Annotated in this window: 39 protein-coding genes, 1 tRNA gene and 6 pseudogenes (1 of these 46 running past the window's edge); 24 read left to right on the forward strand and 22 right to left on the reverse strand. The window is 71.1% G+C overall.

Annotated features, from left to right (window positions below; translation table 11 throughout):
• A protein-coding gene (locus AC0L6Y_RS02525; RefSeq protein WP_473554790.1) for a citrate synthase crosses the window boundary here: on the forward strand, positions 1–1,187 show its 3' portion. It extends 112 nt beyond the left edge of the window; the window shows 1,187 of its 1,299 coding nt (coding positions 113–1,299); its start codon lies beyond the left edge, outside the window; it ends in the stop codon at positions 1,185–1,187.
• Positions 1,188–1,559: 372 nt separating this feature from the next.
• On the opposite strand, the gene AC0L6Y_RS02530 is transcribed toward AC0L6Y_RS02525, so the two are convergent.
• A complete protein-coding gene (locus tag AC0L6Y_RS02530) occupies positions 1,560–2,180 on the reverse strand; it encodes an endonuclease domain-containing protein (RefSeq protein ID WP_473554794.1) in 621 nt (206 codons plus the stop codon).
• Between the two features lie 511 nt (positions 2,181–2,691).
• A pseudogene (gene dapD, locus AC0L6Y_RS02535) lies at positions 2,692–3,628 on the reverse strand (2,3,4,5-tetrahydropyridine-2,6-dicarboxylate N-succinyltransferase).
• A 39-nt stretch (positions 3,629–3,667) separates the two neighbouring features.
• On the opposite strand from dapD, the gene dapE reads away from it, so the two are divergent.
• The 3 genes from dapE to AC0L6Y_RS02550 all read left to right on the forward strand — a co-directional run bounded on the left by dapE (position 3,668) and on the right by AC0L6Y_RS02550 (position 6,191).
• A complete protein-coding gene (gene dapE, locus AC0L6Y_RS02540; RefSeq protein WP_473554800.1) occupies positions 3,668–4,747 on the forward strand; it encodes a succinyl-diaminopimelate desuccinylase in 1,080 nt (359 codons plus the stop codon).
• Positions 4,726–5,949 carry a hypothetical protein gene (locus AC0L6Y_RS02545; RefSeq protein ID WP_473554804.1) on the forward strand — a complete coding sequence of 408 codons (1,224 nt, stop codon included), beginning with the start codon at positions 4,726–4,728 and terminating at the stop codon, positions 5,947–5,949. The genes dapE and AC0L6Y_RS02545 overlap by 22 nt, the downstream gene beginning before the upstream one ends.
• 68 nt (positions 5,950–6,017) lie before the next feature.
• Complete coding sequence (locus AC0L6Y_RS02550) at positions 6,018–6,191, forward strand: DUF3117 domain-containing protein (RefSeq protein ID WP_294179352.1); 174 nt, start codon at positions 6,018–6,020, stop codon at positions 6,189–6,191.
• A 23-nt stretch (positions 6,192–6,214) separates the two neighbouring features.
• Here AC0L6Y_RS02550 and AC0L6Y_RS02555 read toward each other — a convergent pair whose 3' ends face one another.
• A complete protein-coding gene (locus AC0L6Y_RS02555) occupies positions 6,215–6,787 on the reverse strand; it encodes an O-methyltransferase (protein WP_473558188.1) in 573 nt (190 codons plus the stop codon).
• Positions 6,788–6,895: 108 nt separating this feature from the next.
• Here AC0L6Y_RS02555 and AC0L6Y_RS02560 point away from each other — a divergent pair, with 108 nt between their 5' ends.
• Positions 6,896–7,288, forward strand: a complete 393-nt coding sequence (locus AC0L6Y_RS02560) for a sec-independent translocase (protein ID WP_473554809.1) — start codon at positions 6,896–6,898, stop codon at positions 7,286–7,288.
• Positions 7,289–7,307: 19 nt separating this feature from the next.
• Here AC0L6Y_RS02560 and AC0L6Y_RS02565 read toward each other — a convergent pair whose 3' ends face one another.
• On the reverse strand, positions 7,308–8,900 hold the full coding sequence (locus AC0L6Y_RS02565; protein ID WP_473554812.1) for a succinic semialdehyde dehydrogenase: 1,593 nt from the start codon (positions 8,898–8,900) through the stop codon (positions 7,308–7,310).
• Between the two features lie 66 nt (positions 8,901–8,966).
• Between AC0L6Y_RS02565 and AC0L6Y_RS02570 the strand changes: the two genes are divergently transcribed.
• Entirely contained in the window at positions 8,967–10,424 is a 1,458-nt protein-coding gene (locus tag AC0L6Y_RS02570; protein WP_473554817.1) for an MFS transporter, read from the forward strand.
• Positions 10,424–11,884 carry a pyridoxal phosphate-dependent decarboxylase family protein gene (locus AC0L6Y_RS02575; protein ID WP_473554820.1) on the forward strand — a complete coding sequence of 487 codons (1,461 nt, stop codon included), beginning with the start codon at positions 10,424–10,426 and terminating at the stop codon, positions 11,882–11,884. Before AC0L6Y_RS02570 ends, AC0L6Y_RS02575 begins: the two co-directional genes overlap by 1 nt.
• Positions 11,885–12,039: 155 nt before the next feature.
• On the opposite strand, the gene AC0L6Y_RS02580 is transcribed toward AC0L6Y_RS02575, so the two are convergent.
• The 4 genes and pseudogenes from AC0L6Y_RS02580 to AC0L6Y_RS02595 form a co-directional block, all read right to left on the reverse strand.
• A complete protein-coding gene (locus AC0L6Y_RS02580) occupies positions 12,040–12,951 on the reverse strand; it encodes a LysR family transcriptional regulator (protein WP_473554826.1) in 912 nt (303 codons plus the stop codon).
• A 218-nt stretch (positions 12,952–13,169) separates the two neighbouring features.
• A pseudogene (locus tag AC0L6Y_RS02585) lies at positions 13,170–14,266 on the reverse strand (Mrp/NBP35 family ATP-binding protein).
• Positions 14,256–14,774, reverse strand: coding sequence for a DUF1003 domain-containing protein (locus AC0L6Y_RS02590; RefSeq protein ID WP_473554829.1), 519 nt, complete (start codon positions 14,772–14,774; stop codon positions 14,256–14,258). The pseudogene AC0L6Y_RS02585 and the gene AC0L6Y_RS02590 overlap by 11 nt, the downstream one beginning before the upstream one ends.
• Positions 14,761–16,072 (reverse strand): annotated as a pseudogene (locus AC0L6Y_RS02595) (magnesium transporter MgtE N-terminal domain-containing protein). The gene AC0L6Y_RS02590 and the pseudogene AC0L6Y_RS02595 overlap by 14 nt, the downstream one beginning before the upstream one ends.
• A gap of 36 nt (positions 16,073–16,108) precedes the next feature.
• Between AC0L6Y_RS02595 and AC0L6Y_RS02600 the strand changes: the two are divergent.
• Positions 16,109–16,597 (forward strand): YflT domain-containing protein, encoded by a 489-nt coding sequence (locus tag AC0L6Y_RS02600; protein WP_473554833.1) that lies wholly within the window; start codon positions 16,109–16,111, stop codon positions 16,595–16,597.
• Here AC0L6Y_RS02600 and AC0L6Y_RS02605 read toward each other — a convergent pair.
• From AC0L6Y_RS02605 to AC0L6Y_RS02615, 3 genes are read right to left on the reverse strand one after another with little or no spacing between them, the layout of a single operon-like run.
• Positions 16,594–17,079: a hypothetical protein gene (locus tag AC0L6Y_RS02605; RefSeq protein ID WP_473554836.1), complete on the reverse strand. Its 486-nt coding sequence runs from the start codon at positions 17,077–17,079 to the stop codon at positions 16,594–16,596. The genes AC0L6Y_RS02600 and AC0L6Y_RS02605 overlap by 4 nt on opposite strands.
• Positions 17,061–18,545, reverse strand: a complete 1,485-nt coding sequence (locus tag AC0L6Y_RS02610) for an aminopeptidase P family protein (protein ID WP_473554842.1) — start codon at positions 18,543–18,545, stop codon at positions 17,061–17,063. Before AC0L6Y_RS02610 ends, AC0L6Y_RS02605 begins: the two co-directional genes overlap by 19 nt.
• A 33-nt stretch (positions 18,546–18,578) precedes the next feature.
• Positions 18,579–19,586, reverse strand: coding sequence for an endonuclease/exonuclease/phosphatase family protein (locus AC0L6Y_RS02615; RefSeq protein ID WP_473554847.1), 1,008 nt, complete (start codon positions 19,584–19,586; stop codon positions 18,579–18,581).
• Between the two features lie 25 nt (positions 19,587–19,611).
• Here AC0L6Y_RS02615 and AC0L6Y_RS02620 point away from each other — a divergent pair, with 25 nt between their 5' ends.
• Positions 19,612–20,463: a PHP domain-containing protein gene (locus AC0L6Y_RS02620; protein WP_473554852.1), complete on the forward strand. Its 852-nt coding sequence runs from the start codon at positions 19,612–19,614 to the stop codon at positions 20,461–20,463.
• Positions 20,464–20,476: 13 nt separating this feature from the next.
• Here the strand turns inward: AC0L6Y_RS02620 and AC0L6Y_RS02625 are convergent, their stop codons facing one another.
• A complete protein-coding gene (locus tag AC0L6Y_RS02625; protein ID WP_473554859.1) occupies positions 20,477–21,898 on the reverse strand; it encodes a DEAD/DEAH box helicase in 1,422 nt (473 codons plus the stop codon).
• 109 nt (positions 21,899–22,007) lie between these two features.
• Here AC0L6Y_RS02625 and AC0L6Y_RS02630 point away from each other — a divergent pair, with 109 nt between their 5' ends.
• Entirely contained in the window at positions 22,008–22,685 is a 678-nt protein-coding gene (locus tag AC0L6Y_RS02630) for a ferritin-like fold-containing protein (protein WP_473554864.1), read from the forward strand.
• Positions 22,686–22,720: 35 nt separating this feature from the next.
• On the opposite strand, the gene AC0L6Y_RS02635 is transcribed toward AC0L6Y_RS02630, so the two are convergent.
• On the reverse strand, positions 22,721–23,017 hold the full coding sequence (locus AC0L6Y_RS02635; protein ID WP_473554869.1) for a hypothetical protein: 297 nt from the start codon (positions 23,015–23,017) through the stop codon (positions 22,721–22,723).
• 8 nt (positions 23,018–23,025) lie between these two features.
• The gene (locus AC0L6Y_RS02640) at positions 23,026–23,250 is read right to left on the reverse strand and encodes a DUF3107 domain-containing protein (protein ID WP_473554872.1); all 225 of its coding nucleotides are present in this window, start codon (positions 23,248–23,250) and stop codon (positions 23,026–23,028) included.
• An 89-nt stretch (positions 23,251–23,339) separates the two neighbouring features.
• Between AC0L6Y_RS02640 and AC0L6Y_RS02645 the strand changes: the two genes are divergently transcribed.
• A complete protein-coding gene (locus tag AC0L6Y_RS02645; protein WP_473554875.1) occupies positions 23,340–26,432 on the forward strand; it encodes an ATP-dependent helicase in 3,093 nt (1,030 codons plus the stop codon).
• Complete coding sequence (locus AC0L6Y_RS02650) at positions 26,425–29,661, forward strand: ATP-dependent helicase (protein WP_473554878.1); 3,237 nt, start codon at positions 26,425–26,427, stop codon at positions 29,659–29,661. Before AC0L6Y_RS02645 ends, AC0L6Y_RS02650 begins: the two co-directional genes overlap by 8 nt.
• 15 nt (positions 29,662–29,676) lie before the next feature.
• Here AC0L6Y_RS02650 and AC0L6Y_RS02655 read toward each other — a convergent pair whose 3' ends face one another.
• Positions 29,677–30,528 carry a LysR substrate-binding domain-containing protein gene (locus AC0L6Y_RS02655; RefSeq protein WP_473554882.1) on the reverse strand — a complete coding sequence of 284 codons (852 nt, stop codon included), beginning with the start codon at positions 30,526–30,528 and terminating at the stop codon, positions 29,677–29,679.
• A 197-nt stretch (positions 30,529–30,725) separates the two neighbouring features.
• Here AC0L6Y_RS02655 and AC0L6Y_RS02660 point away from each other — a divergent pair.
• Positions 30,726–30,983, forward strand: a pseudogene (locus AC0L6Y_RS02660) (MFS transporter); the annotation flags it as partial.
• A 94-nt stretch (positions 30,984–31,077) separates the two neighbouring features.
• On the forward strand, positions 31,078–31,956 hold the full coding sequence (locus AC0L6Y_RS02665; protein ID WP_473558191.1) for an MFS transporter: 879 nt from the start codon (positions 31,078–31,080) through the stop codon (positions 31,954–31,956).
• A gap of 11 nt (positions 31,957–31,967) precedes the next feature.
• On the opposite strand, the gene AC0L6Y_RS02670 is transcribed toward AC0L6Y_RS02665, so the two are convergent.
• Both AC0L6Y_RS02670 and AC0L6Y_RS02675 read right to left on the reverse strand, forming a co-directional pair.
• The gene (locus tag AC0L6Y_RS02670; protein ID WP_473554885.1) at positions 31,968–32,096 is read right to left on the reverse strand and encodes a hypothetical protein; all 129 of its coding nucleotides are present in this window, start codon (positions 32,094–32,096) and stop codon (positions 31,968–31,970) included.
• A 7-nt stretch (positions 32,097–32,103) separates the two neighbouring features.
• On the reverse strand, positions 32,104–32,955 hold the full coding sequence (locus AC0L6Y_RS02675) for a phosphotransferase (RefSeq protein WP_473554887.1): 852 nt from the start codon (positions 32,953–32,955) through the stop codon (positions 32,104–32,106).
• A 73-nt stretch (positions 32,956–33,028) separates the two neighbouring features.
• Between AC0L6Y_RS02675 and nudC the strand changes: the two genes are divergently transcribed.
• Together nudC and AC0L6Y_RS02685 are read left to right on the forward strand one after the other, a co-directional pair.
• Entirely contained in the window at positions 33,029–34,000 is a 972-nt protein-coding gene (gene nudC / locus AC0L6Y_RS02680) for an NAD(+) diphosphatase (RefSeq protein ID WP_473554890.1), read from the forward strand.
• On the forward strand, positions 33,997–35,718 hold the full coding sequence (locus tag AC0L6Y_RS02685) for an ATP-dependent helicase (protein ID WP_473554893.1): 1,722 nt from the start codon (positions 33,997–33,999) through the stop codon (positions 35,716–35,718). Before nudC ends, AC0L6Y_RS02685 begins: the two co-directional genes overlap by 4 nt.
• On the opposite strand, the pseudogene AC0L6Y_RS02690 reads toward AC0L6Y_RS02685, so the two are convergent.
• Positions 35,672–36,394: pseudogene (locus tag AC0L6Y_RS02690) on the reverse strand (hypothetical protein); the annotation flags it as partial. The gene AC0L6Y_RS02685 and the pseudogene AC0L6Y_RS02690 sit on opposite strands and share 47 nt — an antisense overlap.
• Before the next feature lie 155 nt (positions 36,395–36,549).
• Entirely contained in the window at positions 36,550–37,905 is a 1,356-nt protein-coding gene (locus AC0L6Y_RS02695) for a zinc-dependent metalloprotease (protein WP_473554897.1), read from the reverse strand.
• 120 nt (positions 37,906–38,025) lie between these two features.
• Here AC0L6Y_RS02695 and AC0L6Y_RS02700 point away from each other — a divergent pair, with 120 nt between their 5' ends.
• The 4 genes from AC0L6Y_RS02700 to AC0L6Y_RS02715 all read left to right on the forward strand — a co-directional run bounded on the left by AC0L6Y_RS02700 (position 38,026) and on the right by AC0L6Y_RS02715 (position 43,878).
• The gene (locus tag AC0L6Y_RS02700) at positions 38,026–39,171 is read left to right on the forward strand and encodes a YlbL family protein (RefSeq protein ID WP_473554901.1); all 1,146 of its coding nucleotides are present in this window, start codon (positions 38,026–38,028) and stop codon (positions 39,169–39,171) included.
• A 128-nt stretch (positions 39,172–39,299) separates the two neighbouring features.
• Entirely contained in the window at positions 39,300–42,182 is a 2,883-nt protein-coding gene (locus AC0L6Y_RS02705; RefSeq protein WP_473554906.1) for a UPF0182 family membrane protein, read from the forward strand.
• A gap of 50 nt (positions 42,183–42,232) precedes the next feature.
• A tRNA-Met gene (locus tag AC0L6Y_RS02710) sits at positions 42,233–42,309 on the forward strand.
• Between the two features lie 102 nt (positions 42,310–42,411).
• On the forward strand, positions 42,412–43,878 hold the full coding sequence (locus tag AC0L6Y_RS02715; RefSeq protein WP_473554911.1) for an FGGY-family carbohydrate kinase: 1,467 nt from the start codon (positions 42,412–42,414) through the stop codon (positions 43,876–43,878).
• A gap of 16 nt (positions 43,879–43,894) precedes the next feature.
• Here the strand turns inward: AC0L6Y_RS02715 and AC0L6Y_RS02720 are convergent, their stop codons facing one another.
• Positions 43,895–44,545, reverse strand: a complete 651-nt coding sequence (locus tag AC0L6Y_RS02720) for a nuclease-related domain-containing protein (protein WP_473554916.1) — start codon at positions 44,543–44,545, stop codon at positions 43,895–43,897.
• A gap of 134 nt (positions 44,546–44,679) precedes the next feature.
• On the opposite strand from AC0L6Y_RS02720, the gene AC0L6Y_RS02725 reads away from it, so the two are divergent.
• Positions 44,680–46,437: a hypothetical protein gene (locus tag AC0L6Y_RS02725; RefSeq protein ID WP_473554919.1), complete on the forward strand. Its 1,758-nt coding sequence runs from the start codon at positions 44,680–44,682 to the stop codon at positions 46,435–46,437.
• Positions 46,438–46,446: 9 nt separating this feature from the next.
• Positions 46,447–47,268: a carbon-nitrogen hydrolase family protein gene (locus tag AC0L6Y_RS02730; RefSeq protein ID WP_473554922.1), complete on the forward strand. Its 822-nt coding sequence runs from the start codon at positions 46,447–46,449 to the stop codon at positions 47,266–47,268.
• Positions 47,269–47,294: 26 nt separating this feature from the next.
• Here AC0L6Y_RS02730 and AC0L6Y_RS02735 read toward each other — a convergent pair whose 3' ends face one another.
• On the reverse strand, positions 47,295–49,979 hold the full coding sequence (locus AC0L6Y_RS02735; protein WP_473554927.1) for a LuxR C-terminal-related transcriptional regulator: 2,685 nt from the start codon (positions 49,977–49,979) through the stop codon (positions 47,295–47,297).
• Positions 49,980–50,232: 253 nt separating this feature from the next.
• On the opposite strand from AC0L6Y_RS02735, the gene AC0L6Y_RS02740 reads away from it, so the two are divergent.
• Positions 50,233–55,734: a CshA/CshB family fibrillar adhesin-related protein gene (locus AC0L6Y_RS02740; protein ID WP_473554930.1), complete on the forward strand. Its 5,502-nt coding sequence runs from the start codon at positions 50,233–50,235 to the stop codon at positions 55,732–55,734.
• A gap of 46 nt (positions 55,735–55,780) precedes the next feature.
• On the opposite strand, the pseudogene AC0L6Y_RS02745 reads toward AC0L6Y_RS02740, so the two are convergent.
• Positions 55,781–56,993, reverse strand: a pseudogene (locus AC0L6Y_RS02745) (aminotransferase class I/II-fold pyridoxal phosphate-dependent enzyme).
• Between the two features lie 69 nt (positions 56,994–57,062).
• Here AC0L6Y_RS02745 and AC0L6Y_RS02750 point away from each other — a divergent pair.
• The gene (locus tag AC0L6Y_RS02750; protein ID WP_473554936.1) at positions 57,063–57,629 is read left to right on the forward strand and encodes a hypothetical protein; all 567 of its coding nucleotides are present in this window, start codon (positions 57,063–57,065) and stop codon (positions 57,627–57,629) included.
• Positions 57,630–57,671: the final 42 nt, after the last annotated feature.

Raw genomic sequence — 57,671 nt, forward strand, 5'->3', positions numbered from 1 at the left:
GCTTCACGAAGCAGACCGGCCTGACCTCGCTTGACCAGGGTTTCGTCAACACCGCCTCGACGAAGAGCTCGATCACCTACATCGACGGTGACGAAGGCATCCTGCGCTACCGCGGCTACGCGATCGAAGACCTCGCGGCGAACTCGACCTTCCTCGAGGTGGCCTGGCTGCTCATCTACGGCGAGCTTCCGACGGCCGTCGAACTCGACAACTTCACCGAGCGGATCCGTCGCCACACGCTGCTGCACGAAGACCTCAAGCACTTCTTCTCGGCGCTGCCGCACACCGCGCACCCGATGTCGGTGCTGTCGTCCGCAGTGTCGGCGCTCTCGACCTACTACGAGGACTCGCTCGACCCGCACGACCCCGAGATGGTCGAGCTCAACATCGTTCGACTGCTGGCGAAGCTGCCGGTGATCGCCGCCTACGCGCACAAGAAGAGCCTCGGGCAGGCGTTCCTCTACCCCGACAACTCGCTGAGCTTCGTCGACAACTTCCTCAAGCTCAACTTCGGCAACCTCGCCGAGCCGTACGAGATCAACCCGGTGCTCTCGAAGGCGCTCGACCGCCTGCTGATCCTGCACGAAGACCACGAGCAGAACGCCTCCACCTCGACCGTCCGACTCGTCGGGTCGACGGAGGCCAACATCTTCGCCTCGGTGTCCGCGGGCATCAACGCCCTCTACGGGCCGCTGCACGGCGGAGCGAACGAGGCCGTGCTGACGATGCTCGCGCAGATCCGCGACTCCGGCGACGGCGCGCGCCGCTTCGTCGAGCGGGTCAAGAACAAGGAGGACGGCGTCCGCCTGATGGGCTTCGGACACCGCGTCTACAAGAACTACGACCCGCGCGCGAAGCTCGTCAAGGAGAGCGCGGATGCCGTGCTCGCCGACCTCGGCGTCAAGGACCCGCTCCTCGACATCGCCAAGGAGCTGGAGCAGATCGCCCTGGAGGACTCCTACTTCCAGGAGCGTCGCCTGTACCCCAACGTCGACTTCTACACCGGCGTGATCTACAAGGCGATGGGCTTCCCGACGCGGATGTTCACGGTGCTGTTCGCGATCGGCCGTCTCCCCGGCTGGATCGCCCACTGGCGCGAGGCGAACAGCGACCCGGCCACCAAGATCGGCCGCCCGCAGCAGCTCTACGTGGGCCCGCCGGCCCGCCCCTGGCCGAACGGCCGCTAGCCCCGGCCGCTGGCGCCCCGGCCGCTGGCCCGGCGCGCGCCCCCGCTGGCCCCGCTGGCATGGCGCCCGGCGACCCCGCCAGACATCCCGCTGCATCGACGAAATGCAGGAGAAACTGCGGTCAGGCGGATGCGGCTCCCCGCGAATCCGGCGCTGTGACGAAAAACCTCCTGCATTTCGTGACGGCAGCGCGGCACCGGGAGCGCGGCAGCGCGGAACCGCGGCAGCACGGCAGCGCGGCACCGGCAGCACGGCAACACGGCAGCCGCAGCGCGGCAGCACGGGTGGGCAGCAGCGGCGGGACGCGAGTCCGCGCGCGACTACCGCGCCGGGCGACGGCTCGCTCGCAGGGAGCCAGCCAGCCGAGACTCGTCAGATCGCGGCAGCCACGGCGGCCGCGATCGCGTCGCGCACTTCGCCCCAGTTCCGCATGACCGCGCGGTAGCTGAAGCGCAGGACGCGGTATCCGAGGGCGGCGAGCAGCGCATCCCGTCGTCGATCGTTCTCGAAGGCATCGCGGCTCTGATGGTGCTCCCAGCCGTCGAGCTCGATCACGACCCGCCCGATCACGAGGTCCACCCGGCCGACGCCGGGGATCTCGACCTGCGGCCGCGGGTCGTATCCGAGTCGCCGAAGTCGAAACCGCGTGATCGACTCGATGATCGACTCCGTGCGTGGGTCGGCATCGTCGAGCAGGCGCCGGAGCCGGTGCGGTGCGCACGCCACGAGGCGCTCCCACTCGCGCTTCGTGAGGAGTCCTGCCCGGAGCGCGCTCTCGGCCGCGGCGACGGTGCGCTCGGGGTGCTGGCAGCGGATCATGTCGGCGAGCGCGTCGGGTGCGTTGAGGCGAAACCGGGTGCCGCTGCCGCGTTCGCCCCAATGCCCGCAGACGCTCGGGTCCCCGGGTGCGAGCCGCTGACGCGCGTTGCCCGGTTCACGCAGGCGCGCGTCGTGCGCGAGGATGCGGACGTGCACCGCGGGAGCGTCGACCACCCACAGTCCGAGGTCGCGCGCCGCCGTGATGCACGTTGCGCGTCCGCCGACTCGCACGGCCGATTGCAGTGCCGGCGGTGTGGTCGGGAGCGCGTACCACCCCTGTCGGACGCGGATCAGCAACCCGGCTTCGACCGCTGTCCGCAGTGAATGCGCCGTGGCTCCGGCGCGAAGGAGCTCGTGCGTGGCGGCGAGTCCGCCGCGCAATGCGACTTCTCGCACGAGGTCCATGCCGCCAGGGTCGCGCCCGCACACGCCGCCCCGGGCGCACGCGGACGCATCCGTGAACTGCGAGGTGCAGGCCGGCCTGCGGAGGAGCAGCCCACCGCCGGCCGTGCGACGAAATGCAGGAGAAGACGTCGGCCGGCGCTGTCTCTCGCCCGAGGACACCGGCCGTCCCGCAAGAATCTCCTGCATTTCGTCAACCCCGGGTGCGCGGGGCGGGCAGGCGGGTGCGCGACGGGAAGGCGGGCGCGGGGCCGGCCGCGCGGCCTGCGGGACGGGGGAGGCGCTAGGCGTGCAGCTGCTCGTTGAGGGTGACGCCGAAGCCGGTGCGGGGGAGCACCTCGACGGCGCCGGTGACCGAGTTGCGGCGGAACAGCAGCCCGGGCTGACCGGACAGCTCGACCGCCTTGGCCACGCGCGGCTCCTCGCCCGCGACGAGCACGGTGACCTTGGTGCCCGCCGTGACGTACAGCCCCGCCTCGACGACCGAGTCGTCGCCGATCGAGATGCCGATGCCGGAGTTCGCGCCGAGCAGGGCGCGCTCGCCGATCGCGACGCGCTGCGTGCCGCCGCCCGAGAGAGTGCCCATGATCGAGGCGCCGCCGCCGATGTCGGAGCCGTCGCCGACGACGACACCCTGCGAGATGCGACCCTCGACCATCGAGGAGCCGAGCGTGCCCGCGTTGAAGTTCACGAAGCCCTCGTGCATGACGGTGGTGCCGGGCGCGAGGTGCGCTCCGAGGCGGACGCGGGAGGCATCCGCGATGCGCACGCGATCCGGGACGACGTAGTCGACCAGGCGCGGGAACTTGTCGATGCCGTGCAGCGAGATGCCCGCGCGCTCGCAGCAGCGGGCGACGTCGCGCGTACTCGCTCGGCAGCATCGGGCCGGCGGTCGTCCAGGCGACGATCGGGAGGTGTCCGAAGATCCCGTCCAGGTTCAGCGAGTTCGGCGTCACCAGCAGGTGCGAGAGCAGGTGCAGGCGCAGGTAGGCATCCGGCGTCGAGGCGGGGGCCTCGTCGAGGTCGATCGTGGTCGCGACGTAGTCGAGGCGCACGCCGCGGCGCGCGTCCTCCCCGATCCAGTCCTCGAACTCGGCGGGCGCAATGTACGGATCGAGCCCGGCCGGTGCGGCGCCGAGGTGCGGCGCGGCGTACCAGGTGTCCAGAATCGTCCCGTCGGCGGTGATGGTGGCGAGTCCGTGACCCCATGCTGTGCTCATGCCTCCAGGGTATCGGGCGCGGCTCGGTAGGCTGGTGCGGTGACCGACGCCCCAGCCCTCGACCTTGCGGCCGGCAGCGTCGCCGTTACCCGAGCCCTCGTCGACCTGGAGTCGGTGTCGGGCAACGAGACCGCGATCGCGGATGCGATCGAGTCGGCGCTGCGGGCGCTGCCCCACCTCGAGGTGATCCGCGACGGCGATGCGATCGTCGCCCGCACGAACGCGGGTCGCGCGCAGCGCGCCGTGATCGCCGGCCACATCGACACGGTGCCGGTCAACGCCAACCTGCCGAGCCGGCTCGACGAGGACGGCACCCTGTGGGGTCGCGGCACCGTCGACATGAAGGGCGGATGCGCGATCGCGCTCGTCCTCGCCGCCGAGCTGACCGACCCGAGCGTCAACGTGACCTGGGTCTGGTACGACCACGAGGAGGTCGAGGCGGAGCTGAACGGACTCGCTCGTCTCGCCCGCACGCGCCCGGACCTGCTGGCGGCCGACTTCGCGATCCTCGGCGAGCCCTCCAACGGCGAGGTGGAGGGCGGATGCAACGGCACCCTCCGCGTCAACGTCACCACCCGCGGCCGTCGCGCCCACTCGGCGCGCGCCTGGATGGGCGAGAACGCCATTCACGCGGCCGCCCCGATCCTCGCCCGGCTCGCCGCCTTCGAGCCCGAGATGGTCACCGTCGACGGCCTCGACTACCGCGAGGGCATGAACGCGGTGAAGATCGCCGGCGGGGTGGCGGGCAACGTGATCCCCGACGAGTGCACCGTGCACGTCAACTACCGCTTCGCGCCGAGTCGCAGCGGCGCCGAGGCGGTCGAGCGCGTGCGCGCGCTGTTCGACGGCTTCGAGGTGACCGTCGCCGACCTGGCCGAGGGCGCGCGTCCGGGCCTCGACGCCCCGCTCGCGCAGGGATTCCTCACGGCGGTCGGCGGCGAGGCGCGCCCCAAGTACGGCTGGACCGACGTGGCCCGCTTCTCGGCGCTCGGCATCCCGGCGGTGAACTACGGCCCCGGCGACCCGAGCCTCGCGCACGCCGACGACGAGCGGGTTCCGGTCGAGCAGATCGAGCGCTGCGAGCGCGGACTGCGGGCATGGCTGACGGCGCGCGACTGAGCCTGCCGACGCGGCTCGCGCGCCTGCCCTGGTGGGCCCAGGTGCTGGCGGTCTTCGCCGCGTCCCGCGTGGTGACGACCACGATTCTGCTCGTGTTCGCGGCGCTGCAGCCCGCGAATCCGTGGACGGATGCCTCCCCCGACTACCTGAGCTTCGCCAAGATCTGGGACGGCCACTGGTACTACATCATCGCCGTGGCCGGCTACCCGACGGAGCTTCCGCTGGATGCCTCCGGCTTCGTGGGGGAGAACGCCTGGGCGTTCCTGCCCGCCTACCCGGGCGTGATCCGGCTGCTGATGCTGCTGACCGGCCTGCCGTTCGAGCTGCTCGCGGTCGCGGTGTCCGTCGCCTTCGCCGCGGGCGCGGCGCTCGTCTTCAACCGGCTGATGCACCGGGTGATCCCGGAGAGCGCGCTGTTCGCGACGGTGCTGTTCTGCGTCGCGCCGCTCAGCCCGATCCTGCAGGTGGCCTACGCCGAGTCGATGCAGCTGTTCCTGCTCTTCGCGGCGCTCCTGCTGCTGCTGGAGCGCCGCTACCTGCTCACGATCCCGGTGATCGCGACGCTCGCGCTCACCCGGCCGGGGGCGCTGGCGTTCGCGATGCTGCTGGGGCTGCATGCGATCCACCGCTTCGTGACCCGGGCGCGGGACCCGTTCCCGCTGCGGGAGCGCGTCCGACTGGTCGTCGCCGGGCTGGCGAGCGCCGTGTTCGGCTTCGCCTGGCTGGGCGTTGCCGCCCTGGTGACCGGCTCGCCGACCGCGTACCTGGACACCGAGCTGGCGTGGCGCGTCGTGTACGTCGGCCGCGACCACCTCGTCCCGTTCCAGCCCTGGTTCCAGGCGGCCGACTGGTGGCTGCGCTGGAACGGCGTCCCGGGCAGCGCCGTCGGCTGGCTCGGCGCGATCCTGCTCCTGCTGCTGATCGCCGCGTTCGCGATCTTCCTGCTGACGCCGGCCGCGCGTCGGCTGGGGGTGGATCTGCGGCTCTGGCTGGTGAGCTACGTCGCCTACCTGCTGGCGGTGTTCTTCCCGCAGTCGAGCGTGTTCCGTCTGCTGATGCCGCTGGCGCCGGGGCTCGGCGCGCTCGCGCTGCCGCGCTCGCGGGTGTACCGCATCCTGCTCGTTCTCGTCTTCATCGCGCTGCAGGTGGGCTGGACCTACATCGGCTGGTGGGTCGACGGGGCGGATTGGACACCGCCGTAGGCGTCGTGTTAACCGTGTGTCCCTCGAATACGAGATAATGGGAGAACGCCATCGAAAGGGGACTACTCATGGCAGCCATGAAGCCGAGGACCGGTGACGGCCCGATGGAGGCTGTGAAGGAGGGACGCCTCATCATTGTGCGCGTTCCGCTCGAGGGTGGCGGGCGACTCGTCGTCTCAGTCAACGACGATGAGGCCAAGGAGCTGCGCGATGCTCTGGTCGGAGCCGTCGGCGAGGCCTAGAGGCCGCCGACTCGAGGCGCGGTTCAGCCCGCGCGGGTAACCAGCTGAAGAAGCCCATCGCCTGAGGTGGAGAGCGCGACCGTGTGCGTCTCGCTCTCCCCGATGGCGCCCAGGAGCGCCCGGAACTCGGCGACGGTCTCGTCGCGCTGAACGGGGTCGGCGACCTTGCCGCGCCACAGCGCGTGCGGCACGAGCACGAGTCCGCCCGCGCGCGCGATGCGCAGCGCGTGCTCGACGTACGCCAGCAGCGAGGTCGTGTCCGCGTCGACGAGGACAAGATCATAGGCGCCGTCGTTCATGCGCGGGAGGACGTCGAGCGCGCGACCGGCGATCAGCCGAAGCTGGTTGGCGGGAATGCCGGCGCTCAGCAGGCTGGCGCGGGCGCTCTGCTGGTGGTCGGGCTCCACATCGATCGTGGTGAGGGTCGCCGCGGGGGCGCCGTCGAGCAGCGCGAGTCCCGACACGCCCGCTCCGGTGCCGATCTCGAGGATGGTGCGGGCCCCGCTCGCGGCGGCGAGCACGCGCAGCTGCGCGGCGACGCCGGGGCTGACCGCCTCAATTCCGAGCTCGTGCGAGTGCTGGCGCGCGAGCGTCATCGCGGGGGGCTCGGGAACGAACTCCTCCGCGAACTTCCAGCTCAATTCGTGGTTCACGTGACTCCTTCGGCCCCACCCTATCGACCGAGGGCCGCATAGGATGAGCGCATGTCGTTCGGGCTGACATTTGACAAACTGCTGATCATTCTGCTGATCGCGGTCTTCGTCATCGGACCGGATCGACTTCCCGGCTACGCGGCCCAGCTGGCCCGGCTGGTGCGCTCGCTGCGCGACCTCGCCAACGGCGCGAAGGATCGGATGCGCGAGGAGATGGGGCCCGAGTTCGACGAGGTCGACTGGACCAAGCTCGACCCCCGGCAGTACGACCCGCGCCGCATCATCCGGGACGCGCTGCTCGACGATCCGGCGCCGGCGAAGCCGGTGACAGCGACAATGGCGGCGGCTCCGCGCCGCCGCGGCAGCCGCGAGTCGGCCTACGAGCAGCGTCAGCGCAAGCTCGGCAACGGCAAGCCCGCGCCGTTCGACTCCGAGGCGACCTGAGCCGACGCGCCCCCGCGGCTCAGCCGCGTCGGATGGCGCGCAGCGCCCGCAGCCCGAGCAGCATCACACCGGCGAGTCGGGCGTGCTCGGCGCCGGTGCGCGGCAGCGGGATGATCCCGGTGGCGCGCGCGATCTGCACGGTGTCGGTGTAGCGCAGGATCCCGTCGGGTCCGTTGCGACGCCCGAGCCCCGAGAGCTTGACGCCGCCGGACGGGGCGGCGACCGCCGAGAAGGTCGCGCGGTAGCCCTCGTTGATGTTGATGGTGCCCGCCTGCAGCCGCTCGGCGAGGCGCTGTGCGCGCCGCGCGGAGCCGGAGAACACGGAGGCGTTCAGGCCGAAGCGGGTGTCGTTGGCGGCCGCGATGGCGGCGGCGTCGTCCTCGACGATGACGATGCTGGCGACCGGTCCGAAGGTCTCGTCGCGCGCGCACGCCATCTGGTCGGTGACGCCGGTCAGCAGCGTCGGCTCATAGAAGTAGGGTCCGAGGTCGGGGCGGGTGCGGCCGCCGGCCAGCACCGTGGCGCCGCGGGCGACGGCGTCGTCGACGTGGGCGCGCACCCGCTCGAGCTGCGCGGCGGTGGTGAGCGAGCCGAAGTCGACCGAGAAATCGAACGCGGAGCCGAGCCGAACGCTCGCGACCGCCTCGGTGAGCGCCGGGATGAAGCGGTCGGCGATCCCGCGGTGCACCAGGATGCGCTCCGCCGAGACGCACAGCTGCCCCGCCGCGGCGAAGCAGGCGTGCGCGACCGAGACGGCGACGCGCTCCACGTCGACGTCGTCGAGGACGATCACCGGATTCTTGCCGCCCAGTTCGAGCGAGACGGGGGTGAGCGTTGCGGCGGCCTGCGTGGCGACCGTGATGCCGGTGGCCGTGGAGCCGGTGAACGCGACGACGTCGGAGGCGGCGACGAGCGCCGAGCCGACCTCGGTGCCGGGGCCGGCGACGACCGCCCAGAGCTCGGCGGGGAGGCCGGCGTCGATGAAAGCGCTGCGGGTGGCGAGGATGCTCAGGGTGCCCTGGTCATCCGCCTTCTGCAGCACGGCGTTGCCCGCGGCGAGCGCCGGGGCGATGTCCATCGCGGTGAGGCTGGGCGGGTAGTTCCACGGGGTGACGACGCCGACCAGCCCCTTCGGGCGGTGGCTGACGCGCGTCTGCATGACGAGCGGGATGCCCGCCCGGCGGCGGCGGGTGGCCAGCACGCGCGGGGCGGCGATCGCGGCGTACCGGGTGGCGGCCGCGGCGTTGAACAGCTCCTCGAAGGCCTGCGAGCGCGACTTGCCGGTCTCGAGCTGGATCGCGTCGAGCACGAGTTCGCGCCGTTCGAGCAGCAGGTCGTGGGCGCGCAGCAGCACCCGGCGCCGGTGGGCGGGGCTCGTGCGGGCCCACGCGCGCTGGGCGGTGCGTGCGGTGGCCGCGGCGCGCGCCACATCCGCGGCCGTGTTGTGCGGCAGCTGGTGCAGCGTCTCGCCGGTGAACGGGGCGACGATCTCGACGCTGTCTCCCGAGGCCGGGACGAGCCCGGAGACGAGTTCGTCGATGGTCTCGGACGCAAGGACATCGGAGGCGCTGCGCGCCGTGCCGCGTGACCGATCGGCGGTGATTCCGGACATGCGCGCAGTCTACGACGCGGGCGACGCGGTGACATGGCCGCCCGACGTGGTGGGTAGCATCGTTGCATGGATTCCTCTTTGCGCACCGGGGGTCGGCGCACCGAAGGGCTGCGGGCAGGCATTGTCGCTCGCTATGCGCTCGGTTCGGTCGGGACCGGCGGATTCGGCACTCTTCCCGGACTCGTTCTCGTCTACTACCTGACGGACACGCTGGGGGTGACGGCGCTGCTCGCGGGAGTCCTGGTGACGCTGGCGAAGGTCTGGGACGTGATGATCGATCCGATCATCGGCGCCCGCAGCGACCGGCAGATCGCGGCCTCCGGCTACCGTCGCCGGTTCATGGTGATCGGCGCCGTGTTCCTTCCGATCTTCTTCGTGCTGACCTTTGCCGTGCCGGCGGGGCTGCCCGCGTGGGCCTCGGCGATCTGGGTGTTCCTGGCGTTCCTGCTGGCCGCGACGGCGTTCAGCCTGTTCCAGGTGCCGTACATCGCGCTTCCCGCCGAACTCGTCTCCGACTACAACGCGCGGACCCGGCTGCTCTCGGCGCGCGTCGTCGTGCTCACCTTCGCGATCCTGCTGTTCGGGGCCGGGGGACCGGCGCTGCGCTCGCTCGGCGGGGACGACTCGCACCTCGGCTATCTGATCATGGCGGTCGTCGCCGGACTCGTGCTCGGCGGATCGTTCCTGGTGACCTCCACGGTGGAGAAGGCGGCGCGCGTCGGCGGGGCCCCGCGCCCTCCGGTGTCGGAGCCGGTGAGCGGCCTCGCCGCCCCGCGCGAGACCCTCGGCGAGCACTACCGTCGCGGCGTGCGGACGCTGCGCACCAGCCAGCCGTTCCGTGCCCTGCTGATCACCTTCGTGCTGCAGGCCCTGGCGACCGGGATCATGCTCGCCGGCGCACAGTACGTCGCGCGCTATGTGCTGCACGACGAGGACGCGGTGACCTTCATCTTCCTCGCGCTGATCGCGCCGGCCCTCGTCTTCGCACCCATCTGGGGCACGGTTGCGAACCGCATCGGCAAGGAGCGCGCCTTCGCCGTCGCCTCCACCATGTACGGCATCGCCGCGCTCGCGATGGTCGCGCTGGTGTGGTTCCCGGGCTCCTGGATCTACGGGCCGGTCGCGCTCGCGGGTGCCGCCTACGCGGGCATGCAGTCGCTGCCGCTCGCCATGCTCCCCGACGTCATCGCCGTCGACGCGCGCCGTCACGGCCCGGGTCGCGCCGGAACATTCAGCGGCGTCTGGACGGCCGGCGAGACCACCGGCATGGCGCTCGGCACGACCGTGCTGGCGATCATCCTGACCCTCACCGGCTACCTGGAGTCGACGGCCGCCGTCGACGTCGAGCAGTCCGCCTCCGCGGTGCTCGGCATCGTCGTGAGCTTCAGCGCGGTTCCCGCGGTGCTGATCCTGCTGAGCCTGTTCACGCTGCGGCGCTACCCGCTGCGCAAGGTCGACGTCGACGCGGCGGCGGTGGCTCCCGTCGTGCCGGGGGCGGCTCCGGCCAGCGAGGGGACGAGCTGATGCGCTTCGCCGAATCCAGCGAGTCGATCCTGGCGCGCCTGGGCGCACTGCGCGACGCGGATGCGCCCACCCACGGCGGTCACGTGCTGAGCTACGTCTACGACCCGGGCGTCGCCGAACTCGACGCGCTCGCCGCCGAGGCGGTGCGGATGATGCAGCCCGTCAACGGCCTCGACCCCACGACCTTCGGCTCGGTCGCGGTGCTCGAGCGCGAGCTCATCGGCTTCACGCGGGAGCTGCTGAACGGCGACGAGGACGTGGTCGGCACGGTGACGAGCGGCGGCACCGAGAGCTGCCTGCTGGCCGTCAAGACGGCTCGGGATGCCTGGCTCGCGGCACGCGGAGCCGAACCGGGCACGGCACGGCCGCGCCTGGTGGCCCCGGTGACCGTGCACGCGGCCTTCCAGAAGGCGGCGCACTACTTCGGTCTCGAGCTCGATCTCGCCCCCGTCCTCCCGACAGGCGTGGTCGAGGCGGCGGAGCTGATCGCGCGACTCGGCGACGATGTCGCGCTCGTCGTGGTTTCCGCGCCCTCCTACCCGCACGCGGGACTTGACCCGGTGATCGAGGTGGCGGCTGCGGCCGAGGCGCAGGGCATCCCGGTGCATGTCGATGCCTGCATCGGCGGCCTGGCGCTGCCGTTCTGGCCGGACCTGCCCGACTGGGACTTCCGGGTGCCGGGCGTCACGAGCATCAGCGCCGACCTGCACAAGTACGGCTACGCGCCCAAGGGCGCCTCGGTGCTGCTGCAGCGCGGGCGCGACCGCCAGCGCCTGCAGTACTTCGCCACGGCGCGCTGGCCCGGGTACCCGGTCGTGAACTCGACCCTGCTCGGCTCGAAGTCGGGCGGGCCGCTCGCGGCCGCCTGGGCGATCGTGCACGCGCTCGGGCGCGAGGGCTTCGCCGAGCTCGCCGCGCAGACGCGCGAGGCGACGCTCGCGCTGCTCGAGACGATCAACGGCATCGAGGGGCTGCGGGTGGTCGGCGAGCCGACCGGTCCGCTGTTCTCGGTCGCGAGCGACGACACCGTGCCCGCCGAGCGCCGGGTCGACCCGCACGTCTGGGCCGATGCCGCCAAGGGGGAGGGCTGGATCCTGCAGACCCAGCCGGGTCTCGTCCAGGCCGACGGATCGCAGCTGCCGCACACCACGCACCTGACGGTGACGCCGGTCACGGCTTCGGTGCTCGACGAGTTGCAGCCGGCTCTGGTGCGCGCGGCGGATGCGGTACGCGGCACGCCCCGACCGGACATCAGCGGGCTGCTCGGCGCGCTGCCGCCGCTTCAGGGGATGCCCGACTCGGACACCGCGGCGGCGCTGCTCGGCGGCTTCGGCATCGGCGGCTCCGGCGCGCTGCCCGACGAGTTCGCGCCGCTCATCGCGGCGATCGAGGCGCTGCCGGCGCCGCTCGCCGAGCGCCTGCTCATCGAGCTGCTCGCGCGCCTCGTCGAGCCCCGCTAGCCCACCGCGCCCGCGCCGCGCCCGCGCCCGCCCGCGCCCGCCAGCGCATCCACCCGCCCCGCAGTGGCACGTTTCTCCGGAGGTCTCCGCCCGCCCGCCCGTCGCTGCGGGGACTCAACCCCGAGCCGGGCGACTTTCTCCGGAGAAGCGACACACTAGGAGCGGGCGGCGACGAAGGCGGCGGCCTCCGCGCGCAGCGCGTCCACGACGAGCCGCACCGAGGGGCGCACGGCGGTGTCGGGCCGCATGAGCGCCCAGATCACGCGCTCCGAGCGCATGCCCCGCAGGGGCCGGGTGACGAGTCCGTTGCCGTGGTCGCGGGTCGTGTAGCGCGGCAGGATGGCGAGCCCGTGGCCGGCCGCGACGAGCTCTTCGACGATCCCGTTGTCGCCGATGCGCTGCACGACGTCGGCGGGGTGGCCGGTGAGCGACTCGAGGCTGGTCAGGATGCGATCGAAGGGGAAGTCGACCGGAACCCCGATCCACGGCTCGCTGATGACGTCGTCGGGGGAGAGGGCGGCGCGCGCGGCGAGCGGATGCGCCTCCGGCAGCGCGACATCGAGCGGCTCCCGCATCAGCTCGACGGTCTCCAGCTGGCGTTCGCGCCAGCTCGCCGTGACACCGCCCGAGTCGGCGAGCACGACGTCGTAGCTCGCGGTCAGCGCGGCGAAGTCGGGCTGGTTGGGGTCCTGGTCGGTGACCACGAGCCGGAGTCCTGGGGTGTCGGCGAGGCGGGTCAGGAGTCCGGGCAGCAGCATCATGCCGCCGGTCGGGAACGTCGAGATGGAGACCTCGCCGCGCGGGGAGTCCCGGTACTCCGCCCAGCTGGATTCGACCCGCTGCAGGGCGACGGCGACGTCGATCGCGCGTTCGGCGAGCACGCGTCCCGCCGGGGTGAGGGCGAGCCCGCGCCCGGAGCGCTCGGTGAGGGGCAGTCCCGCCTCGCGCTCGAGGATCTTGAGCTGCTGCGAGACGGCCGAGGGCGTGAGGGCGAGGGCCTGGGCGACGGCGGTGACGGTGCCGCGCTCGGCGAGCTCGCGAAGGACCTCGAGACGATGGATGTCCATGTAGCGATGCTAAATCATCAGTAAAGAAAGATTCGATTGTGCTTCATCAAATTGAGCGCTCGAATAGAGCCATGACCTTCCTGATCTTCGTCGCCGCGCTCGCTGTCGCCGCGATCGCCGCCACGCTCACCACCACCGCTCGGGACGGCTACCGTCACCAGCCCACCCGCCGCGCCTGAGCGCGCCGCGCGGTCGCCACAGGGCCGTCGGAGCCGCCGCTAGCGCGAGCTGACGGGCAGCTTGCGGCCCGCGAGTCCGCGTCCGCGTCGGGCCAGCTGCTCGGCCAGCGTCGAGATCGCCCGGGCCGCCGGGTCGTCCGGATGCGCGAGCACCGCCGGCTCGCCCGTGTCGCCGTCGCGGCGAAGCTCCACGCTGAGCGGGATGCTCGCCAGCACCGGAACGTCGAGACGGCTCGCCAGCTCCGCGCCGCCGCCGCTGCCGAACACGTCGAGCACCGTGCCGTCCGGCTGCACGAGCCCGGCCATGTTCTCGACCACGCCGATGACCGTCTGCCCGGTCTGCCGGGCCACCAGTCCGCTGCGCTCGGCGACCTCCGCCGCGGCGGGCTGCGGTGTCGTCACGACGAGCACCTCGGCGTGCGGCAGCGCTGCCCGAGCGAGATCGCCACGTCGCCCGTGCCGGGCGGCAGGTCGAGCACGAGCACGTCGAGATCGCCGAAGTACACGTCGGTCAGGAACTGCTGAATCGTGCGGTGCAGCAGCGGCCCGCGCCACGACACGGCGGTCGAGGGCTCGACGAACATGCCGATCGAGATCACCTTCACCCCGTGCGCGACCGGCGGCAGGATCATGTCGCCCACCTGGGTCGGCTTGGCGCCCGCGATGCCGAGAATGCCCGGGATCGAGAAGCCGAACACATCGGCATCGACCAGCCCGACCCGCAGCCCGCGCGCCGCGAGCGCGACCGCGAGGTTGGCGGTGAGCGTCGACTTGCCGACGCCGCCCTTGCCGCTCGAGACGGCGAGGATCCGGGTGAGCGAATCGGGGCCGAACGGCATCGCCCGCGAGCCGCGCAGCCGGGTCGTGAGCGCCTCCCGCTCGGCCGGCGTCATGACGCCGAGCTCGAGCTCGATCGACTCCACGCCCTCGACGGCGAGCACGGCGGCGCGCACGTCGCGTTCGATCGTGTCGGCGGCGGGGCATCCGACGATCGTCAGCCGCACCTCGACGTGCGCGACCGCGCCCTCGACGCGCACCTCGCGCACCATGTCGAGTTCGGTGATCGGCCGACGGATCTCCGGGTCCTGCACTCGCGCGAGCGCGCGCCGAACCGTGTCGGCGAGCTCAGCGCTCACGCGGCCCCTCACGGTCGGCGTCGAGCTCCTCCAGCAGTGAGCGCAGCTCGGCGCGGATGAAGTCCTTCGTCGCCATGTCCTTGATCGCCAGCCGCAGGGCGACGACCTCGCGGGCCAGGTACTCGGTGTCGGCGAGGTTGCGCTCGGCGCGCTGACGGTCCTGCTCGATCTGCACGCGGTCGCGGTCATCCTGACGGTTCTGCGCCAGCAGGATGAGCGGTGCGGCATACGAGGCCTGCAGCGACAGGATCAGCGTCAGGACGGTGAAGCCGAGCGCCTGCGAGTCGAAGCGCCACCAGTCGTTCGCCTCGGCGATCGAGTTGTACGACATCCACGCGGCGACGAAGATCGACAGCACGAACAGGAACCAGGGCGTTCCCATGCCGCGGGCGATCGCCTCGGTGAAGCGGCCGAAGCGGTCGCGTCCCTGCCAGCGCGGCACGAACGGGGTGCGCAGGCCCTTGGGGGCGTCGAGTCGGACGCCATCGCGGCGGTCAGCGCGAGCCATGCGGCGTCCTCCTTGCTCGAGTCGCGATCGTGGCGGTGGGGGTGGTGGCGTCGGTCACCGGCGGGCGGTCGTCGTCCGAACTTCGCCAGTCGTCGGGCAGCAGGTAGTCGAGGACGTCGTCAATGGTCACCACCCCGACGAGTCGGTGCTTGTCGTCGACCACCGGGAGCGAGACCAGGTCGTAGCTGGCGAGACGGCGCGATACCTCGGCCGCGCTCGTCTCGGGCGTGACGGGCTCGAGGCCCTGGTCGAGGATCGTGCCGAGGCGCTCGTGCGGCGGGTAGCGCAGCATCCTCTGGAAGTGCACCATGCCGAGGAAGCGACCGGTGGGCGGCTCGTACGGCGGCAGCGTCACGCAGATCGCGGCACCGAGCGCGGGCGCGAGCTCGTGGCGGCGGATGAGGGCGAGGCCCTCGGCGACCGTCGCATCGGCGGAGACGATGATCGGCTCGGTCGTCATCAGGCCGCCGGCGGTCTCCGGGTCGTAGGAGAGCAGGAAGCGGACGTCCTCCGCCTCCTCTGGCTGCATCAGCTCGCAGCAGCGCCTCGCCCTTCTCGGCGGAGAGCTGGGCGATCAGGTCGGCCGCGTCGTCGGGCTCCATCTGGTCGAGCACCTCGGCCGCGCGCTCGTCGTCGAGCTGGCTGATCAGGTCGACCTGCTCCTGCTCGGGCATCTCCTCGAGGGCGTCGGCGAGACGCTCATCGGGCAGCTCCTCGGCGACCTCCAGTCGGCGCTCCTCCGGCAGGTCGAGCAGCGTGTTGGCGAGGTCAGCGGGGCGGAGGTCGGAGTAGGTGGCGATCAGCTGCTCGGCGGACTGCGACTCGCCGGGGGCGTTCTTCTCGCGCACCTGATCCCAGGTCGCGAACACCGTCGCGCCCTTGCCGAACGGGGTCGTCGCGGGGCGGCGCAGGAACAGATCGCCGACGGACCACTCCGCCGGGGCGCTCTCCTCGATCGCGACGTCCTCGATGGTCGCCTCGCCGGAGCCGTCGCGGAACACCATGCGGCGGCCGAGCAGTTCGGCGATCACGCGCACCTCGCCGCCGCGCTGCTCGAAGCGGCGCAGGTTGATGAGGCCGGTCGTGATGATCTGGCCGGAGCCGATGCTGGTGACGCGGCCGATCGAGAGGAACACGCGGCGCTTGCCGGGGATCTCGACGAGCAGGCCGACGACGGATGGCGCATCCGATTTCCGGTACACGACGATGACGTCGCGGACCTTGCCGACGCGGTCGCCCGCGGGGTCGAAAACGGAGCACCCGGCCAATCGGGCGACGAAGACTCTCGTGGCGCTCACGGTCAAACCCTACTCGCCGTATGGGAGAATTCCGTCGTGACCAACACCGGACCGTTCCGTCGTCGCACCGTCGACGTCTCCGTGCCGCACGGCGAGGTCGTGGGCAGCTACGCCACCTACGCGGAAGCGCAGCGCACCGTGGATCACCTCGCCAAGGCGGACTTCCCCGTGGCGAAGCTCGCGATCGTCGGCAACGACCTGAAGACGGTCGAGCGGGTCACCCGCAAGCTCTCCTGGAACCGCGCGGCCCTCGAGGGTGCGCTGAGCGGCGCCTGGTTCGGCCTGTTCCTCGGGCTGCTGTTCACCTTCGTCCAGCCGACCATCAACTGGGGGTTGTTCGCCGCGGCGGTGCTGATCGGTGCCGCGTTCGGCATGTTCTTCCGGCTGGCCGGCTACGCGGTGTCGCGCCGCAGCCGCGACTTCCAGTCGACCTCGCAGGTGCTCGCCGAGAGCTACGACGTGATCGTCGATCCGACGCTCATCCTCAAGGCGCGCGACGTGCTCGCCCGGCCGATCGAGGACTAGCCCTCCGTCGCGGCCTCGGACGCCGCCGACTCGAGCAGCGCGGCGGAGCGTTCGCGTCCCATCGCCCGGTACGCGGGCGCCCAGTCCTCCGGCCGCGCCATCGTGAGCCCGCGCCAGGTGCCGCCCGGGCGCGCCGGCACGTTGACCACTCCGGTGGCGGTGCGGATGCGGAACCGCACGATGACATCGATCTCGTGATCGCCTGCGTCGACGGTGAACAGCGCATCCGAGGCATACGGCTCCGGGGCGGGTTCCGGGGCGCGTCGAACCGGTCGCCCGAGCGCGGCGAAGCTCCGGGCGACCGTGTCAGGATCGGCGTCGACAAGGACGTCCCAGTCGTGGACCTCGTCAATGTCGACGCTCAGCGAGGCGAGCAGCGCCGAGCCGCCGACGACCGGCTCGAGTCCCGCGTCGCGAAGCGCCGACTGCACGGCGAGCACCGCCGCGAGCGGCGGAATGCGGGTCACCGGCCGGCGAGCCACGCCTCCACCTCGGCGACCGTGCGCGGGATGCCCGCCGACAGGCTCTCGCAGCCCGTCTCGGTCACCAGCACGTCGTCCTCGATGCGCACGCCGATGCCGCGGAACTCCTCCGGCACCGTCAGGTCGTCGGGCTGGAAGTACAGACCCGGCTCGATCGTGAACACCATGCCCGGCTCCAGGACGCCATCCAGGTAGAGGTCGCGGCGCGCCTGCGCGCAGTCGTGCACGTCGAGGCCCAGGTGGTGCGAGGTGCCGTGCACCATGTAGCGGCGGTGGAACTGCGCGTCCGGCTCCAGCGACTCCTCGGCGCTGACCGGCAGGAAGCCCCACTCGGCGGTCTTGCGGGCGATGACCTGCATCGCCGCGGCGTGCACCTCACGGAAGCGGATGCCCGGCCGCACGACCGCGAACGCCGCATCGGCCGCCTCCAGCACGGCCTCGTAGACCTGCCGCTGCACGGCGGTGAAGGTTCCGCTCACCGGAAGGGTGCGCGTGATGTCGGCGGTGTAGAGCGAGTCGAGCTCGATGCCCGCGTCGATCAGGATCAGGTCGCCCGCGGCGACAGCGCCGTCGTTGCGAGTCCAGTGCAGGATGCATGCGTGCGGTCCGCTCGCGGCGATCGTGTCGTAGCCGACCGTGTTGCCCTCGGCGCGCGCCCGGCGGTTGAAGGTGCCCTCGACGAGGCGCTCTCCGCGCCGGTGGGCGATCACCTGCGGCAGATCGGCGATGACGTCGTCGAAGCCGAGCTTCGTCGCGCTGACGGCGTCGCGCAGCTGGCGGATCTCCCAGGCATCCTTCACCAGACGGAGCTCGCTGAGCGCGCGGGCGAACTCGGTGTCCGGGTCGGTCTCGACCTCGAGCAGGTCGGTGGAGGCGGCCAGCAGGCGGCGTCCGTCGAGCTGGTCGGTGAGGGCGTCATCGGCGTCGCGCACGATCAGGGTCGAGGCGTCGCCGGTCTCCAGCACCGCCGAGAAGTCGTCCAGGGCGCGGGTGGTGACCCCCAGGTCGGCGGCCACGTCATCGAGCGAGGGGCGCGGTCCGGTCCAGAACTCGCCGATCGCGGCGTTCGCGTAGAACTCGGAGGAGTCGCGGCCCGCGCTGGGGCGGAAGTACAGCACCGCGTCGTGCCCGTCGTCGGTCGGCTCGAGCACGAGCACGCTGTCGGGCACGGCGTCGCTGCCCCACCCGGTCAGGTGCGAGAACGCGGTGTGGGCGCGGTAGGGGTAGTCGGTGTCGTTCGAGCGGACGCGCGCCGGACCCGCCGGAACGATCAGCCGCTGGCCGGGGAACTGCGCCGAGATGCGGGCGCGGCGGGCCGCCGCGAACGGGGCCGACTCACGCGGGGCAACCTGCTGCGCCGGGCGCTCCGCCCAGTTGCCGGAGATGTACGCCTGGAATCTCTCCGACCCCGGCGTGGTGGACCGGTTCGCGGTCTTGGGTGCGCTCTCGGTGCTCGACTTGCTCATGCGCCCATTCTCGCACCGGGCGGCGGTTTCGGCTCAGCCGACCGGACGAAGCTGCGCGAGCACGGCGCGGTGGTCGCTGCCGAGCCCGTCGAGCGCGCCGACGACACGGAACCCGACGAACTCCCATTCGGCGGTCGCCATCACGTGGTCGATGGGGGCGCCGAGCAGCTCGGGCAGCTGCGAGGGCCAGGTGCCGAGTCCGGCGTTGCCGGTCTCCTTGGCGCCGTCGAAGCAGGTGCCGAGAGCGGCGCCGTCGTCGGCGAGCCCCTGATAGTGGTCGAGGGTGGAGTTCAGGTCGCCGGCGAGGATGACATTCCCTCCGCGGCATGACTCGGCGAGCCATTCGAGGCCCGGCTCCCAGTCCTCGATGTAACCGGGAATCGGGGCGACCGGATGCGCGGCGATGATCGTCGGCCCGCTGCCGTCGACAGGAACTGCGGTCACGCTGGGCAGGTACGGCGTGCTCCCCGCGCTCTCGTCGATCCGGTACGCGCCGAGCGTCTCGCTGACCAGCAGGGCGGTCGAGCGCGACTTCAGCTCGTCGAGGGCGACCACGATGACCTGCATCGGCACGCCCGCCTGGCCCATCAGCGCGGCGATCTCGTCGGCGGCCTCCCGGCTGGTCTCCGGCAGCGTGAGGATGTCGACGTCGTGCTCGAGCGCGAAGTCGGCGATCACGCTCGCGCCGGGCGCATCCCCGAGGGTGTTCCAGGTGAACACGGTCAGATCGGCGGGCGCCTTCTCCTGGAACGACGGGTCACCGAAGCCGCGGGTCGACAGCACCGCCATGTTGAGCGCCACGACCCCGAACAGCATGAGGGCGAGCAGGGCGCTCACCCGGCGCAGCGCCTGCGAGAGCAGCGCGATGACGATGAGGAAGAGGATCGCGATCAGCGCGACGGCGACCATGAGTCCGCGCATCGCCGTCAGCTCGGCGAAGATCAGCGTGCGGTGCAGGCCGAACAGCTGCGGCCAGCTGCCGATCAGCAGGAACACGGCGAGAGCCACGGCGAGGAGGGTGGCGAGGGCACGGCGAATCATGGCCCGGCAAGCCTACGATGTGAGGATGTCCGGGCCGATCGATCTGCATGCGCACTCCCGCGTGTCGGATGGCACCGAGTCGCCCGCCGAACTGGTGGAGGCGGCGCTCGCCGCCGGCCTCGACATCGTGGCGCTCACCGACCACGACTCCACGGCGGGGTGGGACGAGGCGCGGCGCGCCGTCGTCGGGACCCCGCTCACCGTGCTGCCGGGCATGGAGTTCTCCACCCGACTGGAGTGGCGCTCCGTGCACGTGCTCGCCTATCTGGTCGATCCGGAGGACGCCGCGCTGCTGCGCGAGACGACGCGCATCCGCGACGATCGCGTGACGCGCGCCGAGCGCATCGTGGAGCGCATCGCCCGCGACTACGACCTGTCCTGGGCGGACGTGCTCGAGCACTCCGCGACGGGGGCGACGATCGGACGGCCGCACATCGCCGACGCCCTCGTGGCGCGCGGGCACGTGGCCGACCGCACGGAGGCGTTCGGCGGCATCCTGCACCCGCGCTCGGGCTACAGCGAGCCGCACTACGCGCCGACGCCGCTGGAGGGCGTGCGACTGATCCGCGCGGCGGGCGGTGTTCCGGTGCTCGCGCATCCGGCCACCCGCGGACGCGACGGCGTGCTCCCGGAGCGGGCGCTCGCCGAGCTCGTCGACGCCGGTCTCGCCGGGCTCGAGATCGAGCACCGCGAGAACACCGAGGACGGCAAGCAGCGGCTGCGCGAGCTCGCCGAGCGCTACGACCTGTTCATGACCGGGTCGAGTGACTACCACGGCGAGGGCAAGCCGAATCGGCTCGCGGAGAACACGACCGCGCTCGAGGTGTACGAGCGCATCGTGGCCGCCGGTCGCGGCAGCGCGCCGTTCGGCGGCTAGACCGCCGAACGCGCTACGCGGTGGGAGGCGTCGGGGCGCCGCCCTGGCCGCCGCTCGGGCGACGACGACGGGTGCGCTTGCGGCGCGCCGGCGTGGCGCCGTCGTGCGTTCCGCTGCCCTCGGCGTGCGCCTCGTGCGGCGTGCTCGCCGGACCGGTTCCGGCGCCGGCCGACCCGCCGGAGCGGGTGCGCTGACGCGACCGTCCGCCCTCGCGGGATGCCGGGGGCTTCTCGCGGTGCGGCGCGGCGGGGGAGGGCTTCAGGCGCCCCTTCGAGCCTTCCGGGATGTTCAGGTCGCTGAATAGGTGCGGGCTCGAGGAGTACGTCTCGGTCGGCTCCGGCTGGCCGAACTCGAGGGCGCGGTTGATGAGCGCCCACTTGTGCAGGTCATCCCAGTCGACGAAGGTGACCGCGATGCCCGTCTTGCCGGCACGGCCGGTGCGGCCCGCGCGGTGCAGGTACGTCTTGTCGTCATCGGGGATCGTGTGGTTGATGACGTGGGTCACATCGTCGACGTCGATTCCGCGGGCGGCGACGTCGGTCGCGATCAGCACGTCCTTCTTGCCGGCCTTGAACGCGGCCATCGAGCGCTCGCGCGCCTCCTGGCTCATGTCGCCGTGCACCGCGCCCGCGTTGAAGCCGCGGTCGTTGAGCTCTTCGACCAGCTTCGCGGCGGCGCGCTTGGTGCGCGTGAAGACGACCGTCTTGCCGCGGCCCTCGGCCTGCAGGATGCGCGCGATGACCTCGTCCTTGTCGAGCGAGTGCGCGCGGTAGATGACGTGCTTGATGTTCGCCTGGATCTGCCCCTCGTCGGGGTCCGTGGCACGGATGTGGATCGGGCGGTTCATGAAGCGGCGGGCGAGCGTGACGACGGGGCCCGGCATGGTGGCCGAGAACAGCATCGTGTGGCGCGTCGGCGAGGTCTGCGCGAACAGCTTCTCGACATCCGGAAGGAAGCCCAGGTCGAGCATCTTGTCGGCCTCGTCCAGCACCATCACCTTGACGTTCGCCAGGCTCAGCAGGCGCTGCCCGGCGAGGTCGAGGAGGCGACCGGGGGTGCCGACGACGATCTGCGCGCCGGCCTTGATCTGCTCGATCTGGCCCTCGTAGGCCTTGCCGCCGTAGATCGCGACGACCTTGGTGTCGCGCTTCGAGGTGGCGAGCTCGAGGTCTTCGGCGACCTGCACGCACAGTTCGCGCGTGGGCACGACGACGAGCGCCTGGACGCCGGGCTCGGGGTTGGTGCCGAGCGCCTGGATGAGCGGAAGGCCGAAGCCGAAGGTCTTGCCGGTGCCCGTCTTGGCCTGACCGATGATGTCCTGGCCGGTGAGGGCGAGCGGGATCGTCTGCGTCTGGATGGGGAAGGGCTCAAGGATGCCCTTCTCGGCGAGTGCGTCGACCATGTCCTGGTCGATCGAGAGATCGGAGAAAGTCAAGGAATACCCGTCTGAGTGGTGAATTGTCCCCCAGTCTACCGGGCGGCGAGACCCGAGTAGTCTGGACGTCGTGTTGCGCTGGTTTCGACGATCAAGGCCGCGTCCCCACGTGTTGCCGCTCGGCTCGCGCACGGAGGCGGTCCAGGTCGCGCGCGTCGAACTCGCCGCGCTGACTCCCGAGCCGGTGGTCTACCTCGGGCGCCTGGGCTATCTGACCCTCGTGCTCTTCGAGAACCTGGGGCGCGCCGTCATGGCGACCCCGACCACGGAGGGCAAGAGCGAGCTGACGCGCGCCGCGGGCGAGATGGGCGATGCTCACGAGGCCGTGGTGAACGAGCTGCGCGCGCTCGGGCACGACCCGGTCGCCGCGATGGAGCCGTACCGTCTCGAGCTGGATGACTTCCAGCGCCGCACGCAGGGTGCCGACTGGCACGAGATCCTGGTGACCTGCTACCTGACGCAGGGATTCCTGACCGACTTCTCGGCCGGACTCGCCGGCGGCCTGCCGCGTGACCTCCGCGTCCGCGTCGCCGAGATCCTGGCGCGCGTGACGGTCGGCGAGGCGGTGCTCGTCGAGCTGCTGCGTTCGGGCGTCGATGCGAGTCCGCGGCTCGCCTCCCGGCTGGCCATGTGGGGCCGCCGACTCGTCGGCGACACCATGCTGGTGGCGCGCGAGGCGCTCGAGATCGACGGCGTCATGCCGGGCGAGGAGCGCATCGAGCCGGTCTTCACCGAGCTGGTCGCCTCGCACACGCGCCGGATGGACGCCCTCGGCCTCACCGCCTGACCCGCCGCCTCATCCTCCGAGCGCGGGGCGGGACGCTAGGCGCGGCCGCCGGAGAGGTCGTGGAGCAGCCGCTCGTCGGCGCGGGCGCGCGCGGGCGGCAGCGCGATCGCCGCCGCCACGGCCGCAGCGGGGCCGGCGATCAGGGACACGGCCCAGATCCAGCCGCCGTCGAAGGTCCAGCCGAGCCAGAGCAGGCCCACCCAGACCGTCGCGGTGACGGCGGTCGAGACCGCGGGCAGCAGCGCCGCACCGTGGGAGTCACGACCCGGGATCGTGTAGCGCACGATGGCTCCGAGGCAGGCGGCGATGACGACGACGAAGACGAACTCCATGACGCGACCTAGGCGACGAAGCCGACGCGGCGGCTCTCCGCCGGGCCGATCTCCAGGTAGGTGACCGAGGCGCTGGGCACGATGTACACCTTGCCCTTGTCGTCGGTGAGCTTGATGAACTTCGCCTCCGACTCGAGGGCCTCGGCGACGAGCTTCTCGATCTCGGCGGGGCTCTGCGAGGTCTCGAAGCTGAGCTCGCGGGCAGTGTTGGCGATACCGATGCGAATGTCCACGGAGTCAGCGTATTCGATGCCCGGCCCCCGGGGGTGCGCGGTTCTCTGTCGGCAGAACGGATGTCCGCCGCTCCCGCTACCGTGAGGGCGTGGGCGTCGAGCTGGATGAATCGCAGCGGGCCGTACTCGAGCTTCCCGAGGGGGCGAGCGCGGTCGTCATCGGTGCGCCCGGTTCGGGAAAGACCGAGACGCTCGTGGCGCTCGCCGCCGACCGCGTGCACGTGCGCGGCTACGACGCGGCGGAGCTGCTCGTGATCACCGGCAGCCGCCACTCGGCCACCGACCTGCGGGATCGACTGGCACGCGAGCTCGCGGTCGTCACGACGGGTCCGCTCGCGCGCACGGCGAGCTCGGTCGCCTTCGAGCTGGCCACGGCGCAGGCGCGCGCGCACGACGCCGCGCCGCCGCGGCTGCTGTCGGGCGCCGACCAGGACCTGATGATCCGCGAGCTGCTGCAGGGGCACCTCGACGACGGCCGCGGCCCGGTCTGGCCCGAGCACCTGGATGCGGTCGTCCGCCGCCTGCCGACCTTCCGCGTCGAACTGCGCGAACTCCTCATGCGCGCGACCGAGTTCGGGGTCTCGCCCGCCGAGCTCCGACGGCTCGGGCAGACGACCGATCGCCCCGCGTGGGTGGCGGCTGCCGACTTCGCCGTCGAGTACCAGACGGTGCTTGCGAGCGCGCGCGGCGAGATGCTCGACCCGGCCGAGCTCGGCGCCGCCGCCGTGCACGCGATCGAGGACGGCCACCTGGGCGAGCGCTTCTCGCGCGTGCGGCTCGTCCTCGTCGACGAGCTTCAGCAGGCCACCGAGACGACGATGCGCATGCTGCGCGCCCTGGCCGACCGGGGCGTCACGATCATCGGCTTCGGCGACCCCGACACCGCGAGCAACAGTTTCCGCGGCGGCGAGGTGGATGCGGTCGGCGGCTTCGGCGTCCGGCTCGGAGTCCCGACGGCGCCCCGGCTCGTGCTGTCGACCGTGCACCGTCACGGCCCGAGCATCCGCCGCGTGATCTCCGAGATCACCGCCCGCATCGGCGCCGCGGGCGAGGGCACCCAGCGTGCGGCGGAGTCGGCGGTCGCCGACGCGGTCGAGCGGCCCCTGCTGGCGATCCGCGAGGCGAGTCCCGCGTCGCACGCCGACGCGATCGCGCGCGTGCTGCGTGAGCGCCACCTGCTGGACGGGGTGCCGTGGAACCAGCTCGCGGTGGTGACGCGCACCGCCCGGGCGATTCCGGGGCTCGCGCGCGCGCTCGCGCTCGCCCACGTGCCCACCCGCACGCTCGCCGGCGGGACGGCGCTGCGCGACGATCTGGCTGCGGGGGCGCTGCTGCGCGTCGTCGAGGTTGCGATCGGCCGCGCCCCGTTGACGGGGACGACGGCCGAGGAGCTGCTGCTCGGCCCCTTCGGCGGACTCGACGCGGTCGCGCTGCGACGGCTGCGGCTCACCCTCCGCGCCGAGGAACTCGCCGGCGGCGGGGCCCGACACGGCGGCGAGCTGCTGGCCGAGGCGCTCGCGGCCCCGGGCCGGCTCGCCACGGTCGATCACGCGGTGGGGCGTCGCGCCGCGCGCGTCGCCGAGGTGCTCGCCCGGATCCGCGCCCAGAACGAGTCCGGCGCCTCGGCGGAGGAGCTGCTCTGGACGGCCTGGGAGGGCGCCGGCGTCGCCGCGACGTGGGAGCAGCGGGCTCGCGGTGCGGGTCTGGCCGCCGAGGAGGCCAATCGCGCGCTCGACGGCGTCGTCGCCCTCTTCGCCTCGGCCCGGCGCTTCGCCGAGCGCGCGCCGCACTCGAGTGCGGCGGCGTTCCTCGCCGAGGTGCTCGATGCCGAGGTGCCCGAGGACACGCTCGCACCGCAGGCGCTCGCCGACACGGTGCTCGTCGCCACCCCGGCGGGTGCCGGATCGCTCGAGTTCGACACCGTCGTCGTCGCGGGCCTGCAGGACGGCCAGTGGCCGAACCTGCGGCTGCGCGGATCGCTGCTCGGCGCGGGCGACCTCGTCGCCGTGCTGCGCGGCCAGGTCGCCGAGAGCGCCTCCGCGGTGGACGAGCGGCGTGCCGTGCTCGCCGACGAGCTGCGCATCTTCGCGCTCGCCTGCTCGCGTGCTCGCGCGCGCCTGGTCGTCGCGGCGATCCAGAGCGATGACGAGGCGCCGAGTCCGCTGTTCGAGCTGGTCGCCGACCCCGATCGCGGCGGCGCGGATACGGTCGAGGCCGACCGCAGCCCCTTGGGCCTGCGTCCGCTGGTCGGGCGGCTGCGGCGCACGATCACGACGTCCGGCACGCGCGACGAGGTGCGCGCCGCCGCCACCGCGGCGCTGGTCGCGCTGGCGATCGACGGGGTGCCGGGCGCCCACCCGGATGACTGGCGCGGGCTTCTCCCCGTCTCCACCGAGGCGCCTCTCGTCGACCTCGCGGAGCCCGAGGCGCGGGTGGGCGTCTCGCCGTCGCGCATCGAGGCGATCGAGCGCAGCCCGATGGAGGCCTTCGTCGAGCAGATGGGCGGCGGTTCGACGAGCCCCGCGGTCGGCATGGGCACGCTGATCCACGACGTCCTGGAGCACGCGACCGGTCACGATGTCGACGAACTCCAGGCCGCACTCGATGAGCGCTGGGGGGAGCTGCACTTCGAGTCGGAGTGGGACGCGCTGCGCCAGCGCACCGTCGCGCACACGGCGATCGCGGCGCTGGCTCGCTACCTGGCGGACTTCGAGGCGCGCGGCGGCGAACTCGTCGCGGCCGAGGGGGCGTTCGAGCTCGACGTCGAGCCGGCGAGGCTGCGCGGCAAGATCGACCGGGTCGAGTCCCACCCGGAGGGGCTCGTGATCATGGATCTGAAGACCGGCTCGTTCATTCCCTCGGCGTCCGCCGCCGCCGAGCATCCCCAACTCGGTGCCTACCAGCTCGCGCACGCCGAGGGGGCGCTCGAGGGCGGCGGCGACGTGCCGCTGCACGAGGCACGACTGGTGTACACCTCGTCGACGTCGAAGAAGCTCCCGTACACGGTGCGCCCGCAGGCGGCGTTCGACGACGAGGCCCGCGAGGCGTTCCGTGAGCGCGTGCGCGCCGCGGCACGGGCGATGACCGGTCCCGAGTTCGATGCCGTGCTCACCGACGACGCGTTCGCCCACGGCTCCGAGGTTCGCGCCGTGCAGCTGCCCCCGGAGGTGTCCAGTGACTGATTCGCCGCAGTTCTCGGCGGTCGAGATCGCCGAGCGCCTGAAGAAGCACAGGCCCACCAAGGAGCAGATCGCGGTGATCGAGGCGCCGCTCGAACCGGCGCTCGTCGTCGCGGGGGCCGGCAGCGGCAAGACCGAGACGATGGCGGCGCGCGCGCTCTGGCTGGTCGCCAACGGCTACGTGCGACCCGCCGAGATCCTGGGCCTCACCTTCACGCGCAAGGCCGCGGGCGAGCTCGCCGAGCGGATGCGCACGCGGATCGCCGAGCTGCGCGCGGCGGGCCTGGTGGCCGAACCCGACCCGGATGCCGCCGAGGACCTCGGCGCCGAGCTGCTTGACGCGCCCCGGGTGGCGACCTACAACTCCTTCGCGAGCACGCTGTTCCGCGACCACGCCGCGCTCGTCGGCTTCGACGGCGACGCGGTCGTGCTCGGCGAGGCCGCCTCCTGGCTGCTCGCACGCGAGGTCGTCGTCGGGCGCGACGATCCGCGCCTGGCGGAGGCGGGCAAGGGCGTCGACGCCGTCACGACGGCGGTGCTGCGGCTCGCCTCCTCGCTCGGGGAGCACCTCGCCGACGCCGACGCGGTCGAGCGGATGGCGGAGGACTACGCGCGGCTCGGCGACATCCCGCCCGAGGGCCGCTACGACTACGCGGGCGACATGGCCTCGATCATCACGCCGCTCGCCCCGCTGCCGGCGCTGCTCGATGCCGCGCGCGAGTTCCAGGCTCGCAAGCACGAGCGCGGCTACCTGCAGTACAGCGATCAGGTGCGCATCGCGCTGCGGATCGCCGAGCGCGCGCCGGGCGTCGCCGAGGATCTGCGCGCGCGATCCAAGGTCGTCATCCTCGACGAGTACCAGGACACCAGCGTCGGCCAGACCCGACTGCTGTCGGCGCTGTTCCGCGGGCATTCGGTGATGGCGGTCGGCGACCCGCATCAGGCGATCTACGGCTGGCGCGGCGCGAGCGCCGCGAATCTCGGCGAGTTCTCCGACTGGTTCGACGCCCGGCGCTCGTTCTCGCTGTCGACCAGCTGGCGCAACGGCGTGAAGGTGCTGGACGCGGCGAACACCGTGCTGGAGCCGCTCGCGGCGCGGAGCCCGGTTGCGGTCGAGACCCTCACCCCGCGCGAGGGCGCGGACGCGGTCCCGATCAGCGTCCGGTTCGAGGAGAGCGTCGTCGCGGAGGCGGATGCGGTGGCCGCCTGGTTCGCCGAGCGCCTGCGTCCCGGCGCGGTGCCCGCGGGGGAGGAGCCGCCGAGCGCGGCCCTGCTGCTGCGGGCGCGGGCCACCCTGGAGCACTTCACCGGGGCCTTCGCCCGTGCGGGCGTGCCGTACCACGTGCTCGGTGTCGGCGGGCTGCTCGCGCAGCCACTCGCGGCCGACCTGGTGGCGGCGCTCCGGGTGATCGACGACCCGAGCGCGGGCAACGAGCTCATCCGGCTGCTCGTCGGCTCGCGCTGGCGCATCGGCACCGCCGACATCGCGGCGCTGCGCGACCTGGCGCGCTGGCTCGAGAAGCGCGATCTGCACCAGCAGGAGCTCGACGACGTCGTGCGCGATCGACTGCGCGGCTCGGTCATCGAGGAGGAGTCCGCCTCGATCGTCAACGCCCTCGACTTCCTTGCGCTGCAGAAGCGCGAGCACGGCGCGATCCGCGGCTTCAGCGAGGAGGGGCTGCGGCGGCTGCGTGAGGCGGGCGCGCTGTTCGCGGGTCTCCGCTCCCGCACGCGCCTCGAGCTCGCCGACCTGGTGACGGTGACGCTGCAGGAGCTCGATCTCGACATCGAGGCCGCCGCCAACGAGTCGCGACCGGGCAGCGCGCGCGTGCTCGAGGCGTTCTTCGACGCGCTCGCGCAGTTCGAGCAGCTGGGTCGCGGCGGAAGCCTGCGCGCCTTCCTCGGCTGGCTGCGGGAGGCCGAGTCGCGCGACCGGCTGAGTCCGCGCAGCGACCCGCCCGAGCCGGGATGCGTGCAGATCCTCACGATTCACGGCGCGAAGGGCCTGGAATGGGACCTCGTCGCCGTGCCGCGGCTGGTCGAGGGCGAGCTGCCGTCGCGGGCTCGCGACACCGGCGCCTGGGTCGGATTCGGCCAGCTGCCGTACGAGTTCCGCGGAGACACCCACGCGCTCCCCGTCTTCGCCTGGCGCAGCGCCACCTCGCGCGCCGAGCTCCGGGCGAACTTCGCCGAGTTCAAGAAGCAGGTCGGCGCCGGTCAGCTCGACGAGGACCGTCGCCTCGCCTACGTCGCGATCACCCGCGCGCGCCATGAGCTGCTGCTCTCGGGTTCGTTCTGGTCGTCGCAGACCAAGTGGCGCGGGCCGAGCCGGTTCCTCAGCGAGCTCGAGCAGGCGGGCGTCATCGACGCGCTGCCGACCGAACCGGCCGAGCTCGACGTCAACCCGCTGCTCGGCGAACCGGCGACGGTCAGCTGGCCCCGGGATCCGCTCGGCCATCGGCGGGCGCGCGTCGAGGCGGCGGGGGAGCTGGTGCGCAACGCGCTGGAGGGGGAGAGCGTCGAGTCGGCGACCGCGGCCGCCGGGCCGTGGGCCCGCGATGTCGAACTGCTGCTCGCCGAGCGACGCCAGCAGCTGGCGGGGCCGCCTGCGGTCGCGCCGCCCGCGCGCATCCCCGCCTCGCGCTTCCATGAGTACGTCACCGACCCTGAGCGGGTCACGGCGGAGCTGCGGCGGCCGATGCCCGAGCGCCCGTACCGCGCCACGCGGCTCGGCACCCTCTTCCACGCCTGGGTCGAGCACCGCGCCGACCCGGACGGGCTCGAGGAGGAGCTGGATGCGCGCTTCTCCGAGCTCGACATCGACGCCGACACGGAGCTGGTGGCGGTCGACGCCGACCGGTTCGCCGAGCTGAAGGCGACCTTCGAGCGCTCGCCGTGGGCCGAGCTGAAGCCGGTCGAGGTCGAGCGGGAGATCCACCTGCCCTTCGACGGGCGCACCATCGTGTGCAAGATCGACGCCGTCTACGAGCACGACGGGCGGCTCGAGATCGTCGACTGGAAGACCGGCAAGGCGCCGAAGGATGCCGAGGATCTCGAGCGCAAGCAGCTCCAGCTCGCGCTCTACCGGCTCGCCTACGCGCGCTGGGCGGGCGTCGATCCCGAGCTCGTCGACGCGGCGTTCTACTTCGTCGCCGAGGACCGCATCATCCGTCCCGAGCACGTCTCGAGCGAGGACGAGCTGCGGGAGCGCTGGCGCGCCGCGCTCGGCTGACGCCGCCCGGGAGCTTCAGACGTCGAGACGCGAGCGGCTGACGATCGAGGAGGCGAGGGCGTTGATCGGGCCGCGGTCGGCCTGCGGGTTGTCGAGCAGGGCGAACTCGACCTCGTCGAGCAGCGGCAGGCCGAAGGTGTTGGTGACCGGCACCAGGTCGCCAGGGATCATGCTCTGCGGGAACGCGCCGATGCCGATGCCGGCGCGCACCGCCGCGAGCACCCCGTTGATCTCGCGCGTGTTGCAGGTGATGCGCCAGGTGCGTCCCGCCGCCTCCAGCGCATCGATCGCCGCCTGACGCGACAGGCTGGGGGCCTGGTAGACGATCAGCGGCACCGGCTGGTCGGCCTCCAGGGTCACAGCGGGATGCGCCGCCCAGACGAGCCGTTCTCGCCGCACCACGCGGCCGACCCCCGCATCCGCCGGTTGGCGCACGAACACCAGGTCCAGCTGCCCGGCGCGCAGCCGGCGGTTCAGGTACGGGCTCTGCCCGACCGTGAGCTCCAGGTTGATGTGCGGGTAGAGTTGGCGGAAGTCGCGCAGGATCTGCGGCAGCTGGGTGAGGGCCAGGTCGTCGGCGGAGCCGAAGCGCAGTCGTCCGCGCATGGCGGAGCCGGTGAAGTAGGCCGCCGCCTCGTCGTGCGCCGAGAGGATGGTGCGCGCGAAGCCGAGCAGCGCATCCCCGTTGTCGGTCAGGGCGACCTGCCGGGTGTCGCGGGCGACCAGGATCCGACCGGCGGCCGCCTCGAGCTTGCGGATCTGCTGGCTCACCGTCGGCTGGCTCAGACCCAGCTGCTCGGCGGCGCGGGTGAAGCTCAGCGTCTCGGCGAGGGCGACGAAGGTGCGCAGCAGAACCGGATCGAACACCCTGCTCCATTCGAGAACTCAATAGGACTTATAGCCAGCATTCCACAATTCAATGCCCCGAGCGCACGTAACGTGGGAGGGACATGACCTCCGTATCCGGCATCGAGGCCGAAAATCTCACCGCCCCCATTCCCGTCGTCACCGGACGACCCCGCTGGCGCGACACCGCCATCGCCCTCCGCTCGTACAACTACCGCATGTACGTCATCGGCCAGCTGTTCGCCAACACCGGAGGCTGGATGGCGCGCATCGCGATCGACTGGCTGGTGCTCGAGCTCACCGGCAACGTCGCGCTCGTCGGCATCGTCGTCGCGCTCCAGTTCGCCCCGACGATCGTGCTCGGCGCCTGGGCGGGCGTGCTCTCCGACCGAGCCAACCGGCACCGGGTGCTGATCGCCACCCAGACCGTGGGCCTGGTGTCGAACGCGCTGCTGGCCGTCCTGGTGCTGCTCGGAGCGGTCGAGGTCTGGCACGTCTTCCTCGTCGCGGCCACCACGGGGGTCGCGATGGCGATCGAACGGGCCCTCCAGGTCCGCCTTCGTGAGCGAGATGGTCGGCACCGCGCGACTGCGCAACGCGATCAGCGTGAACGCGATGATCTTCCACCTCGGCGGCCTGCTCGGCCCCGCGATCTCGGGCGTGCTCATCGTCGCGGTCGGCTCCGGCTGGTCGATCGCGATCAACGCCGCCGCCGCCGCGGTCGCGCTGGCGATGCTGCTGGTGATGCGGACGCACGAGCTTCACCGCGCCCCGCGCCAGGCGCGCGGCGGCGGACAGATCCGCGAGGCGCTCGCCTACGCGCGCCGCAAGCCGACGATCCTCTGGCCGATCGTGCTGCTCGGCTTCGTCGCCGTCTTCGGCATGAACCTCCCGGTGCTCTTCACCGCGGCGGCGACGACGTTCGGCACGGGGGCCGCCGGCTACGGCCTCTACAGCTCGCTCGCCGCGGTCGGCGCGCTGGTCGGCGCCGTGCTGTCGGCGCAGCGGCGGTCGCTGCGGCTGCGCGCGATCGTGATCGCCACGATCGGCTACGGTCTCGTGACCGTGCTCGCCGGCGTCGCGCCCTGGTACCCGCTGTTCCTCGGGGCGCTCGTCGGCATCGGGATCACGCGCCTGCTGTTCGCGACGGGAGCGGAGTCGATGACGCAGCTGTCCACCAACCCCGGAATCCGCGGCCGCATCATGTCGTTCTACTTCATGGTCGTCGTGGGCGGCCAGGCGCTCGGCGGCGTGATCATGGGGTTCATCGCCGAGCACTTCGGGCCGCACGTCGCGTTCACGGTCGCCGGCGGCGTCCCGACGGTGGCGGGCATCACGATCGCGATCGTGCTGGCGCGTCGCCATCAGCTGCGCATCCGCGTGAGCCTGCGCACGCCGCGTCGTCTCGTGCGGATCGTGCCGCGCGGGCAGTCGATCCTCGAGAGCTGAGCGGCGTCGACCTAGCGCGCGGTGGCGGTGCGCGAGAGCAGCTCTTCGACCTCATCGACGTCGAGCGTCGACTCGGGGCGACGGATCGAGGCGGTGTCGTTCTGCGAGATCGTGTCGACGAGTCCCGACATCAGCTCCACGGCGTCGTCAACGATCTCGGTCGACTTCGTCGCCGTGCCGTGCAGCAGCCACTTGGCGAGCTCGAGCTCGTTGAGCAGGCGGGCGCGCTCGGTGAGCTGTCGGTCGACGGAGCCGCGAACCCGGGCGTACGCGCCGAAGGCCGTCTCGGCGATGCCGTCGCCGGGGGCCCGCAGGCAGCCAGTGCAGGTCGACGGCCGGGTCACCCACGTGGAGCGACTGCCAGCCCAGCAGTCCGGTGACGACGCCGTCGGAGGCCAGGAACGACTCCGCCTCGAGGGCGCCGTTGACGACGGCCGGGGCGAACTGCCAGAGGGTCGGGTCGCCGATCGCGCGTTCCCAGCGCTGCTGCAGCACGGCGGGCACGACGCGGGTCGCGATCGCGCGCTCGAGCAGTTTGGCGGCGTCACGCGCCGCCTCGATGCCGGTGCGGCTCGGCAGACCCGAGTCGGCGACGAAGCTGGTGGGCAGCGCATGGATCGCGGCGATCGCCTCGCCGATCGAGGTCGCCAGGTCGTGGTCGAGGCTCGCGAGCTCGGCCTTGGCTCCGTAGACGAATTCGTAGACGACGGCGCGCGTGTCGCCCGCGGGGGCCTGCCCGGCGAAGGTGGTGACGGCGAACGGCAGCCGCGCGCGCACGCCGGCGCTCAGCGCGCGAAGCGCGACCAGGTCGGCCGACTGCGCCGCCTCGGCGCTCTCGCTGCGCGGCACCCGAACGATCCAGTGTCGACCGTCCCGCCCGGTGAGCAGGGCGGCGTCGAATTCGCCGCCGGGGGAGCCGATGGGGGTCGCGCCCGCGATGTCCAGACCGTCCACGGCCGACGTCGCGAGCGCGGCTAGAGTGAAGTGCGACCTGGCCATGGAGAAAGGGTAGGTCGCCCCATGTGCGTCGGCCTCGTACGCCACGCCCTTCGTCCGTTCCCGAGAGGTGCCTGTGCGCAGCGATTTCGGCACGCGACTCCCGCTCTCCCGGGCGGCGCTCGATCGCGACCACCTGCGGCGCGCGCGCGAGCCCGAGGCGCTGCTGTCCGAACCGGGGGCCCGCATCGTCGTCCTCCACGAGGGACGCGTGCTGCTGCACGACGACGCGGAGCCGCGCGTCCTGCTTCCCGAGGCGCCCCCGCTCGCGGCGCTCCCGCCCGAGACGCTCGTGCTCTTTCTCGGCACAGTGCTCCCCGGAGACGACGAACTGGCGGTCGGCATCCCCGTGCTCGCGCTCGGCGTCGACGACGACGGCGTCGACGCGCTCACGGAGGCGGGCATCATTCCGCGCGCGGCCACCTGGGGTGATCTGCGCCGGCTCGGGGCGCGACTCGGGGCTCGCGACGCGGGCCTCGTGACGCAGGCTCTCGCGCTCGCCAATTGGCACCGCAGCGCCGCGTTCTCGCCCCGCAGCGGACGCCCGACCGAGTCGGTGCTCTCCGGCTGGGTGCGCCGGGATCCGACTGATGGATCCGAGTACTTCCCGCGCACCGACGCGGCGATCATCGTCGGCGTGACCGATGCCGACGACCGGCTGCTGCTGGGCTCGAACGCGGTCTGGGAATCCAACCGCTTCTCCCTGCTGGCCGGCTTCGTCGAACCCGGCGAGAGCTTCGAGGCGGCCGTCGAGCGCGAGATCTTCGAGGAGTCCGGCCTGCGCGTCGTCGACCCGGTATACCTGGGCTCGCAGCCGTGGCCGTTCCCCGCCTCGCTGATGGTCGGCTTCCGGGCTCGGCTCGCCGAGGGGGAGGACCCCACCGGTCGGCCCGACGGCGAGGAGATCCTGGAGCTGCGCTGGTTCAGCCGGGCAGAGCTCCAGGATGCGCTGGGCGAGATCCTGCTGCCCGGCCCGACCTCGATCGCCCGTCGGATCATCGAGGACTGGTTCGGCGCCGAGATCGACGACGGGCAGCGCACGCCGTGAACGCCGAGAAGATCCTCGAGGGACTCGATGCGCAGCAGCGCGAGGCCGCGGAGGCGCTCCTCGGGCCGGTGTGCATCCTCGCGGGTGCCGGCACCGGCAAGACCCGAGCCCTGACGCACCGCATCGCCTACGGGGTCGCGACCGGAGCCTTCGACCCCGAGCGCATGATGGCGCTCACCTTCACGACCCGGGCGGCGGGGGAGCTGCGCACGCGGCTGCGCGCGCTCGGCGCCGGCGGCGTGAGCGCGCGCACCTTCCACGCGGCGGCGCTCGCCCAGCTGAACTTCTTCTGGCCGCGCGTCATCGGCGGCTCCACGCCGCGCATCCTCGCCGCGAAGGGGCCGGCGATCGCGCACGCGGCCGAGTCGGTGCGGATGAAGCTCGACACCGCGGTGCTGCGCGACGTCGCGGCCGAGATCGAGTGGCGCAAGGTCTCGCAGCTCACCCTCGAGCAGTACGGCCGGGCGGCGGCCTCGCGTCCGATGCCGAATGACATCTCCGTCGACACGATGGTGGCGCTGCAGGAGGGCTACGAGCGGATCAAGGACGAGCGCCGTCAGATCGACTTCGAAGACGTGCTGCTGGCGACCGCGGGCATGCTCGAGGACGAGCCGTGGGTAGCCGAGCAGGTGCGCGCGCAGTACCGCTTCTTCGTCGTTGACGAGTACCAGGACGTCTCCCCGCTGCAGCAGGCGCTGCTGGATCTGTGGCTCGGTCCGCGCCGCGAGCTCTGCGTCGTCGGCGACGCGAGCCAGACGATCTACTCGTTCACGGGCGCCACGAGCGACTACCTGCTGGGCTTCGCCTCGCGCTACCCGGGTGCGCGCGTCGTCCGGCTCGAGAGCAACTACCGCTCCGCACGACCCGTGCTCGACCTGGCGAACCGGCTGATGCGCGGTCGCGCTGGCGCGCTGGAGCTGACGCCGGCGGTCGCCTCAGCGCCGCGCGCCGAGGTGCCCGCGCCGGTCGCCTACGACACCGACGCCGACGAGGCTCGCGCCGTCGCCGCCGCGATCGCCGAGGAGATCGCGAGCGGGACGCGCCCCGAGCAGATCGCGGTGCTGTACCGCGTCAACGCGCAAGGGCCGCACCTGCAGACGGCGATCGCCGAGGCGGGCGTGAGCGTGCGGGAGCTCGGCGGCACCAAGTTCTTCGACCTCGACGTCGTGAAGCGCGCGATCCTCGAGCTCGGCAGCGTCGCGCGCGAGCAGCGGGCGACGCCCGAGCCTCCGCTGTTCCAGTCGGTCAGCGACGTGCTGCGCGCCAACGGCTGGTCGACGGAGGCGCCGGAGGGCCCGGGGGCGGTGCGCGAGCGCTGGGAGGCGCTCAACGCGATCATCGAGCTCGCCGACCAGGCGCCCGAGGGCACGACGCTCGCCGCCTTCGTGGCGGAGCTGCGCGACCGGCAGTCGGCGCAGCACGAGCCGACGCTGTCCTCCGTCGTGCTGTCGACCTTGCACAGCGCCAAGGGTCTCGAGTGGGATTCGGTGTACCTCGTCGGGCTCAGCGAGGGACTGGTGCCGGTGAGCCACGCGCGCGGGCTCGCAGGCATCGACGAGGAGCGACGGCTGCTCTACGTCGGCATCACGCGGGCACGGCGACGGCTGTCTCTGTCGTGGTCGCGGGCGGGGCTTCGGGGGCAGCGGCGGGAGCCGAGCCGTTTTCTGGCAGAGCTCGGCACGAGCACTCGGGATGCGGGGCAACGCGCCCCTCGGTGAGTCGCCCGCCGCGCGGGTCGATGCTCCACACCCGTCCGAACCGGTCGGGCTCTTCGCGACTGCGGCGCACCGCGAACGCACTCGCCTCGGCGATCGCCGTGCGCGTGAGCGCGGCCGGCGCACGCCGCGCCAACTGGGTGGCGAGGGCGGGCCAGGCCGAGTCGGCGTCGCAGCGGGTCAGGTAGACGCAGTACAGGCACGCGCCCGAACCGGGCACGACGAACGGGCCGACCTCGATGCGCTCCTCGCTCACGATGATCGGCAGATGCGGCACGTCACGCCGCAGCCATCGACCGTGGTCGTCGGGCTGCAGGACGTGGTCGGCGACGACGATCACCAGGTCGGGACGCGCGTCGGCCGAGACGCGCGCGTGCTCCTCGTCGAGGTGGCGAGCGATCTCCTTCGCGAGCGCGCTGTCGCCGGTCACGGCGATGCGCGGGCGTCGCGGTTCGGCGCGAAGCAGCACGGGGGAGAGGCGCTCCAGCAGCGCCTCCGCGTCGATCCCGCTCGCGATCATGCGGAGACCCGACTCCGAGATGCCCGCGACCAGGGCGGTGATGGCGCGCTCGGTGGGCGGGTCGACCGGATCGAGCACGACGCCGGTGTGGGTGCCGATCTGCAGGGCGGAGGGCGAGCGCCAGATGACGGGGAACCGAGGATCGAGCCGGAGGACCATCACTCTATGGTCCGCGCCTGCGGCGCGCGCCGTCGGCGCTCTCCACACCTGCGCGGGCCGTGCGCGCGCAGACTCTGAGATTCGACGGGTTCGGCCACGGCTCGTGGCCGAGGTGTGCGATTCTCCGACTTTGTGCAGGAGGCGGCGGGCCGGAACTACTCCTCGCGCGGCCGGTCGCCGGTCTCGTCGCCCAGCAGGTCGGCGATGGCGCGGTCGACGTCGTCCTCGGTCGGCTCGGTGGAGGTGAGCCGGGCGATGAGCGCCGTCGGGTCGTCGATGTCCTCCGCGGTGGGCAGCACGTCGGGGTGCGCCCAGAGCGCATCCCGCGCGTCGGCCCCTACGGCGTCGCTGATCTTCTGCCACATCGCGGCGGCCTCACGCAGGCGCCGCGGTCGAAGCTCGAGCCCGACCAGCGTGGCGAAGGCCGACTCGGCCGGTCCGCCGGAGGCGCGGCGACGGCGCACCGTCTCGGCGATCGCGCCGCTCTTGGGCAGTCGGGTGGTGGCGCTCGCCGTGACCACATCGACCCAGCCCTCGATGAGGGCGAGCTGCGTCTCGAGCCGGGCGAGCGCCACCAGCTGCTCCTCGCTCTTCGGCGGGATGAGCGCGCCGCTGGTCACGGCATCGCGCAGCTCGTCGGGGTTGCTCGGGTCGAACTGCGTCGCCAGGTTCTCGATCTGCTCGGTGTCGACGTGGATGCCGTGCGCGAAGTCGGTGATCTGCGAGATCAGCTGCAGGCGAAGCCACTTGGCGTGCCGGAACAGCCGGGCATGCGCCAGCTCGCGCACCGAGAGGTAGATGCGCACCTCGTCGAGGGGGATGTCGAGGCCGGCCCCGAAGGCGTCGACGTTCTGCGGCACGATCACCGCCTGGCGCTGGTCGCCGTCGCTGAGCGGAATGCCGATGTCACCGCCGGAGACCACCTCGGCGGCGAGCTGTCCGACGACCTGGCCGAGCTGCATGGCGAACAGCGTGCCGCCGACGTTGCGCAGCAGCTTCGCCGGATCGGCGCCGAGCATCCCGGTCGCGTCGTCGGGGAGGGTCTCGTCGAGCACCTCGGTCAGGGCGTCCGCGATCGAGGTCGCGACCGGCTCGGCGAGCTGCGTCCACACGGGCATCGTCGATTCGGCCCAGCCGGAGCGGTTCAGCAGCACCGGCTCCTGGGTGAGGCCGGCGATGTCGGTGGCCTCGTCAAGCCAGAGCGCGGCGACGTGCAGTGCGGACTCGAACGACGCGCGCTCCTCGGAGGTGCTGGGAACCGCGCCCCGGGCCGCGAGCGTCGTCGCCTGCTCAAGGGCCAGATCCCAGTTGACGCCGTCGGTCGTGTTGCTCAGCGCATCCTGCAGCTGGCCGATCAGCCGGGCGACGAGCGCCGGATCGGAGGGGAGGCCCGCGGCGCTCGCGAGCTTCGCGGGGTCCATGTCTCCGTCGCCGGAGAGGAACTCGCGCAGCATTTCGCGGAAGTCGTCGTTGTCGGCCGCTTCCGGCTCATCCCGCGGATCATCAGGCATGCCAACTACGCTAACCGGTGGCCCGTGGCACCGCCCGGGTTTTCGCCGTGACGGGGGCGACTGGCCTTGCGCCGGGAGCGAACAGTGCCGCGGTGCCGAGCCCGCATCCCGAAGGATCCCGTGAGCGACATCTTCCCGCCCCTGCCCTCGAACCGTCCGAGTCCCGAGGAGCGGGTCGCCCTGCACCGCGAGCAGCGCCGGACGATGATCGCGCGCGGCATCGGCTGGATGCTCCTCTCGGGGGCCGTCGTGGGGGCTCTGCTGCTCGGAAGCGCGCCCGCGCCGTACGTGATCGAGAAGCCGGGCCCGGTGTACGACACGCTCGGCGAGGTGCTGATCGACGGTGAGGCGGTGCCGCTCATCGACATCGACGGGGCGGAGACGTACCCGACCAGCGGCGAGCTGGACCTGCTGACGGTGCGCATCCAGGGCAACCGCACGAGCCAGCCCAGCTGGATCGATATCGCCACCGCGTGGTTCGAGCCGAGCAGCGCGGTCGTGCCGATCGAGGCGATCTACCCCGAGGGGCAGAGCACCGAGGATGCGCAGGAGCAGTCGGCGATCGAGATGCAGAACTCGCAGCAGGAGGCCATCGCCGCCGCGCTCAACGAGCTCGACATCGAGTACACGGGCGTCGTCAACGTCGCCGCGGTGCAGGAGGGGACTCCTGCAGAGGGAGTATTCCAGGCTGGCGACGAGATTCTCGCGGCCGGGGGCGTCGCGACGCCGGATGTGTCGGCGCTGCGGGCCCGCATCGGCGAGAACGGCGCCGAGTCGCCGATGTCGTTCCTCATCCGCCGCGACGGCGTCGAGCAGGAGGTCACGGTGACGCCGATGCTCGCCGAGGACGGGGCGACCCCGGTCATCGGCGTGATCGTGAGCGGCACCTACGAGTTCCCGATCAACGTCTCGATCCAGCTCTCCAGCGTCGGCGGACCGAGTGCCGGCATGATGTTCGCGCTCGGCATCTTCGACAAGCTCACGCCCGGCGAGCTGACCGGCGGCGAGCACATCGCCGGCACCGGGACGATCGCCGCGGACGGCACGGTCGGCGCGATCGGCGGCATCCAGCAGAAGATGTACGGCGCGCTCGAGGCGGGCGCCGAATGGTTCCTGGCACCCGCCGACAACTGCGACGCGGTGGTCGGGAACATCCCCGACGGGCTCGAGGTGTTCAAAGTGGTGACGCTCGACGACGCCCTCGAAGCCGTCGAGGCGATCGGAGCGGGCGCCGACACGAGCGATCTGGCGCGCTGCGAGCCGTAGTCGACATCGGGTCGAGGCCGGGTCGAGGCCGGGTCGGGACCGGGGCGCGAGCCGGTGGCGCCGGTCGCGCGGCACGTAGGATGTCAGGGATCCGTCTGTGCCGACGGAAGACCTGACAGGAGCCACCCGTGACTTCGCCCACCAACCGGACCGAACAGCAGCGCCCCGCGCGCAGCTCGACCCGAGTTGCCCTTGCCGTGACCGCCGCGATCATCGGTGTGATCGTGATCGGCTTCATCACCTTCTCCGGCTTCTACGCCGACATCCTCTGGTTCGACCAGCTGGGCTACCTGGAGGTGCTGACCACCCAGTGGTTCGCCTTCGGCGCCCTGTTCGCGATCGGATTCATCGCCATGGCGCTCGTCGTCTGGGTGAGCATCACGATCGCGTTCCGCACGCGTCCCGTGTATGCCAAGCTCAGCGCGCAGCTGGACCGCTACCAGCAGGTGATCGAGCCGCTGCGTCGCCTGGCGATCTACGGAATCCCGCTCGTGCTCGGGCTGTTCATGGGCGTCTCGACCGCGACGCGCTGGCCCACGGTGCTGCAGTTCCTGAACCGCACCGAGTTCGGCAGCCTCGACCCGCAGTTCGGGCTCGACGTCTCGTTCTTCGTGTACGAGCTGCCGTTCTACCGCGGCATCCTCGCGTACGCCTCGGCCGTCATCCTGGTCGCCGGCCTCGCGGCGCTCGCCACCAACTACCTCTACGGCGGCATCCGCGTCTCGGGTCGCGAGGTGCGCGTCACGCGCCCCGCGCGCATCCACCTCGCGATCATGGCGGGGCTCTACCTCGCGCTGCAGGCCGTGAGCATCTGGTTCGACCAGTACGCGACCGTGCTCGGTGAAGGCTCGCTCATCACCGGCGCCGCCTACACCGACGTCAATGCGGTGATCCCGGGACGCGCGATCCTCGCGCTCGCCGCCGGACTCGTCGCGCTGCTCGCGCTGCTGACGGCGATCATCGGCCGCTGGCGCCTGCCGCTGCTCGGCACGGCGGCGCTGCTCGTCGCCTCGCTCGTGATCGGCTCGATTTACCCGGCGCTCGTGCAGCGCTTCCAGGTGGAGCCGAGCGAGCAGACGCTCGAGGCGCCCTACATCCAGCGCAACATCGATGCCACGCGCACCGCGTACGGCCTCGACGACGTCAGCGTGGTGCCGTACAACGCGGTGACGGATGCCGAGCCGGGCGCGCTCCGGGCCGACGCCGAGACGACCGCGAACATCCGCATCCTGGACCCCGCGCTCGTCGGCGACACGTTCGCGCAGCTCGAGCAGGTGCGCCAGTACTACCAGTTCCCGAACCTCGACGTCGACCGCTACGTGATCGACGGCAAGTCGACCGACACGGTGATCGCGCTGCGTGAGCTCAACCAGGGCGGCCAGACGAGCACCACCTGGTACTCGAACACTCTCGTCTACACGCACGGCTTCGGCGTCGTGGCGGCGTTCGGAAACCAACGCGAGGTCGACGGTCAGCCGCGCTTCCTCGAGTCCGGCATCCCGAACTCCGGCGCGCTCGGCGAGTTCGAGCCGCGCGTCTACTTCGGCGAGGAGAGCCCCGAGTACTCGATCGTGGGCGGCACCGACAACGGTTCGCCGATCGAGCTCGACTTCCCGGCCGGCGGTGAAGACAGCACCGGCAACGCGTTCACCACCTATGAGGCGGAGGGCGGCCCGTCGCTCGACAGCGTGTTCAAGCAGCTGGTCTACGCGGTCAAGTTCCAGAGCGAGCAGATCATCCTCTCGGATGGCATCGACGAGAACTCGCAGATCCTCTACGACCGCTCGCCGATGGAGCGCGTGCAGAAGGTCGCTCCGTACCTGACGCTCGACTCCGACCCGTACCCGGCGGTCGTCGACGGCGGCATCGTCTGGATCGTCGACGCCTACACGACGACGGCGAGCTACCCGTACTCGAAGATCGAGCAGCTCTCGAGCGCGATCGCCGACACCTACACGCCGGCGCCCGCCTACGCGCTGGACGACATCAACTACATCCGCAACTCGGTGAAGGCCACGGTCGACGCCTACACGGGTGAGGTCGTCCTGTACGTGTGGGACGAGGAGGACCCGATTCTGCAGACCTGGCAGAAGGTGTTCCCCGCGACGCTGGTCTCGGCCGACGAGATGAGCGAGGACCTGCAGGCGCACGTGCGCTACCCGGCGGACCTGTTCAAGGTGCAGCGCTCGATCCTCGAGACCTACCACGTGACGCAGGCCGGTTCGTGGTACTCGGGTGACGACGCCTGGTCGACCCCGGCCGACCCGACGCAGACCTCCGGTGTGGCCCAGCCGCCGTACTACCTGACGATGCAGGTGCCCGGAACCGAGGCGCCCGCGTTCACGCTGTACTCGACCTACATCCCGCAGCAGGGTGCCGGCGACGCGAGTCGTTCGGTGCTCACCGGCTACCTGGCCGTCAACGCGGATGCGGGCGAGGACTACGGCAAGCTGACGCTTCTCGAACTGCCGAAGCAGGACACCACGCCCGGCCCCGGTCAGGTGCAGAACTCCTTCAACTCGGACACCGAGGTGGCGACGGAGCTCAACCTGCTCGAGCAGCAGGGCACGAGTGTGAGCCGCGGAAACCTGCTGACCGTGCCGGTCGGCGGCGGGCTGCTCTACGTGCAGCCGGTCTACGTGCAGTCGACGGGTGAGACCAGCTACCCGCTGCTGCGCAAGATCCTGGTCGCCTTCGGTGACAAGGTCGCGTTCGAGGACACGCTCACCGAGGCGCTCGACGTGCTGTTCGGCGGCGACGCGGGAGCGAGCGCGGGAGACGGTGACGTCGAGGTTCCGACCGAGCCGACGGACCCGACCGACCCGACCGACCCTGGCACGGAGACGCCGGACACCACCGACAACGCCGCGCTCGAGGCGGCGCTGCGCGACTACCAGGCGGCCCTCACCGACCGCAATCAGGCCTACGCCGACGGCGACCTGGTCGCCGCCGCGGAGGCCGACGAGCGGATGCAGGCGGCCGTCGAACGCGCGATTGCGGCGCTGGACTGACGCCCCGATTCGTGTCCACCCCGCGGCCATGGTAGAGTCAATCCTTGTGCCGCGGGGTGGAGCAGTTCGGTAGCTCGCTGGGCTCATAACCCAGAGGTCGTAGGTTCAAATCCTGCCCCCGCAACCAGATGAAGAAGGCCCGACCACTTGGTCGGGCCTTCTTCGCTTCACCGAGGAAGTAGCCCGCGCAGGGGAAGGTGCATGTCGTGCGAGAGACGGTTCTGAGCTGATGGATGCGGTGATCGGTGTCGATATCGGCACCTCGAGCAGCAAGGGTGTCCTGGTCGGACTCGACGGGGTCATCCTCGCCACCGCGGTCCGCGAGCACGAGGTCTCCCGACCTGTCGCCGGCCACGTCGAGATGTCGATGACGGAGTGGTGGGACGAGTTCGTCGCGATCACCCGTGAGCTGCGGCAGACCGACGCGACCGTCGTGGCGGTCGGGGTCAGCGGCATGGGCCCCTGCGTCGGTCTGGCCGATGAGGCGGGCACGCCGCTGCGCCCCGCGATCCTGTACGGCGTCGACACGCGCGCGCACGTCCAGATCGCCGAGCTGACCGAGCGGCTCGGTGCCGAGGCGGTCGAGGAGGTCTGCGGTTCGGCGCTCAGCACGCAGGCGGTCGGCCCGAAGCTGGCCTGGCTCGCCGAGCACGAGCCGGAGGTGTTCGGCGCCGCGCGGCGCCTGTTCATGCCGTCCTCGTATCTGGCCTGGAAGCTGACCGGCGCGTACGTGCTCGACCACCAGTCGGCGAGTCAGAGCGTTCCGCTCTACGACATCCGCGCACGCGAGTGGTACCGCCCGTGGGCCGACGACCTGGTCGGCGAGATCGAGCTGCCCGAGCTGGTCTGGGCCGACACCGTCATCGGCGGCGTCTCGGCCGAGGCGGCGGAGGCGACCGGCCTGCCGGCGGGCATCCCCGTCATCGCGGGCACGATCGACGCGTGGTCGGAGGCGATCAGCGTCGACGGGCACAACCCGGGCGATCTGATGCTGATGTACGGCACCACGATGTTCCTGATCAACACGCTCAGCGCGCGCGCCTCCGCCCCCGAACTGTGGAGCACGGTCGGCGCGTTCGAGGACAGCTACAACCTCGCGGGCGGGATGGCCACCTCGGGGGCGATCACCGGCTGGCTTCGGAAGCTGGTCGGCAACGTCGACTACCCGACCCTGCTCGGCGAGGCGGCGCAGTCGCCCGCGGGCGCGAACGGGCTGCTCATGCTCCCGTACTTCGCCGGTGAGCGGACTCCGATCGCAGACCCCTTCGCGCGCGGCGTCATCGCGGGGCTCACGCTCGAACACTCCCGAGGCGACCTGTACCGCGCCGTGCTGGAGGCGACCGCGATGGGCGTTCGCCACCACGTCGAGGCGTTCCGCGCCGCCGCCGGTCAGGTCGACCGCGTCGTCGCGGTGGGCGGCGGCACGCAGAGCGAACTGTGGCTGCAGATCGTCTCGGACGTGACGGGGCTCGAGCAGGTCGTTCCGCGCGTCACCGTCGGAGCCTCGTTCGGTGCGGCGTACCTCGCCGCCTCGTCCGTCGCCGAGGTGTCGATCGGCGAATGGAATCCGCCGGCGCGACGCGTGCAGCCCGACGCCTCGACGGCCGCGGGCTACGACGCGCTGTTCGAGCTGTATCGCCGCCTGTACGCAGACAGCGCCTCGGTCGTCCACGCGCTCGCGGGCCGACCGGACTGACACCGTCGCTGTCGCCTCACGCCGCGTCGAGCGAGGCGAGCAGGTGCCGGTGCAGCGCCTCGGCCCGCGTCGCATCGAGCGGCCCGGGCAGGCGCAGCAGGTCGGCGAGCCGCTCCGGTGAGGTGACGCCGACGCCCTCCACGAGGTAGCCGTTCAGCACCTCCCAGTCGGCGCCGATGAAGCACAGGATGCCGCGCACCGGCACCGTGGCGTCGGCCAGCACCGCCTCCACCACGCGGGTCTGCCACTGCACGCTCTGCACCAGGTGGTGGCGGTCGTCGCGGCCGATGAACAGGCGCTTCGTCGTCGTCTCGCCCGCGCCGAAGGTCTCGACGCGCGGGCGCCCCGCGTAGTTCTTCGCGTCGATCACGTAGACGCCGGTGGGGGTGATGGCGAGGTGATCGAGGTTGCTGGTGCCGCCCGGCACGCGGCGATCGTGCAGCACGCGCACCCCGTGGTCGGCGAGCTCGGTGAGCGTGCGACCCACGATCGATTCGCCGGCGGCGCCCTTCTCCCAGGCCCGGACGTCGCGCGATCGGCGGCCCGCATCCCGCAGCAGCTCCTGGATGCTCTCGGGCGCCGCATCCGCCGACGCCTCTCGCTCGCGTCGCAGCCGGGCGTGCTCGCGGTGGGCGGAGGCGCCCGCGAAATCGCGGTCCCAGGTCATGCCGCACACGCTACTCCGGCCCCCCGACGCCATTGACCTCCGGATTTCAGGGGCGTACGGTGTCGGGCACCGGACCCCCGAATGCGCGCGCCGGTGACTGCAGCTGGCGCTCGCCTGACCGGACGGAGCAGCCGATGCCTGCCGACCCGAACACCCCCGTGCCCACCGATGCGCCGGTCTACGCGTCACCGCCCGACCTGCAGGTCTCCACCGCGGACGGGTTCACGCACAGCCCGAAGCACCCGAACGAGGAGATCTGGCTCTCGGATTCGATGCAGGCCGACGAAGCCGGCAACGAAGTATTCCGCTGGGCGTATTTCAATCGCTTCGAGGTTGAGCCGCTCGAGGTCAGCCACACGGAGTGGCGGGTGACCGTGACGGCCAAGCCCGAGTTCCGGGTGGTTCCGGTCGGGGGCGGCATGTGCCAGCAGGAGCAGGCGGTGGTCGAGGAGGAGTACAGCTACAAGTTCGCGCTACTCAAGCAGTACTACGAGCAGTGGGTCACCGACACGCTGCTGAAGGACTACTACGACACCTTCCTGAGCCCGGCCGCGGGCGCCACCGGCGGGGGGCTCGGCGTCGCCGGACTGTTCGGCGACCTCGCCTACGGCACCGTCACTGCGGGGATCGCCGAGGGCACCATCGCGACCACCACCGGCACCCTCGGCGGGGCCGGGGCCACCGGCGCGGTCGCGAGCGCGGGCGGCCTTGCCGCCGTCGGCGCCGCGTTCGTGGGGGCCTTTCTCGGCACCACCGCCGCGATGAGCCAGATCCTCAAAGACACCGATGTGCGCTCGAGCGGCTGGGCCGTGATCGGCAAATGGAAGTACGACGAGACGCCGACCGGCAGCACGCGCACCACCTGGAAGAAGATTGGCGCCCCGTTCCCGTGCCCGCCGCGCCCCGAGACCGGGGGAGCCGCCGGCGCCGCGACCAAGGTCGGTGCCGGCGAGGTGCGCGAGACCGCACCCGCACCGGAGCGGCCGATCTGGAAGCGCTGGTGGTTCCTCCTGATGCTCGCCCTGTTCGTGGTGCTGCTGATCATCGCGCTCGTGCTGTTCCTGCTGCCACGGTCCGCCGTGACTCCGGGTGCGGTGGTCGGCCCGACCGATGAGCCCACCTCGACCTCGTCGGTCGAGAACGCTTCCCTCGCTCCGGCATCCTGCTCCGCGGTCGGGCACTCGCCGTATCCGTATTTCACGGGCAGCCCCTCGTGGTATCTGCTGCTGCTCGTGGTGGTCCTCGCTTCGGCGGCGACCGAGGGTGCCGAGTTCGCCGTCGACACCCCCGGAGCCGACGTCGACTCCGTCTCAGGCATCGTCGCGCCGGACGGCGTGATCGCCGCCGTCGTTCCGGTCTCCCGCTACGACGACTACGCGGTCGGCGATGTGACGCTGACCGGAGCCGACGGCAGCACCGAGACGGTGCCCGCCGACTCCATGGTCGTCGCGGTCACCGCCGAGGAGCGCTCCCTCGACTGCGAGGGTGACCCCGCCGCGGTCGCGACGATGCAGGATGCCTTCGCCGCCGGCAGCACCGGCGAGCAGGAGGCGAGCGAGTTCGTCGCCGCGTTCGAAGACTGGCATGCCACCGGCGACGTGGACGCGCTGGCGGCGAGCCTGCATCCGGCCGTGCTGCACCGCTACGGAGCGGAGCAGTGCGAGGCCTACCTCGACACCGTCGTCGGCTCGATCTCCGAGATCGAGGTCGTCGAGCAGCGCTCCGAGCCGTGGAACTACCCCGTCGACGACCGCACCACGCAGATCCTCAACTCGCAGACCGTCGTGGCGGACGCGAACCTCGGCGGCCAGGTCGAACGCGTGGAGCTGCACGTCGCCGAGTATGCGGGCGCCGTGCGCTGGTTCACCGATTGCGGGGACCCGCAGACCTAGGCTGAGAGCATGGCCCCATCTGAGAACTCCGCCGCGGCGGTGGCGGTGGCGCAGTTCGCGCCCGGCGACGACCCGGCGGCGAACCTCGCCGAGATCACGCGCCTGGCGGAGCTCGCCGTCGAACGCGGGGCGCGGCTGGTCGTTTTTCCCGAGTACTCGTCGTATTTCACTGCGGCTATGGGGGCCGACGTGGCGCCGTTCGCGCAGGCGATCGACGGCGAGTTCAGCGGGGCGCTCGGGGCGCTCGCCGCGCGCTTGGGCATCCATCTCGTGGCGGGGATGATCGAGGCGGTGCCCGGCGACGCGCAGCGGGTGCACAACACCCTCATCGCTGTCGACGCGTCCGGTGCGGTGGTGGCCCGCTATCGCAAGATGCACCTCTACGACGCCTTCGGCCAGAAGGAGAGCGACTGGGTGGTTGCTGGTCCGCTCGACCAGACGCCGGTGTTCTCGTGGGAGGGGTTCACGGTCGGGCTGCAGACCTGCTACGACGTGCGGTTCCCTGAGGTGACGCGACGCCTTGCGGATGCGGGTGCCGACCTGGTGCTGCTGCCCGCCGAGTGGGTGCGCGGCCCGTTGAAGGAGCACCACTGGCGCACGCTGGTGACGGCGCGCGCGCTCGAGAACACCCTCTTCGTGGCCGCCGCCGACCACGCCCCGCCGGTCGGTGCGGGCAACAGCATGGTGGTCGACCCGATGGGGGTCGAACTGGTCACCGTGGGGGAGTCGGTCGAGGTCGGAGTTGCCTGGATCTCGCCGGCGCGCGTCGCGGAGGTGCGGCGGGTGAACCCGGCGCTGGCTTTGCGGCGGTTCGGGGTCGCTCCGCGGTAGCGGGGCTGCCTGCAGCTGTTGTTGCTTTAGAGAAGCCCGCGGCGGCGGGCCTCACGGATGAGCTCATCTCGACCGGAGACGCCGAGCTTGATCGAGAGTGAGCGCGCCTGCGCTTTCACGGTGTTGGTCGAGACCTGAAGGCGTCTGGCGATCTCCGGGCGGGTCGCGCCGGAGGCGAGTTCCGTGAGCACGACGAGTTCGCGGGGGGTCAGCCGCGGCGCCTGGCCCGGGGAAGGGAATAGCGGCGGCTGGGCGGACACCTCGGCGATCAACTCCGGGTCGGTTCCCTCGTCGCTCGCCAACTCCAGGAACGCGGGCCGCGGCATCGCTGCGAAGGCGAGTCGGAGACCGTGCCGCTGCGCAAGATCGCCTGCGGCTCGAAATCTCGCCCGGGCGATCTCAACCTGATCGAGCTGGTGTGCGGCGCTGGCGGCGATGGTCAGAGCGTCGAACTGCTGCCGAATCGTGGTTGCCGCGCGGAGTGAGGCTTCGCTCAGGTCCAATGCTCGCTCATGCTCGCCGACGAGCAGGCGCAGCCGGGCGGCCGGGACGGTGAGTCTCCGATGAGCGCGCCGGCGCTTGGAGTCCGTGAGTGCTCGAGCCTCTGAGGTGCGCCCGAGCGCGAGCAGCAGTTCGGCGCTCAGCGCATCCAGCATCGCGTCCATCGCGGGGCCGATTGGCGGGCGGTGCGTCTTGTGCGCTCGCAACTCCGACAAGAGCGAATGAGCGGATGTCGCTCCGCGCAGCATCCATTCGGCCGTCGCGCGGGTGTGCGCGAGGAACGGCCACATCTCGATCGTGTCCCAGTGCTCCCAGGTCTCGAGCACTGATCGTTCTGCGCTCTCGGCGTCGAACGTCTCCACAGCGACGATCGCGGCCGCGACATTGAGCGGAACGCCGTAAAAACTCCGCTTCACGTCGGCGGGGATCCGCGACGTCGTCATGCGGTCCATCGTCCGGCGCGCGGCCGTGAGGTCGCCGTCGAGCGACTCCAAGAGGGCGGTCAGCGAGTCTGCGAACAGTCGCCGACGCCGAAGCGCGTGGTCGATGCGGATGGTGTCGCGATCGAGCATCATGGCGCGCGCTTCGCTGATCTCGTCCAGCATCAGATGCGTGTTCGCGGTCTGCGTGACGATGATCGCGGTTGCGCTCGAGAGCTCGCCCTCAGGATCATCCGCGCGGGCGTGGAGCTTCTTGAAGGCACGAAGCGCCGGGGCGACGAGCTCCCATCGTCCGGCGAGCCGCACCGCCACCATGATCAGGCCGTGGGTCCACACCTGATCGACTGTCGTCTGCGCGGCGTGCAAGGCGCGAAGCTGATCGCCGCGCATCGTGACAAGGGCGAATGCGCGCAGAGCCCGGCGCGTGTCCCCGGTGATGTAGTGGCCCAGCCCGCTCAGCATGCCGAGCATCGGTTCGGAGCGGAGTGCCTGTCGCGGGAGGTCTTCGACGAGCTGGGGATCGCGGCTCAGCGCCGCCGACACCGCCATGAAGTCGCGGCGCGCCAGTCGCGCGGCGCGGGACCAGTCCTCGGCATTGATCGCGGCCCGAAAGGCAAGTGCCGTATCGCGCGGTTCGAACCAGTCGGCGAGCACGGTGTGCAGGCGCCGGCGCTCGGATGCCGACACGTGCTCGAGAAGCGCCTCGCGAACGACCGGCTGCAGACGGAAGTGCCGGGTGACGCCGTGGCTCTCCCAACTGCCCAGCCCGCGCGCTTCGATCGTGTCCAGCACCACGGCATCCTCGTCGGCCGCGCCAAGTGCGCGGGCCTGTTCCATGCTGAAGGACTCCAGAATCGATGTCGGGAGCACATAGGCGAAGTGGGGCAACGAGGCGAGTTCCTCCAGCACGACCCGCCGGACAAAACCGAGACCCTCGGCGAACGACGAGTCGATGAACCAGCTGCTGTGCGCATTCACGACGTCTGACGGAGTGAACTCCGCGGCAGCACGCACGGCGAACGGCCAGCCGGCTGTCATTCGGTGCAGGGTTTCAATGCTGGCATCGGCCGCTGGCACGCGGGCGAGCATGGTGAGTGATCGCGTCTCATCGAGTGTGAAGCGGAGTTCGTCGATGCCGACGATTCGGCAGTCGAGATGCAGAGCCGTCGACTGAGCGTGGAACGTCGTCGACCTCCGCGTTGCAACGCGCAGTCGCAGGCGGTCGCAGTTCCGCAGCAGATGCACCAGATCATCTTCGAGCTCGGCGGGAAGTGAGCAGTCAGCGGCATCGACGATCAGATCGATCGGCTCCGGTGCATGCTCGATCGCGCTCAGGAGCGAGGTGCGGAAGAGGCGGACGTCGCTGGTGGTGTCGATGCGCTCGGGGTGCGCGAGGCGCCCATCGCGAATCAGCGCTGCAAGGATCACGTCCCATGCGTCCGTGCGCGATGTCGAGCCGTCGAGAGTCAGCCAGACGCCCCCGCGTGTCGAGCCGGTGCGGGCCCATTCAGCCAGCGCGGAGGTCTTGCCGTAGCCGCTTGGTGCGTGCAAGACGACAACCGGCCAGTCGTCGTCGAGGACATGTGTGAGCCGAGGGCGGGGCAGATGAGACCGGCTGAGGCGCGGGACGCCTCGAATGAGCCTGGGCTCGCGCACGTGGGGCCACGGCAGGGCTCGCGCATCCCCGCGCGCGTCGTGCTCAATTGTCATCTGATTGCGTGCTTCCGTTCCCCCAAGCGACAGCACTGCTGAGTCAACCAGAAGTCGCACGCGGGGGCTGGTCTCGACGCGATGCACGGCGGGTGAAAACCGGGGCGAAAAATCAATCGAATGTGGAAATCAGTCGACCACCTGTCGTTGGCTGGGCGTTGCGAACTCGGTTTTGGGGATCTGTCGTCTTCGAATGTTGCACCCGCCGGGTTGCGCGAAGCGTCATTATGGGGGAGTTGGAGTGACACGTCTCAACGCAGCTGGTCGCGGGCAGCGCACGAAGCGACCGCGCCGGGGCATTGCAGGAGTCTCGGTGCTCGCGCTGGTGGCGAGTTCGGTCGTCGCCATGAGTTCGATCTCCGGTGCTCCCGCTCTCGCGCAGTACGCGACCGACGGCGCGGGGGCGCATCGAGGCCTCGTCGACTGGGTCTCCTGGGCGGAGACGCCCGGCGACGTGGTTTCCGTCGGTGCGACGGGCGGCTCGATCCGTGACGTGGGAGCGCAGGAGCTCGAAACCCGGTGTGAAGTAACCTCGGCAACCGGCGACATCATCGCGTACCGCCCCGGCGAGTTCGCTGGTGATGGTCTGGATAACCTCTACAACGTCGGCGGCACCGACACCAGCAACGAGATGGTGATCGGTCTCGCGAATCAGATCGACGGGGAGCTCGTCTCGATCGCGGTGGCGTGTGAAGCAACACTCGACGGCGCACCCGTCGCCATTCAGGGACTGGTCATCGCCGATGCCGAGACCACGTCGGCCACGACAAACGAGTACATCGAGGTGACACCGGATACGGCAGCGACCTGGCGTCTGATCGAGCGCTACCGTGAACCGTCGTGCACGACCTCGAGCGAAGCTCTGCTCGGCGCCGACGGTTCCCTCCGGCTCAGCTCGACGGGACCGGCGTGCACTCAGCTGCCGGGGCAGTCCGGGGCGGGAGGTCCGCTCGCCGTGATGCTGATCGAGGGGGCGACCTCGGCACAGATCGACCTTCAAGGCGGCGGTCGAAGCGCGGTCGCGATCGGAGTCGCGCTCGCGGTGGACTTCGGGGATGCTCCCGCTGCCTACGACACCGCAGCAGCCATCTTCGATCCCGCCTGGACCGGTGGCGAGGTTCTCGAAGGAACCACGGACCTCTTCGCTGATCTGGAGCCGGCTGTGCTGGCGGTGTCGGCCACGCCGCGGCTCGGCGCGACCGTCGACGCCGAGGCCTCGACGCGAACGAGCAACGATGCGTTGGGCGACGGCGCCGACGAGGACGGCATCTCACCCCCGAGCGCGATCGATGTGGTGCGCGGAGGGTCCTTCTCTCTGCTGGATGTTGCCTGTGCTGGCCCGGGATCCGTCGCGGGATGGATCGACTGGGATCGAGATGGGGAGTTCTCAGCGGCTGAACGGTCAGAGCTCGTCGAGTGCATCGGCGGCGAAGCCGACCTGACCTGGGTGGTCACTGCCGACGCCGTGAGCTCGACCGGCAGTCAGCGCACCTTCGTCCGGCTGCGGATCGCCTCCGACCCTGCCGAGCTGGTGCCCACCGGTGTCTCGCTCACGGGCGAGGTGGAGGATTACGCCTTCAGCGTCAACGTCGAGGACGCGCCCCTGGACTGCCCTGCCAACGCGCCGGGGCTGCTGTTCCAGGGCTCTCCGACGAGCCTGTACGAGATCGACCTCGTGACCGGCGAGTACGCGACGACGGCGACGTTCGACCGAACCATCAACGCGCTCGGTTTCAATCAGCTCGACGGCTATGTCTATGGCTACGTCACCGGAAACGCGAGCACGGCGTACGAGATCGTTCGGATCGGAGCAGACGGCTCGATGACGAGTCTCGGGCGTCCGGCGGGAGTTCCGGACCAGCGGGGATTCATCATCGGCGACGTTGATGAGAACGGCCACTACTGGGTCGGAGGCAGCGGCTTCTATTTCGAGATCGACCTCGCCACGATGACGCTGGTGTCCAACGGGGCGATTTCGTCGCCCGCAGGCTACTCGAGCGGCGCTGACTGGGCGTGGGTTCCCGGGGGCGGCGACTACCTCTACCGTGTCATGTCCAGCACTGGTGGCAACGCGGTTCTGATGGCGTTCGACCGGACGACCAAATCGCAGTCGGTGGTGGGGGTGCTCGGCGATTTCGGCAACGGAAACACCATCGGCGCGGTCTACGCCGACGCCAGCGGCTACCTCTACGCATCGAACAACGGCAATGGACGTGTCTACCGCATCGACGTGCACACGGCGGAGGCCTCGCTGTTCGCACAGGGCCCCGTCTCGGGGACGAACGATGGCGCCCGCTGCGCGCAGTCGCAGCTGTACGTCGACTACGGCGATGCGCCTGCCTCCTACGCGACGTTGATCGACGACGACGGCCCTCGCCACACGGTGAACGACTATGACCCGCTGACGCGCACCGCTCCGCTGATGCTCGGCGACTCGATCGATACCGAGAATGACGGGCAGGCGAATTCCGACGCCACCGGCGACGGCGCCGACGAGGACGGCGTGGCCTCGCCCATCGTCGTCACGAACGGTCGTCCCACCACGGTGGTGGTCTCGGCGACCAACGACACAGCGAGCGATGCCGTCCTGGCGCGCTGGATCGATGTCGATGGCGACGGCGTGTTCGAGGCGAGCGAACTCGACACGGTGACGGTTCCTGCGGGATCCGGGCGGCAGGACTACGAGTTCGATCTCCCCGCGGGAATGCCGAGCGCCGACACCTTCGCGCGCTTCCGGCTGTTGCCAGCGGGCGCAGCGGTTGCGCCGGGGGGCGCCGTCAACGGTGGGGAGGTCGAAGACCACCAGCTGATCGTCGTCGACGCCGAGCTCGAGGTGGCAAAGACATCCACGGCAACGGTGAACACGCGGCCCGGTGACACCGTCATGTACACGGTGACGGCGAAGAACGTCGGCGCGAGCGCCTACACGAGCGAGTATCCCGCAGTCGTCCAGGACGACTTGAGCGGGGTGCTCGACGACGCGAGCTATTCCGGCGACGCGGTTGCTCGAGTCAACGGATTGCCCGCCGGTGCCGTATCGCTCGTGGGCGGGGTCCTCGCATGGGAGGGTTCGCTCCCGCCGGGGATGACGGTGACGATCATCTACAGTGTCACCGTCGGCGCCGACGGCGACGGCGAGGTCCGAAATGTCGCATGGGGTGGCGGCGGCGCAACGCCAGCATGCGACCCGCCGGTCGACGGGATCGACCCGGCCACGGGGCTGCCGTGTGCAGAGACCACGTTCCTGCTGCCGCGCCTGACCGTTGAGAAGTCGGCGAACACGACTGCGCTTCCCGCGGATGGCGGGGTTGTCACCTACACGGTGACCGCCACCAACACCGGACCGGGGGACTACACCGGCGCCGCGCCGGCGCGCGTGACCGATGATCTCACCGAGGTGCTGGATGACGCGACCGGCCCCTCCGCGATGTCGGCGACCGTCGACGGCGCAGCCGCGACCGCGCCGGTGTTCTCGGCGCCCGAGCTGGAATGGTCGGGAGCGCTCGCCAGCGGCCAAGTGCTCGAGTTCAGCTACAGCATGACCTATGACGACAGCAGCGGCGATCACTCGCTGCGCAACGTCGTCTGCGTCGACGAGAGCGACACACCGCCGGGTGCGTCGTCGTGCGACTTCGTGCAGATTCCCGCGGCGGGGCTGACACAGTGGAAGAGCGCGACCCCTTCGGCGACTCCGACGGTGGCCGGGTCGACGATTGAGTACACGCTGTTCTTCGCCAACGACGGCGCGGCGGATGCCGCGGTCGATGCGCGCGACGACCTCAGCCACGTGCTTGACGACGCAGACGTCACGACTGCGCCGACATCGTCTGGCGGTCTGACGGCGAGCATCGTCGGCAACTTCCTGAGCGTGACAGGGGATGTTCCCCCCGGGGCGACCTACACCGTGACCTACGTGGTCACGGTGCGCGCCGACGACGCGCGCGGAGACGACCGCGCGGCGAACTTCCTGTTCGAGCGTGACCCCGGCGGGGAGTTCCCGGCCACCCCCGCGAGCCCCGAGTGCAACCCGGTCGACAGCCGGTTCCCGACCTGCACGCTGAATGAGTTCCCGGCTCTCGAGTACACGAAGGCCGTGTCGGCATCCACGGCCGTGCTCGGAGCAGGGACCGTCTTGACGTACACGATCACGGTGCGCAACTCGGGCGCAGCGACGGGCAGGCCCAGCAAGGTCGACGACCTGAGCGGCGTGCTCGACGACGCCGAGCTCACCTCGGTGCCACAATCCGACACGCCATCGGTGATCGTCTCGAGCGTGACGTCCGGTGTGTTCTCGATCGGGGGGTCCTTGGCCGCGGGCGCCGAAGCTCAGATCAGCTACCAGGTCACCGTGCGCGAGCAGGAGGATCGCGGCGACGACTCCGCACAGAACTTCGTTCTCGACCCCGGAGCTGAGACGCCTTCTGCGTGCGATGTCGGGTCGATGCCCTGCACGGTCACCGAGCTTCCGCACATCGAGATCACCAAAACGGTCGTCGCGTTGACCGATCCCGTCGAAGCGGGAACGGTGCTCACCTATTCCATCAGCTTCGAGAACTCGGGAGCGGCGGAGGGAGCTGTCGACAAGATCGACGACCTCGCGGGCGTGCTGGACGACGCCGATCTGACGTCGGCACCGGTGTCCGGTGTCGCATCGATCGTCGTCTCAAGCGTCGTTGACGACGCCTTCTCGATCACCGGCACCCTGGGAGCCGGCGACGTCGCCGTCGTCACGTACACGGTCACTGTTCGCGACGAGACGGCGCGAGGCGACAGCAGTGCTGCCAACTTCGTCCTTGACCCGGGAGAGTCGCCGCCGTCGTCGTGCGACCCCACCGCTGTGCCGTGCACGGTCACGGCCATGGCCGAGCTGCACGACCGCAAAGACGTGGACCCTGTTTCGGGGACACCGGTCGTTGGCGGGCAGGAGCTGACCTACACGCTCTCGTTCCGCAACGATGGGACGGCGGCTGGCGACGTGGATCGCGTCGACGACCTCACGCACGTGCTCGACGACGCGGACCTCGTCGACGGGCCGACCTCGTCCGACGCTTCGCTTGCCGTCGTCGGCCCCGATCCCAGCAATCGACTCTCGATCGTCGGGACCCTGGCGCCGGGTGCGGCGGTGACCGTCGAGTACACCGTTCGTGTTCGGGACTCCGGCGCGCGCGGGGACGACGTGATCGCGAACTTCCTTCTCGATCCGGCTGACGAGACGCCGAGCGACCCGGTCTGTGACGTTGCTTCGGGGGAGGAGCCCGGATGCACCCGCAACGAAACCGGCGAGCTGCTGCCCGGCAAATCGTCGAACCCTGCCTCGTTCACCGACATCCGGTCCGGTGCTCGGATCCAGTACACGCTGAGCTTCGAGAACGTCGGAGTCGGGGCGGTGATGGTCGACTATGTCGACTACCTCGGTGCGGTTCTTGACGACGCTGAGCTCGAGGACAGCATCGCCGCCACGGGCGCGCTCCGGGTCGACGACTCGGTGAGCGGACAACTGCGGGTCAGCGGCTCAGTGCCGGGCGGTGAGACCGCCACCGTCAGGTACACGGTCGTCGTCAAGTCGTACTCCGAGCAAGGCGATCACGTTCTCGGGAACTTCCTCGTGCCCGCGGAATTCTCGCCGCCGACCTTGTGCGACCCCGCCGATCCGCTCTGCACGGTGCACGAAGTGACTCCGCCGGCACCGCTTGCGTTCACCGGTGCCAACGCGGGCGGTGTCGTTCTCGCCGCGCTGTTGTTCGTGATCGGATCCGGCGCGCTCGTGTTCGCCGAGCTGCGTCGGCGCGGGCGCGGCGCGCGGTCGAGCAGTTGACGATGTCGCGCCCGCGCCGAACTCCCTTGGCGCGGGCGCGGCGCGACTAGCGCCCGATTGTCGCCAGCTTGGCGGCCGCGCGCTCGAGCACGTCGTGCCGCTTGCAGAACGCGAAGCGCACCAGCGTGCGGTAGTCGGCGCGGTTCTCCGGGCGGATGAACGCGGTCAACGGGATGGCGACGACGCCCGCGCGGGTGGGCAGCGCCCGGCAGAACTCGTCGGCATCGGTCGCGCCGAGCGGGGCGGCATCCGCGATCACGAAGTAGCCGCCCGCCGGGCGCGAGACGGTGAAACCCGCGGCGACAAGGCCCGCCGAGAGCAGGTCGCGCTTGGCGGCGAGCGCGGCGGCGGCGCCGGCGAAGTAGTCGTCCGGCAGGTCGAGTCCGGCGGCGATCGCCGGCTGGAACGGGGCGCCGTTGACGTAGGTGAGGAACTGCTTCACCGCCTGAATCGGGGCGATCAGCGCGGGCGGGGCCGTGATCCAGCCGATCTTCCAGCCGGTCGTGTTGAACGTCTTGCCGCCGCTGCCGATGCTGACGGTGCGCTCGCGTGCCCCCGGCAGGGTCGCGATCGGGGTGTGCCGGGTGCCGTCCACCGGGTCATCGAAGACCAGGTGCTCGTAGACCTCGTCGCTGACGATCCAGGCGTCGTGGCGGTGCGCGAGCTCCACGATCAGCTCCAGGGCCTCGAGATCCAGCACCATGCCGGTCGGGTTGTGCGGAGAGTTGATCAGGATGACGCGGGTGCGGTCGGTGACCGCGGCGCGCAGGGCATCCAGGTCGGGGCGGAAATCGGGGGCGCGCAGCGGCACCGTCACATGGCGCGCGCCGGCGAGGCCGATCATGGCCGCGTAGGAGTCGTAGAACGGCTCGAAGGTGACGACCTCGTCGCCCGTGTCGAGCAGGGCGAGCAGGGAGGCAGCGATCGCCTCCGTCGCGCCGGCGGTGACGAGCACCTCGCGGTCGGGGTCGATGCGCAGGTCGTAGAAGCGGGCGTGGTGGCGCGCGATCGCGTCGCGGAGCACCGGCATGCCGAGCGCGGGCGGGTACTGGTTCAGGCCCTCGTTCGATCGCGCTCTTGGCGGCGTTGAGCACCTCGCGCGGACCGTCCTCGTCGGGGAACCCCTGGCCGAGGTTGATCGCGCCGGTGCTGGCCGCGAGCGCGGACATCTCGCCGAAGATGGTGGGTCGCAGCGCGCCGTCCTCGCCGAGGAGCATCGCTCCGCGCGCGGCTCGTTCCCAGGCGCCCGGAACAGTCATGGAGACCAACTTACTGCCGCTCTGTGGATGACTCGTCCACGCGTCGAGCGGATGTCCTACCGTCGTCGCATGCGGATCGCCTCGCCCGGCCCGGTCGCCGCCGTAGTTGCCGCCGTCGCTCTCAGCCTCAGCCTGGGACTGACCGCGTGCACGCCCGAACCGGCGCCGATCACCGTCCCGCCGCAACCCAGCAGCACGCCGCTGTTCGCCTCCGAGGAGGAGGCGCTGGCCGTGGCGGAGGAGGTTTACGTCGCGTACTGGCTCGCCGCCGATTCAGTCGGGCACGACGGTTGGCAGTCACTCGAGCCGCTTCAGGCAGTCGTCACGCCGAGCAAGTTGGCAGCCGAGTCCGAATCGGCGCAGGAACTGAGCGACGCCAATTACCGGCTGGTCGGCGACACTGTTGCTCGCCTTGCACAACTCCAGTCATTGAAGACAGACAGCGATCAAGTGACCGTCGTGGCCTATGGGTGCATCGACATCTCGGCTACGAAACTCGTCGATGAGTCGGGTGCCGATGCAACTCCTTCCGACCGTGATGAGGTGCTCGCACTCGAAGTGACGTTTGTGTCCGATGCCGATGGTGCTCTCAAGGTTGACGGGAGTGAGAGATGGCCGGACTCGAGCTTCTGCTAGCTGCTTCGCTCGCCGCGGCCCTAGTCCTTGCGCCCGCAAGTA

This window comes from Pseudolysinimonas sp. 10J20-29, from assembly GCF_055809595.1.

What these genes read in the sequence shown, in the direction of transcription:
- AC0L6Y_RS02695 (WP_473554897.1), bottom strand. Translation starts at nt 37,905, where the DNA reads ATGCCTGATGATCCGCGGGATGAGCCGGAAGCGGCCGACAACGACGAC.
- AC0L6Y_RS02590 (WP_473554829.1), bottom strand. Translation starts at nt 14,774, where the DNA reads ATGGCTCGCGCTGACCGCCGCGATGGCGTCCGACTCGACGCCCCCAAG.
- AC0L6Y_RS02730 (WP_473554922.1), top strand. Translation starts at nt 46,447, where the DNA reads ATGGCCCCATCTGAGAACTCCGCCGCGGCGGTGGCGGTGGCGCAGTTC.
- AC0L6Y_RS02665 (WP_473558191.1), top strand. Translation starts at nt 31,078, where the DNA reads ATGGTCGGCACCGCGCGACTGCGCAACGCGATCAGCGTGAACGCGATG.
- AC0L6Y_RS02555 (WP_473558188.1), bottom strand. Translation starts at nt 6,787, where the DNA reads ATGACGCTCGCGCGCCAGCACTCGCACGAGCTCGGAATTGAGGCGGTC.
- AC0L6Y_RS02620 (WP_473554852.1), top strand. Translation starts at nt 19,612, where the DNA reads ATGTCCGGGCCGATCGATCTGCATGCGCACTCCCGCGTGTCGGATGGC.
- AC0L6Y_RS02545 (WP_473554804.1), top strand. Translation starts at nt 4,726, where the DNA reads ATGGCTGACGGCGCGCGACTGAGCCTGCCGACGCGGCTCGCGCGCCTG.
- AC0L6Y_RS02570 (WP_473554817.1), top strand. Translation starts at nt 8,967, where the DNA reads ATGGATTCCTCTTTGCGCACCGGGGGTCGGCGCACCGAAGGGCTGCGG.
- AC0L6Y_RS02675 (WP_473554887.1), bottom strand. Translation starts at nt 32,955, where the DNA reads ATGGCCAGGTCGCACTTCACTCTAGCCGCGCTCGCGACGTCGGCCGTG.
- AC0L6Y_RS02720 (WP_473554916.1), bottom strand. Translation starts at nt 44,545, where the DNA reads ATGACCTGGGACCGCGATTTCGCGGGCGCCTCCGCCCACCGCGAGCAC.
- AC0L6Y_RS02615 (WP_473554847.1), bottom strand. Translation starts at nt 19,586, where the DNA reads ATGATTCGCCGTGCCCTCGCCACCCTCCTCGCCGTGGCTCTCGCCGTG.
- AC0L6Y_RS02715 (WP_473554911.1), top strand. Translation starts at nt 42,412, where the DNA reads ATGGATGCGGTGATCGGTGTCGATATCGGCACCTCGAGCAGCAAGGGT.
- AC0L6Y_RS02580 (WP_473554826.1), bottom strand. Translation starts at nt 12,951, where the DNA reads ATGGACATCCATCGTCTCGAGGTCCTTCGCGAGCTCGCCGAGCGCGGC.
- AC0L6Y_RS02565 (WP_473554812.1), bottom strand. Translation starts at nt 8,900, where the DNA reads ATGTCCGGAATCACCGCCGATCGGTCACGCGGCACGGCGCGCAGCGCC.
- AC0L6Y_RS02750 (WP_473554936.1), top strand. Translation starts at nt 57,063, where the DNA reads ATGCGGATCGCCTCGCCCGGCCCGGTCGCCGCCGTAGTTGCCGCCGTC.
- AC0L6Y_RS02560 (WP_473554809.1), top strand. Translation starts at nt 6,896, where the DNA reads ATGTCGTTCGGGCTGACATTTGACAAACTGCTGATCATTCTGCTGATC.
- AC0L6Y_RS02635 (WP_473554869.1), bottom strand. Translation starts at nt 23,017, where the DNA reads ATGGAGTTCGTCTTCGTCGTCGTCATCGCCGCCTGCCTCGGAGCCATC.
- AC0L6Y_RS02550 (WP_294179352.1), top strand. Translation starts at nt 6,018, where the DNA reads ATGGCAGCCATGAAGCCGAGGACCGGTGACGGCCCGATGGAGGCTGTG.
- AC0L6Y_RS02575 (WP_473554820.1), top strand. Translation starts at nt 10,424, where the DNA reads ATGCGCTTCGCCGAATCCAGCGAGTCGATCCTGGCGCGCCTGGGCGCA.
- AC0L6Y_RS02725 (WP_473554919.1), top strand. Translation starts at nt 44,680, where the DNA reads ATGCCTGCCGACCCGAACACCCCCGTGCCCACCGATGCGCCGGTCTAC.
- AC0L6Y_RS02610 (WP_473554842.1), bottom strand. Translation starts at nt 18,545, where the DNA reads ATGAGCAAGTCGAGCACCGAGAGCGCACCCAAGACCGCGAACCGGTCC.